Here is a 52100-nt window from a genome sequence, read left to right on the forward strand (position 1 = left end):
ATCTGCTGCGCTCGCTCGGGCGTGACTTCGCCAATGATGTTGGCGATCTCGGGCCACGTCCGCTTCTGCTCCTCGCGCAGCGCCTGAACGCTCTTCTCGCGGATGCTGCGCAGGCGGGCGTGATACCCCGGCCATGCCCTCAGGGCCTCCGACACGCGAGACGTCCGCTCGGCTGGGTCCTCGATGGCTTCGAACGCCTCAATGGCCTCCAACAGCCTCTTCACCTCCTCGGGTGTCTCTGCCACGTCCGCTCTCCTTCCCGCCTGAGAGCGCAACCGGAACACCCCAAACCCTAGGGCTTGCCAACCTTCGATACAAGCCCTAGGGTTTGGATAGTTCGAGGCCGCACCCCGTTTTGGTCTCGTGCTCCAACAAGTACGCCCGGCAGGGGGCGCAACCCCTGCCGGGCAGCCACCGCCTGATCTGACCAGGAGTGACGCATGCAGCGTACCGAGCAGCAACCCCAACAGCCCACCCCCACACGCGAGCCGTACCCCACCGCCCCGCTGCCGCCCGCCGAGGCCGTCGACCAGCTCGCCCCGGCCATGTCCCCGGCCGACGCCGCCGCCCACCACGAGACTGCCGCCATCGCCGCCGCCCGCCGAGGCGACCACACCCACGCCACCCACCGCCGGCGCACCGCCGCCCTGCACCACATCCTCTCCGCGCAGGCCCTCGACCCCGAAGGCGGCCACCGCCTCCCGGCCCGTCCGGCGGTGCAGGCATGAGCGAGCAGCCCACCCCCGCCGCGCACAACCCGCACACCTGCCAACTGTGCGCCAGCCTCCGCCACCCCGCACAAGCCAAGCAAGGGCGTGCGCTCACCAAGCACCTTGCCGCCAACCCGCTCCCGCAGCAGGCCGGTGCCCGATGAGCGAGCACCCCAGCCCCCACGCCTGCACCCGCGCCGCCGCCCTCTACCTCCAAGCCGCCGCACACTACGAGGCCGCCGCCCAAAACGCCGACCGCCTCAACGCACACAACCGCGCCGCAGCCCACCGGCAAGCCGCCCAACAACACCGCCAGAACGCCGCCGAATGCCAGCAGGCAGGCACCCGATGAGCGAGCAGCAACCCCAACCCTGCACCACCTGCCAAGGCCGCCAAGGCCAAATCATCGACACCAGCAGCGACGGCGTCGTACGCCAGAACTGGCAGACCTGCGGCCCCTGCTCAGGCACTGGCGTACAAGGCGGCGGCAACTGATGGCCTGGAACCCCTTCCGTACCGGCGGCGACCGCCAACTCGCCGAGGCCAAGTACCAAGGCCGCGAATCCGCTACCGACCGCGCCGCCCGCCTCCGCCGCGAGCAGCACCGCGCCCGCGTCCACCGCGACGGCGACAACGCAGGCACCAAAATCCCCCGCCGCCTCTTCCCCCGCTAACCCCACCCCAAGCCGCCGGCCCGCGCCTACAACCCCCACGGCGCGGGCCGGCCCCTGCCCCGACAGGAGAACCCCGTGCCCCGCCGCCGCACCACCACCCACCGCATCGGCCTCCACGGCCCACTCGCCCGCTGGGGCTTCACCGTGTGCGCGGTATTCGCACTCCTCAACAACCTCCTCTGGCCCGGCCTCATCGCCACCGCCATCGCCCTCTACGCCTGGAGGAACCGGTGAAGACCCGCACGATCGAGCGGACCCGGACCCGCCTCGTCCCCCACACCGTCGACGGCGTCACCGAGATGGTCCTCGACACCGAAGTCATCGAGGTTCCTGCACCGCCCCGCGACTGGGACCAACTGGTCCGCGCCGCCGTCACCATCGGCGCGATCATCCTCGTCACCGCCTCCCTCGTCTGGACCACCGCGTCCATCGGCGCCCTCCTCGCCCTGGCCACCGTCTCCGTCGTCGCCTACACCGCAGCCGTCGCCTTCGACGCGAGCTGGATCCTGTGCATGGCCGTCGAGTGGCTCCTGCGCTACGACCCCGAGCGAGCCAAGGCCGCCCAGCGCGCCGGCCGCTGGTCCCTCGCCGTCTCCATGGCCGCCGTCTTCGCGCACGGCTACGTCTTCGACCAGCTCATCGTCGGCGTCGTCGGCGCGGTCGTCTCCGCGCTCGCCAAGCGCGGCTGGTCCATGGCCATGCGCGTCCACGCACGCCCCCTTGACTCGCGGACCCAGCAGTGGGTGGCGAAGCGGCGTGCGGCCCTCGACGGGCAGCTCGCGATGATCCCGATCCGCCGCGAACATCAGCGCGGCCAAGCCCTCGTCGACGCAGAGCAGAACGCCCTGACCAGCGATCCGGACCACGGATCCGCGGATCCGGACCAGCCCGGACCGGATCCGCAGTCCGGATCCGGGAATCCGCTCCCGACCCTCGCAGGGCCGATGACCGTGAAGGACGCGGTCCGGACCGCGAAGGATTCCGGGATCACGGATCCGGACGCGGTCCTGCGCTACGTCCACAAGGTCGCCGACGCCAACGCGCGCGAGGAAACGGTCAACCGCTACCTCCGGAGCGCCTGATGCGCGCCGAGCCGGGCCCGGACGAGCGCCGCGTGCGCCATCTCCTCGACCGTCTCGGCGCCCGCCCCATCGGCCACCCCGCACCACAGGGATCCCTCATGACCGACACGCCAGCCCATCGGAAGGGCGCCCCCCGGATGCCCGACTGGTGGCGCACCCACACCACCGCCACGCCGCCCGCCGCCGATCCGGCCCCGGAACCGGAACCGGACTGGTGGGACGCCCTCTACGCCGACACCGACAGCGACAGCGACTCCTTCGGCCAGGACCCGGCAGACCGGCACCCCGACAGCCGCTGGGCCCCGCAACCCGACTACTGGCCCCGCCCCCACATCCCGGCCGCCCTCACCCCCAACCCCGATCACGTAGCCGCCGCCATCAGCCCGAAGACCCGCGCCGCCCTGTACAACGCCAGCGCGGCCGGCGCCGGGTGGGCCCTCGGCCTGTACGGCCCACTGGCCCACGCGATCGCCGACTGCGGCACCTACAGCACGGGCGGCGCCCTCACCCTCGGCCTCGGCGGCTGCCTCCTCATCGCGCATGTGTGGGACCGCCGTACCCGCCACTGGTGGCCCGGTATCGCCTGGGTCGCCCGCATCCCCCTCGCCACCGCCGTCCTCGCGCTCGCCCTCTGGGCGCCCGCCGCCTGACCAGGAGAAACCCAGCATGTTCACCCAGCACCTTGCCGCAGCCCAGGAGATCAGCGTCGCGGGCGGCCGAATCCTCGGCACCGTCGGAGCCGGCGGCATCGCGACCGCGCTCACCGTGATTCTCGTTGCCGGGATTCGTGAGCCCAAGGGCAGTGGAGGCGCGCCAGGCGGGGGTGGGAAGAAGGGCCGCATCCGGAAGAAGCTGACCTCCGACCAGGCGCAGTGGACGGGCGTGGCTGCGGGGACCCTGTACATGACGGCCGGGTCGATTTGGACGGTTGGGGGGAACTTGTCCGACGCGTTGGCCACAGTGTTCACGGGGGGTGGCTTCGGGTCGGCGGGGATGGGTGCGGTGTCGCTGGGGCTTGCCGCGCTCATGTACTTCCGCGAGTTGACCCCGGGGAAGGCCGCGTTCACGGGGATCCTTGCTGCGGGCGTGTGGGCTAAGGCGGGCGGGTTGTGGGGGTTGCCGCAGGCTCTGATCCTGACCGGCGGGCACGCGTTGGGGATCATCTAATGAAGATCGTTAAGGAGGTAGGGGAGCAGCCCCCCACCCCTGGCCTGCACCGTCGTATGGCCGCAGAACTGCGCCCCATCCTCGCCGTCGGCGGGGCTGGGGCCTCCCTGTGGGCAGGGTCCTGCATCCTCCTCCGCCGCGGCTGGACCCTCCTCGGCCATCACCTCGATGGCCGGGAACGCTGGGGTGCGCTCGCGTTCAGTGGATACGTGGCCGTGTACGCCTGCGGCCACGCCCCGCACATCGCCCGATTCGTGGTCCCTGGGGCCGCGATCGTCTGGTGTGTGGCCGCATGGTGGGTATCCCCTCTCCCCACTCCAGGCGTTGCCGGCGAAGAGGCCGACGAGCAGGCCGGGGGGGAACCGGAACTCACCGTCGATGAACTAGCCTCCCTCGTTCGCAAGGTCGCCAGGCACCGGCAGGGAGCCCACCTGGCCGACCTGCTCCAGGAGCCCGAATTGGCCGGCTGGGCCCAGCCCGATTTGAAGGCCGCGGTCATCGATTTCGGGCTGCCTGTGGAGGAGTTCAAGCTGATCCTCGCCGGACGCCAGCGGGTGAGGGACGGGGTCCGCGTCCGGGACCTCCCGCCCGACCCTGCCGTGGCGGCCCCCGCAAGCACCCCGCCGGAGCCGCCCGCGGACCCCGCTCCCCAGCCCCTCCCCGCCCAGCCCCCTGGGACCGGGTAGGGAGGTAGGAACCACAGGTCAGACCGTATCCCTACCCGCCGCCTACCTACCGTCCTACCCGCCCGAGAGAGGCCCCCCTGATGCTCTACGAGTACCGGTGTCCCCGGTGCTGCGCGAGCAGCCCGCCCGACACCAGACGGGCCGCCGAGGCGTACCGGCAGCGGCACCGCGACGACGAGCACGGAGGCCTCGTCCCGCACGGTGAGCGCATCGTCCGCGTGCCCGGGAGCACCCGGGATTCGGACGGCCGGTATGTGAGTACGGCCGGTCTGCTCGGCCTGCTGGGGCTGCTGGCGGTGGCCGAGTTTCTCGCACGCGCCCTCGGCCGGTAACCGGGGCTGTCACACTGGTGGCACACGCCGGGTAGTGCCCGGCACGCGCCGGGACCGCCCGGCATCACGAGGCCCGTCAGGTCATCCCCCGTCCTGACGGGCCTCGCCCATTCCCGCCCGCATTGTCGGCGCCCGACGCTACGATCCGCCCACACCGCACCACTTGGGGGAACCATGACCGACACCACGCCGCCGCCGGGCTTTCCGCCGCCGCTCCCGCCCGCGCCGCCGGCCCCGCCGAAGAAGAACCGCACCCACCTGATCATCATCGGCGCTGCGGCAGCCGTGATCGCTGCGGTCGTCGCCACGGGCATCGTCGTCGTGCAGGCTGGCAACAACGACAGCAAGCCGGCCGCCACCCCCGGGCCCAGCCTCTACGGCATGGAGGGCACCGCCGCCGCCGTGACGGAACCGGAGCTGGAACCGGAGCCCACGTACGCTGCCCTCACTCCCGCCGACTTCACGATCGAGCTGCGCACCACGAAGCGGCAGTGTTTCGGGTCGGCGGGCTGCAACGTGACGGTCGAGCCGAACCTGACCTACGTGGGCATCGGGGACATCGATCCGAGCGTGGTGTACTCGATCACCTATGAGATTCGTGGTGATGAGTCCGGGCCGGTGATTGCGACGGCCGAGTTGTCGAACGAGACGAGTCTGAACTACACGCCGTCTCTGATCAGTACCGTGTCGGCGGGCACGAAAGTGTCCGTGACGATCACGGACGTTGTGCCCCAGGGGGGATGAGGCGACGCAACGCCAGACGTGAAGCGGCCCCGCACCGGAGAGGAGTTCCGGGCGGGGCCTTCGTCATGCGGTGGGCTTGTCGTCTTGCCCGATTCCGAGTTCGCGTTCGAGGCGTGCGATCTTCGCGCGGTCGGGGCGGAGCTGGGGGCGTCGCCAGTCGTTGGCGATGCGGTTCCAGATGGGGAGCGGCCAGGACAGCCAGAGCGGCGCGCCGGGTTCGCCGCCCCATGTGCCGCAGGCTGCCGCGTATGCGGTGAGCAGGCTCAGGGCGATCGGCAGCAGTTCGCTCACGTCTGCTCCTCGCCCGGGCGCACCGGGCCCGCGCCGTTGTGGATCGCCTTCCACGCGTCGGTCAGCTCGGTCGGCAGGTTGTAGGCGGCGAGCACCTGCTCCTGCATCCGAGCCCGCACGTCGACGTACCCCTCAGGCTCGCCCCAGACGACGCGGTTGATCACCCGATGCCGGACGTTGTGCGGCACGCCCTCGTCGTCCAGGGCGCGTTCGACCATGTCCAGCGTCCGCCGGAGCGCCTCGACCTGCATGTGCTGGGCTGCGTCGTGGAGCAACGCCTGCCGCATCCCCGGCTGCTGGCCGAGGTAGCGGCCGAGGGTGCCATCCGTGAACTCGCTCATCCGGTCGTCTCCTTAGTGATCACGTGAGCCAAGGAGAGCAGCAGCCTGCTACGCCCCTGCATCTCGCTGCCAGGGACACGTTCAATCAGGTCAGCTTCGAAGTCCAGCAGGTCGGCGACGGGTTGGGCGGTGGGGACGCCCCAGTACTTACGCACTTCGGCAGACGCGGTGCGGAGTTCGTCGACGGAGCTCATGCGGTGTTCTCCTCGCTGCCCGCCGGGCGGTCCGGGACTGAAGCCCGCCCGCGGCGTTTCCTGTTGATGCGGTCGTGCATCAACTCGATCAGCACATCAGACCGTGTGCGCCCCTCCTCAATCGTTGCGTCGAACTCCACCAGTAGCTGCTTCGGCGGTCGGAACGAGATCGGCGGTGTCTGGCCGGTGGCGGGCCGCGCCATGGGGGTCCTCCTAAGAGCGATGTATTACAGGAACCACTATCCATCTGCGGAAGTCTCTTGACAACCCTGCCGGTCGTAGTGCATTCTCGTATTACAGAAACAAGCGGCGAGCAGGGGAGAGCGTCATGGGAGCCACGCGGAAGACTCAGCGCGAGTGCTGCAACTACTGCATGTGGTTCGGCCCCGTGAACCAGGACGGCACCATGCGCAAGCACCGCCCGGCGCGAGAGGGAACGGTCTCCGGCGAACGGAAGATCCAGGACTTCACCAAGCCGCACTGCACCGGCAGCCACAAGCCCTACGCCCGCTTCGGATGCGACACCGAGGAGACCACCACCGTGAACGACCAGCAGCCCGCCATCGCCCGCACTGCCGCCCACCTCCCCGAGGGAACCCGCGTCACGTCCCCCGAGGGCCGCACGGGGACCGTCAACGGATACGACGTCGGGCACGTCACGAACACCGAGCACGTCAACTACGGCCGCAAGTACATCGGCGTGACGTGGGACCCGACCGAGTCGATCCCCTGGGGAGAGCGCAGCCGCCCCTTCGTTGACGAGCTGACCATCATCGCCGCGCAGTCGCTCGCGGAATCCGAGCCCGCTCCGCGCTTCATCGTCCGACAGAACGGCAACGCCGGTCAGGGCGGCTATTTCATCGTCCACGACCGCACCACCCACCTGTGGGTGTCCACCAAGTCCAGCCGTTCCGGCGCACAGCACATCGCGGACTGCCTCAACGACGGCACGATGGTCCTCAACTCCCTCGGCACGGCGGTCGCGGCCCAGGAGCCCTTCATCGAGACCGACGCTGACGCCGGCGAGTACGGAGTCTTCGAGGACGGCGAGTGCATCGAGACCGGCTTCCACGGCGGGTACGGACGCGTCGCCGCCGGGGCAGCGGCCAAGGTCCGTGCGGACGATCCCACGAACGACGGTCTCTCCTATGAGGTCAAGGAGCTGTGCCCCGAACATGAGGAGCAGGCCAAAGACACCTGCGAGGAGTGCGCGGCCGAGGGTTGCGGGGCGGTCGACGCCGACGACTTGGACGCGTGCGGCAACTGCGCCGACTGCAACGGGAGGGGCTGACCATGGGCCGCAACCTCGTCTACTGGGACCCGACTCAAGGCCTCACCCGGTACGGCCGCATCAAGCACATCGTGGCCGGCGGGCTGTGGGAGGAGAGGCGGGAGAACCCGTCGCTCTGCGGGAAGCCGCTCCCGCGCCGGGTGAACAGCTGGGAGGCACTCAACGAGTGGCGAACATGCCAGGCCTGCGAGGCAGTGCGAGACCAGAAGTGACGAACGCCCCGACTGGGCCACTCAGTCGGGGCGTTCCTCGCGGGACGTATTACAGAAACCTGGATTCATCTGCGCTCGAACATTGACACCGCAACCCCTGTAGGGCATTCTCGTAATACAGAAACCGCGCAAGACCAGGGGGATTCGATGAACGCCAAGGCCCGCACCCGCCGCGCCACCCTCAAGGCCCGCACCCGCACCCAACGCGCCGCCGCGAAGATCCGCCGCACCGGAACCGGCACCCTCGCCACCCACTGCGTCGCCGCTGGCCTCCCCATCCGCGAAGCCCGCTCCGTCGCCGGATCCCTCCGCAAGAACGCCGCCAAGGCCGACGTCACCGGACAAGCCGGAATCAGCTACGCCAAGAACGTCAAGGCCCACACCTGCACCCGCTACACGCCCGCCGAGGTCGCCCGCATCGCGGTCATCTACCGCCCCCGCAAGCCCGCCTACAAGACCTGCGCCGCCCGCCTCGCCCTCGCCGCCTGAACCACCTTCACGGCGCAGCAGACGACCCACACCAGCACGAACAGGGAGACCCAGTTGAGCACCATCGAACTCGCCGCCACCAGCATCATCGGCACCGCCCTCGTCCTCGCCCCCATCGACCCCCAGCCCATCCGCGACCTCAACACCCCCCTCCCCGAAGTTGCCCCGGAGCCCGAGCCGACCCCCGTCGCCAACTACGACAACCACGGCAGTTTCTAGGGCTACGACACCGTCACGGCCACCGAGGCGATGATCAGCCGGGAGCGCGGCAACGGCCTCGCCATCGACGAGTGGCACGTCACCGACCGGAACGGCCGGACGCTGCGCATCGTCCGGATCGTCGACCCGAGCTTCCTCGACACGATCAGCGTCATCCCCGCCTGACCCACCCGCCCGGCCCTTCGGGGCCGGGCCCCGTCGCCGTCCTCTGCCCCGTCGCCTGCCCCGCCCTCACCCGCGTCCAACACCCCGCCGACACGCTCACCGCCCGAAGGAAGACCATGCGCACCTACGCCACCGCCCAACACATCGGCGACCGCAGTCACCAGTGCGACGCCACCGCCACCGCCTCCGGCCCCGACGGAACCCGCGCGTTCGTGCTCCTCGACGGCATCGGCAGCACCGACGAGATCCGCGACTGGACCCGCACCGCCGCCCGGAAACTGGCCCGCTCCGCCGCCTACCACGCCGACGCCGAGACCGGCCTGCGCGCCCAATACGAACGCTACGCCAGCGACCCCGACCGGCAGGGCCCGTGGGCGCGCCAGCCGGACGCCTGCGCAGTCGTCGCCGTTGTCTCGCCGCGCTGGCTCACCGTCGCCTGGTGCGGCGACGCCCGCGCCTACCTCATGGTCCGCGGTACGGTCCAGCGCCTCACCGCCGATCACAACCTGCGGCGCGTCTATCCGGACAACGGTGTGCACGGCGGCGGGAACCGAAACGTCGTCACCTCCTGCTTGGGCAACGCCGAAACCGATCAGGAGGTGAAAGACCGGTACGGGCATCCCGCGATCGAGTCCGTCACCCGCCAGCTGGAGAACTCCCGTCTCCTCCTCGCCTCCGACGGCGCGTACGAGCCACTCGAAGACTCGCTGCGCAACCTCGCCGACTACCTGACCGGCGACCCGCGTGAAGCCGCCCGCGACTTCGTCACCTCGGCCACCGAACACGCCGGCCCGCGGGCCGACAACGCCACCGTCCTCATCGCCGACATCCGTCCTTGAACGAACCCGCCCCACCCCGCCATCCGTAAGGAGCCCGTCAATGCGCAGCAACCATCAGACCACCAGCCAGACCACCTGCGACTACGAGGACAGCGACTACAAGCGCTGCCACGCATACGCGATCACCGCCTTCTACCAGCCGACCACCCCCAAGGAGCAGGCCGCCAAGCAAGCCCGCGACCTTGCCGACGACGGGTGGAGCGACGTCGAGGGCCGCGACTACTGCCCCGACCACAGCCCCTGCTAGGTTCTGTCTGGAGTTCGGATCACGAGTGTGGTGCGATGCTGCGGAGCCAGAGCATCGCACCACACAGGCGCAGTCCGGCCTCGTAGCTCTCCGGGGTCTTGTCGTACCGGGTAGCGATGCCGCGCCAGTTCCGCAGCCGGTTGATGCACCGTTCCACGGTGTTGCGCTCTTTGTAGAGTGTCGCGTCGTGCGAGACCGGCCGGCCGCCGGCGCTGCCACGCTTCTTGCGGTTCGCGGCCTGGTCGACCTTCTCCGGGATCACGGCTCGGATCCCGCGTCGTCGCAGGTAGCGGCGGTTGTGTCGGGACGAGTACGCCTTGTCCGCGGCCACCGCATCCGGCCGGGTCCGCGGGCGCCCGATCGGGCCGCGCACCTTTACCCGTTCCAGGACCGGGGCGAACTGCGGACTGTCGCCGGCCTGCCCGGGCGTGAGGACGAACGCAAGCGGGCGACAGCGTCGGTCAGCCGCCACATGGATCTTGCTCGTCAGTCCGCCCCGGGAACGCCCCAGCTCGGCGGCTTTCAAGCGGGCCCGGTGTCGTCGGCGGACCCGTCGCCGCTCGACGCGCGCCTCATCCTCGGCCTGTCCGTCTTGCGTTCTTTGCTCCTTGTCCTCGCCCCCTTTTCGGCCTCGACGGCCAGTTCCAAGGCCGCCAGCTGCTCGGAGTCCAGGGCCATCCCGGCGGCGTGATGGTGGGCCCGGGCGGTCGCCGAGTCCACGCTGACCAGGCCCAAGTCGGCCTGGCCGCGGGCGGCGGCCTCGGCGATCACTGTTTGCATCAGGTCCTGGAAAACGCCCCGCGTCGCCCAGATCCGGAAGCGGTCGTAGGCGCTCTGCCAGGGCCCGAACTCGGCCGGCAGGTCACGCCAGGGGCTACCGGTCCGGAACCGCCACATCACCGCGTTGAAATGTTTCCGCAGGTCAGGGATGGGCCCAACCGCGGCAATCGGGAGATGGGGCTCGATCAGGGCCCACTGCTCATCGGTGAGATCGCCTCGCGCCATGACTGACGGCCTATCAAGACCGAGCCCTCGCGCGCAGGCGATCTGCCGAACTCGTGATCCGAACTCCAGACAGGACCTAGGCCCCCGCCTGACCGCCCGACACGACAGGATGCAGCACATGACCGAGCTCAACCCCGACGCCCTCGCCGAGTGGGGCGACGAAGACGGCGCGCCCGCCGAAGACGTACGCCCAGGTGTGCAACGCGACGTCACCCCCAAGATGATCGCAACCTACGTGATCAACGAGGGTGAGCTTCCCCACGAGAGCGCCGCGCCATTCGGCGAGTACCTCCACCAGTCGTGGAACGACTACGTCGAGAACGAGACGCTCACCCAGCGGGACCTGGTCGCCGGGGCGCTGGAGTACTGGCGCGGCAACGACTGAACCCGCCCCGACATCACCCCACACCCAGCCGCGAAAGGAACCCACCGCATGACCGTCACTGGACTGGCCGACGTCAAGGTCGGCGACACCCTGATCCTCGCCACCAACAACCGCTACCGGGTGATGAGACTGTCACCGTCTCCCGCATCGGCAGCAAATACCTGTACGTCACCCGCCCCGGCGGAAGCGAACTCCGGGACCGCTTCCACCGGGAGAGCGGCGTCGAGGACAGCCAGCACGGTACCCCCCAGCGCCTGTACACGCCCGCCCAGTACGACGAGTCGAAGCAGCACGCCAGCCTGCTCGAACGCTTGCGGGAGGCCGGTATCGAGTTCCGGCACGGGGTGAGCCGCAGCCTCACCACAGACCAACTCCGGGCACTCCTCGCCATCATGCAGCCCGACGCCTGACCGGAGGATGAACCACATGACCGACCTGCCCGCCGAACTCATGGACCGACTGCACGCCGAAGCCCTCGCCGAAGACGCGGCCCGTCAGCCCTACTGCACCGGTGACCGCTGTACCGAGTGCACGCCCGACGACGAGTGCTGCGAAGCCACCTGCGGATGCTGCCCCCGCGTCAACGCACAAGACTGGTGCTGGCTCCACTCCGGCTCCGAGGACGACAGCAAGTACTGCTCGCAACACGGCGAAGGCTGGCTCAACGACCGCACACCCGAAGCCGAACGGATGTACCGGCTACTCCGCGACGCCTGACCCCTGCCGCACGCCGAAGGGCCCGCCCGGACCGTTACAGGCCGGAAACGGGCCCTCGACCGCCCGACCAGGAGTCACACCCAGCCGCAAACGACCAGGAGGCCATCGAGATGACCCGCCGCCCGATGCCCGCCTGCGCCGCCCAGACCGTCATCGACGCCGCCGGACTCGCCAAAGCCCCCGACTGGCCGGAGACCCGGCACTGGCACGTCGTGTCCGGCGGGCATGCCCTCGTCGTCATCGAACCCTCCTACGGCGGAAACAGCCGAACCGGCCGCAACGGATGGAACTGGTGGCTCGCCGACGGAGCCCGCACCCGGCACCAGCCCGAACCCAGCCGGGACAAAGCCGCCATCGCCGGACTCGCCGCATGGAAGCGGCAGGCCACCAACTGACCGGCCCCGCCGTGCGCCTGCTTCACCGCCTGAAGCAGGCGCACACGCATGTCATGAGCCAATAGCCCGACAATGTCATCGCATGGTGCACCATTGGCCCAATACCGCACCCGCTTCCCGCACCACACGAGGAGCCCCGCCGTGCACGACAACCCCACTGGCCTTGACTATGAATGGCCGATCTGCGTCACCCCCCGCTGCAAACGGCGGCTATGGGTGGCCGAAGCCGGCCGGTGGGCATGCCGGCCCTGCGAGGACGTCACGAGTCAGCGCCTCGCCGAACTCCCCGGCCTGTTCCGGCAGCTCGACACCACCGCCACCCTCATGCGCGGCACGCAACGCACCGGCGGGTTCACCTCCGGGTCGAAGACCCCGCCCATCCCGCCCCGGCTGGAAGTCCTCGACCTCGTCGCACCCGGCGGTGCCGCAGCCCGCCTGCAAGCCATTGAGGACTCCTGGCGGCAGACCCTCGGACGCGGGCTCGAACCCGTCACCGACGGACAGCGGATCTACCCCGCATGGCGTGCAGTGCCAGCCAACGTCGTTCCCGGGATCGCACAGTTCCTTCGCATCAACTTGCAGTGGGCGTGCGAACGCTACGAGTCGGTCGGCCAGGACATCGACGAACTCCGCAAACTCCACGCCGAGATGACCGCCCTCGCGGCGGGGGACCGACGGCCCGGCCGCGTCAACATCGGCATCTGCCCCACCCTCACCGAAGACGGATGGTGCGGGCAGCAGTTGACCGCCGCCACCAACAGCCACCGCGTCCACTGCGGTGCGTGCGGGGCACGCTGGGACGGACTCGGCGAATGGCGCGAACTGCGGGCCGCCCAAGAAGCCGTAGATGCCGAGCAGGCGCAGCAGATGGGGGCAGTAGCGTGACGTGGCGAGACGCCCTCCTGTACGGGCCCGGTTGGGCAGCCTGCGCGACACTGATCCGCACAGCCGCTTCAGCGACCTACGCCCGGACGAGATCCTCGCCTTCGAGCCTGGCGGCCCTAAAGAAGAAGAGCAGCGGCACCGCCGGTTCTCCTGGTGCCGAGTCGGCAAGAGGAGCGAGTACTTCCGCCAGACGCCAGGACTTCTCGCCCACATAACCAGCCTCGTCACCGAACACGGCGCGCCAGACCCCACCTGGCCGACCGTCGAGTCAATTGGGAAAGGGCACCTCCGGACGCGGACGAAGCTTGTGCTACCGACGCCGGTGACGGGCGAGACGGTAACTGCTGCAGACGGTGCCAAGATCCTGGGCATGAACAAGAACACGGTGGCTAGCCGGGTGCATCGCAAGATGATCACCCCCGTTGGCAAGGACGAGAAAGGGCACCCCGTGTACTACGTCGAGCACATGCGCTTCCTCATTGAGCGCGGGCGCGAATGGATGAATCGGAAACAGCCTGCGGCCAAGAGCGCGTAGCGATCCACCAGTAGGGACTTGACAGATCCCGGATGTGTAAGCCACATTCTTGATCGTGGCCCACGAGTCACATCACGCTTCTGAAGCCCCCGCCGCGCTCACGCCGACGGGGGCTTTTGCATGCCCAAGGGGGTGCCGTGGTCGCCTACCCCAACCCTGACGGTATCGAGATCCACTTCATGCAACTCCAAGAGGGCGGACAGCTCGGAGACCTCTGGGAAGCCGCCAGAGTCGCCGAAGTGAAGCCCGGCACCATCCGGGTCTGGGTCTCCCGCCAGAAGATCGAACCGGTCTTCACCGGCGATGCCGGGCCCGTCTTCCATCTCCCCACCGTCAAGGCGGCAGCCGATGGCGGAAGCCGGTTCGCGCCTAAGAACCCCGCCGCCAACAGCCGCGGTCCCCACGCCCACGCCGCCTGATCTCCTGCGCCGGCGAGGCGCAGGCAGGGCCTAGAAGCGCCCCGCGCTCGGCCCAACCGTCCGCCCGGTCCTCGTGGTGCGGGACCGGGCGGACACAACACTCGGGAGGTGGCGCACGTGGCGGCAGTCGGAAACAGCACACTTCGCTGCCCTATCTGCGGCATCGAGATCGACGTGCCCGTCTCGGCGCAGCCCTTCAGCGGACAACGCGCCCCGACGATGTACCTGTCGTTCGATCTGGCCCAAGTCCGCGACCACATCGCCGAACACGACATGGGATCGCCCGTCGGTGTCGACATGCCGCTCACCGAGACCGCATAGACCGGGGCTGACCGCTCACCCCGAGCCCCGACGTCCCGCCACCCGCAACGCCCCCCAGCGCAGGCGGCGGGACAGCCAACACCCCGCGCCAACAGCGGCGCCCATCCGCGAGGGAGGCCGCTGTGGCCGACACGCACACCATCACCATCACGGTGACAGCCTCCGGCGAAGTCACCCACCCCCAGCCGGAGACCATCGAGTCTCCCCACGACGAGGAGACCACCGATGGCTGAGGGCCTATCCACCACCCTGGTATCCAACTGGCTCAACACCCTCCGGGCAGCCGGAGCCGCCTACGGGCCGATCACCACCTACGCCCAACTCCACACCGCCAACCCCGGCGCGGCCGGCACCACCGCCGTCTCCGTCGGCTCCACGACCCGGTCCGTGTTCACGTTCGCGGCGTCGTCGTCCGGGTCGGCGCTCGCCCTGACCGGCACCAACCCGTCGTGGACGAACGGCGGCACCTCGGAGACGATCACCCACCTGTCGATCTGGTCCGCTTCCACTTCGGGGACGTTCCTGTTCTCCGTGGCCCTGTCCGCGTCGAAAGCGTGGTCGTCCGCGGACACCTTCACCACAACTGCTCTCGGGCTGTCGCTCGGCGCCCAGGCTTCGTGATCGAACCCGCCGTCTGATCGTCGGGAGGCCGTCGTGGCACGGATGTGGACGACGGGCTTCGAACTCCAGTCGACGTCGCTGGAATTCGGCGTCAACTCCGGGGCCGTCGTCACCGGATCGCCGTCGATCTCCACCAGCATCCACCGCGCCGGCGCCGCTTCCCTGCGCTCCAACCCGACAGCGGCGACCGCGTTCATCGAGCACCAGCTCACCAGCGGTGTGGTCATGCGGACCATGCACCGCCTGTACCTGTACGTCGCCACCCTCCCCGACACGGCGACCAACATTTACGGCATCGGGCAGTCCGGGTATTTCCCCGCCCTGCTCCGCCTCCAGACCGACGGCACCTTGGTCTTGAGGGATGGGTTCACCGAGACCACGCTGACGGGCACGTCGGCGGCTCTCAGCACGGGCCAGTGGTACCGGATCGAGCTGGACTACACCGACGTCGACAACGGCGGCGTCATCGCCTCCGGCATCTCCGCGTTCAAGGGCTACCTCAACGGCACCCTGTTCGCCGACACCCTGTGCTCCAACATCACAGGCTTCTCCCGCATCCGCATGGGCGTGCAGTTCGCGGCGACCACCGACATCTACATCGACGACGTCGCCGTCAACGACACCACCGGCTCAGCGCAGACCGGCCTCCCCGGTGCAGGCTCGGTCGTACATCTGCGACCCAACGGGCAAGGCGACAACAACGGCTTCGCGACGGCCGTCGGCGGCACCGCAGGCGCGGCCAACAACTACACCCGCCTCGTCGAGACCACCCCCAACGACGCCACCAGCTACAACGCCACCACCGCGACCGGCACCACCACCATCGACGACTTCGACATCGACTCCTCGGCGTCCGCGGGCATCGGGTCCTCGGACACGATCACCCTCGTACAAGTCGCTGGCCGCGTCGGATCGAACGCAGCGACTGCGGCATCCCTCGTGTACCGGATCAAGGGGCAGGCGTCGGGGACCGTCTCCGAGTCCGCGTCCGTGTCCGTCGCGGTCAACGGCTGGGCCACCCACAAGGTCGGCAGCCCCTTCCCGTACCAGCTGACCGCCTACACCAACCCGCAGACGTCCACCGCGTGGACGCCGACCACGCTGGACACGGCGCAGATCGGCTACCGCAGCAACGTCTCCCAGACCACGACCCGCCGCGTGTCCACCCTGTGGGCGCTCATCGAGTACGTGCCCGTCAACGCCGTCACCGGCGACGGCAGCCTCAGCGCCACCGCAACAGCCTCCGCCACAGGCACCATCAACGCCTCCAGCACGGCCACGCTCGGCACGACCGCCGGAACCAGCGCAGCAGGCGGCCGTCAGGCGATCGCCGTCGGCGCCCTCGCAGGCGTTGCCGGGCTGAGCAGCACCGCGGTACGCGCCACCAGCAGCACGGCGGCACTCGCTGCCGTCGCGACTGGGACGGCAACCGCGGCCGTCGACACGGCCGGAACTGCGGCACTCCCTGCGGCCGCCACCCCGACCAGTACAGGCAGCGTCGGACGCAGCATCTCAGGCGACCTCAACGCCACAGCGACCGGCAGCAGCGCGGCGCTGCGAGACGCTGCCGCAGGCGGCACCCTCGACGCGACTGTGACCGGCGCAGCAGACGCGGCGATCGGTGCCGAAGGGGCCGCCGAGCTCACGGCAGAAGCAGTCGCCACCAGCACGGGAAGCACCGGACGGGGCAGCGGCGGACAGCTCGACGCCACTGCGACGGCTACCAGCGACGCCCTTCACGCCACCGCCGGCAGCGCCAGCCTGGCCAGCACCGCCACGGTCGAGTCCTCCGGCGCCCTCACGGCCCAAGGCATCGTCGCGCTCGCCGCAACCGCAGGCACATTCGCGGACGGCGAGGTCACAGCCAACGGCGAGATCACGGCAAGCCTCACCGCCACCGCCGTCATCAGCGCCAGCAGCCAGCTCGACATCGTCGCCGACGGCGAACTCGCGGCCGCCGCCACGCCGTCAGCCGCTGGAACCCGCGACGCCCACGGCACGGCAACACTGGCAGCAACCGGCACGCACACCGCCACCGGCAGGACCGACACGACCGGCGGCGGCAGTCTCGCCGCGACCGCCGAGGGATCGGCGGACGGCGCCGTCACAACCGGCGGCACCGGGACGGCCTCCCTCACAGCTACAGCCGCCCCGACAGCGTCAGGAGCCGTCGACGCCCGCGCCGGCGGATCTCTCGCCGTCACCGCGACGGCGTTCACGGTAGTCAGCCTCGACCGGCTCCTCGCGGCGACCCTCGCGGCTCACGCGGGCATCACCGCGGCTGCAGGCGGCGCACAGGACGTCAACGTGACGCTCACCGTCGGCCCGCCAACCACCGCATGGACAGCGGCCGTCCAAGAGCGGCGCCGGTCCGCGACCGTGCTTCCGCCGCGATGGGAGGCCAGCGAGCCGTGCAGCTAGCCCAGACCAGCCGCGAATACGTGCGCGTCTCCCTCACCGCCACCGGCGACAACGGTAACCCCGTCACCGCAACCGGGCCGCGGCTCGCGTTCCTTGCAGGCAACGACAACCCCGGCGAAGACGACTGGCACGACGCTGAAACCGACGACGACGGCCATGCCCGCGTCCTCGTCGGACCCGACGCCATCGAACTCGACACCGGCAACTACTGGGTGTGGATCACCTGCACCGCAGGTGCCGAGCAGCCCGTCGAACGCGCCGGACGACTCCGCATCTACTAGCCCGAGGGAGCCCGCGCCATGGCCGACGACCTCCTCGTCATCATCCCAACCCGTGGCCGACCCCAGGCGATCCCCGAGATCGTGCAAGCCTGGGACGACACCGGGGCCACTGCCGACGTCCTGTTCTGCGTCGACAAGGACGACCCCGAGCTGAAGGCGTACAAGGCGCAGGAGAAGGCCTACGCGGACGACGCCCGGGTGCGGTTCGTGTTCTGGGCGCGGAAGCGGCTGTGCGGGACGCTCAACCAGGCTGCGGTGAAGAACGCCCCGGACTACCGGTTCCTCGCCTTCATGGGCGACGACCACCGGCCTAGGCCTGCGGCGATGCCGTGGGACGCCCGCATCCGGATATGCCTCTCCGGCGGGCCCGGCATCGTCTACGGCAATGACCTCCTACAGGGTGAGGCCATGGCGACCGCCGTGGCGATGACGTCGGACATGGTCGAAACGCTGGGCTACTTCGCGCCGGACTGCCTGGTGCATCTCTGCCTCGACCTGGTGTGGCTCGACTGGGGTCGTGGCGTGGGCCGCATCACCTACCTCGACGACATGGTCATCGAGCACATGCATCCCGCAGCGTCGAAGGCGCAGATGGATGCGGTGTACGAGGAGTGCAACAGCCCCGAACAGGTCTCCGCCGACGCCGCCGCCTACTACGACTACCGGGACAACGGCGGACTCGAAGCCGACCTTGTGAAGCTGCGGAAACTCGTCGAGGAGGCATCGTGACCGCCGCTGACGTCATCGAGGCCTGGGACCAGGCCGACCCGTCCGCGATCCACCCCACCCGGGCCGTCGACGAGGATGCCTACTGGGACAGCGGCAGGAATCAGGCCGCACTCCTCGGCACCGTCCTGGCCGACGGCTGCAGGGTCGTCGACTTCGGATGCGGAGACGGACGCGTCGCCATCCCGCTCCGCAACCTCGGCTACGACGTCACCGCCGTGGACGCCTCCCAGACCATGCTCGACCGACTCCACCAGCACGACCCCGCCATGCCCACCGTTCTCAGCCCCGGCAGCGGCCTGTACGCGGCACTCGGCAAGAAGGTCGACGCCGTCGTCTCCCTCGCCGTCCTCATCCACCACAACTACACGGACTGCCTCAACCTCCTGACCGAACTCCGGCAGGCCGTCAAGCTCGGCGGCCTCCTCGTCCTCGACTGGCCCGTCAGTGACGAGCCCGTCGAAGGGCAGAGCTGGTTGGAGGTCACCACCTGGAGCCAGCAGGCCCACGACGACGCCTGCGCCCGCATCGGCCTCAAGCCTGTCGACGCGGCGCTGCCGTGGGGCGTCTACAAGGCGGTGAAGGCTGCGTGACTACCACCGCAGACAGCACCCGCTACCTCAAGACCGTGTGGCGCGGCGAGCGGTGCTGGGAGTGGAAGGCGCTCTACGTCGGCCATGTACAGCCTCGCGGCTACCGCACGTACTGGCGCCACAAGCACTTCTGGCAGTTGCACCTCACACCCATCCACCTGCACCGCGACGGTCAATGCCGTTGTCTGTGGGCTGCACGCAGCGTTCCGCTGCGGCGTCGGCGCGAGGATGCTGACAGTTATGCAGCATCCATGGACCGGATTATCGGACGACGTGCGGTTGGGAATTCTCACCCGGTGGGTGACCGCCGAGTTGGTGGACGAGGTGCTGGCTGCGTGCGGAAAGCGGGATGAGAAGCCTGGGGCGCTGCCGGTCAGGTTCATGGTCTATTTCGTGCTCGCGTCGGCCCTCTTCCAGCAGGACTCCTATGACGACGTGGCGGAGAATCTGGTGGGCGCGCTGGAGGAGATGAGCGTGTCGATCCCGAACCGGTCCTCGTTCACGCGGGCCAGGCAGCGGCTCGGGCCGGCCGTGCTGGAGACGCTGTTCCGTCGCCTGGCCGGGCCGGTAGCCCCGCCAGGGCTTGCCGACGCCTACTACCAGGGGATGCGGATCGCCGCGGTGGACGGGTTCCTCCTCGACGTGAAGGAGAACGAGGTCAACCGGGCCACGTTCGGCGGGACGCGGGACGCCAGGGGTCATCGGGCGGGAAATCCTCAGGCCAGGGTGGTGACGCTGACCGAGACCGGGACGCACTCCACGATCGACGCGAGAGTGGGCGGGTTCAGCACCGGGGAGCGGGAGTTGACGATCCCGATGGCCGCCAGCGCTGCCGGGATGTTCGTCATCATGGACCGGGGCTTCCCCGGGGTGGAACTGTGGAAGGCGTTCACGCAGGCCGGGGCTCACCTGCTGATCCGGGCGCGCTCCACGGTGGCCCACCAGCCGGTGACGGTCCTCGTGGACGGGACGTATCTGGCCCGGATGAACCTGGCCGGGCAGAAGCGTGCACATCCCGGCGGGGTGCTGGTGCGGGTGGTCGAGTACCGCATCGATGGGGGCGAGGTCATCCGACTGCTGACCGACCTGCTGGACCCGGTGGCCTTCCCCGCGGACGAGTTGGCCGCCCTCTACCATGATCGCTGGGAGAGTGAGTCGGCGTTTCGGCAGGTCAAGACGTTTCAGCGCGGACCCCAGGAGGTCTTACGGTCCGTCAGCCCAGCTTTGATCCGGCAGGAGGTATGGGCGCATCTGGTGGTGCACCACTGCATGACCCGGATCATCATGCTCCTGGCCGACGAAGAAGGGATCGACCCGGACCGGATCTCCTTCGTCAAGGTCATCAAGCACGTGCGACGCAGCGTCATCCGCCAGTGCACGCAGACCTCTTGGCAGGTCAAGCAGTTCATGACGATGCTGGCCGATAAGGTGCACCGCAAGCTCGACAGCGGTGCCAGACGCCTGCGCGAGGCGGACCGGTTCGTCAAGCGCCCGTACTTGAAGTACACCTACCGCCCCGCGGGGAAGCCCCGCCGCCCCACCCGACACGTCCCGGAGAAGTCGCTGACCTTGGAACCCGCACTCGCTTCATAGGACAGACAACGGCATTGCCGCGACGGTCAGAAGTGGGAGATCGGCGTCTGCTTCGGCAAGCGCACCTTCTACCTCAAGACCCACCGCTGAGTAAGCCGAGGACCCCCAATGCAGCCCACCATTGGCGCCGCCGTCCACTACGTCAGCCACGGAACGCCCGGCGGCGAGTACGGCAAGGAGTGCCGGGCCGCGATCGTCACCGAGGTCTCGCCGGAGAGTAAGGGCGAAGGGCAGGAGATCGTCGGCCTCGCCGTACTCAACCCGACCGGCTTCTTCTTCAACCGGGGCTGCGTGCACCACGAGGCGGATCCCCATCTGGCCGACTCGAACCCCGCCGTGAACCACCCCGGCGGAACCTGGCACTGGCCCGAAGGGGCCTGACCGAGGCAAGGCGGTGACCATGCGCGTCCTCCTCACCGGCCACCGGGGCTTCGTCGGCCGTCACCTGCATGCCGCGCTCGAAGCCCGGGGTGACGACGTCACCGGCATCGACCTCGCCGACGGCAGCGGCGACGCCCTCGACTTCTTTCGCGCCGACAACCAGCGCTGGGACCTCGCGATCCACTGCGCGGCGATTGTCGGCGGTCGGGCCAGCATCGACGGCAGCCCGCTCGGCGTCGCCACCAACCTCGCACTCGACGCCTGGTACATGCGCTGGTTGATTCGCACCGGCACCCCGCGAGCCGTCTACTTCAGTTCGTCTGCGGCATATCCGATCGAGCTTCAGCAGCCCGGCGACGTCCGCAAACTGTACGAGGAAGACATCGACCTCGACCATCCCGAACAGCCCGACGCATCGTATGGATGGGCGAAACTCACCGGCGAGAAACTCGCCACCTACGCCGAAGCCGAAGGCTGCCGCATCCTCATCCCGCGCCCGTTCAGCGGCTACGGCGAAGACCAGGACGAGGCGTACCCGTTCCCCGCGTTCATCCAGCGGGCCAAACGCCGCGACGACCCCTTCGAAATCTGGGGATCCGGCGACTCCACACGCGACTGGATCCACATCTCGGACCTGGTCGCAGCCACCCTCGCGCTCCTCGCCGCCGACGTCACCGGACCCGTCAACCTCGGCTGGGGCAGAGCCACCAGCTTCAACGACCTCGCCGCCATCGTGTGCGCAGGAGCCGGATACCGCCCCCAGTTGAAGCACCTGCCGTCCGCACCCCAAGGCGTCCACCACCGCGTCAGCGACCCCGGCCGCATGCTCGACCACTACCAGCCGGCCGTCACGCTGGAAGAAGGCGTCCGGCGGGCCCTCGCAGACTGAACCCAACAGACGGCCGACGGCGAGGCGACACCATGATCGATGCAACCGTTGAACTACGCGTCGACACCGATCTCGAAGCGGACTTCAACAAGCACCAGCACCTGCTGCCTGGCCGTGAACTCTCCCGCCGCCACAGCGAAGACGGCCAGCACGTCATCATCACGCTCGCCGTACCCGACGCCCCCGATCGCGCAGCGACGATGAGCCCCTGGTTCACGCTCACCAGTGACCGCATCGAACTCGGCGGCATCGACTACTACGACGCCGCCGGATACCGACTCGCCTGACCCCTCGGAGCCCGCGCCATGGATCTCCACGCCTGGATCACCCAGCAAGTCGACCGCGTCGAAGAGACCGCGCGCGCAGTCGAAGATCGCAGCGCCCCATGGGACGGGCTGTGGATGGCCGACGGGAATCGAGCGGTACGCACCGTCAACGGGCACGTGCTCTTCTACCGACACAAAAGCAGCCCGCTGAAGCCGGGACTCGCTGACCACGTCGCCCTGAACGACCCGGCCGCAGTTCTGCGGCGCTGCGAGGCAGACCGCCGCATCCTCGCCCGGCACCGGCTCGACCCGGGAGCAGCGGGAACCGATCGCGCGGCAGCCTGCGACGGCTGCGGAGTCGAGTGGGTGCAGGACTGCTGCGACCCCGTCACCGACAACCTCAACGACTGCCCCGAACTCCTCGACCTCGCCCACGCGCACGGGCTGACGGACGAGATCCTCACCAGCCTCGACCGGCCTCAGCCTCCCGAGTCGAAGCCGAGCATCCGCAGTCGGTACGCCAACGGCGGCATCCTCACCACGCCCATCACCACCAGCGACATACCCGCCGCACTCCGCGGACCCCACTGGAAACCCTGACCGTGATCGGAGGTGCCCGTGGCCCTCCGACTCCGCATCCTCGCCGCCCTCGTCGCAGCCGCAGGCCTGCTACTCACCGCAGCCCCGCCCGCAGAATCAGCCACCGGACCCGTCTACGCGGGCCGCGGCTGGAAAGTCTGGACCGACAACGGCATCTACAGCCTCAACCCGGACCCGTACACGATCGTCTTCGCCGACACGGCAGCCCGGACCAAGCTGAAGCCGTACCTGCTGAAGCCAGCCGCGCAGGCGTCGACGGTCACCGGCGTGCAGATCACCGTCACCGACCTCATCGACACCACGCCCGCCGGCACCTGCCCAGCACGGCACCAGATCATCGTCTCCTACAGCTACCGGCCCACCGGCGAAGCCGGCATGTCGCAGGCCCGCGCCTGCCACCAGATCGACGACGGCTCCGCGTGGGGCGGCCACATGCTCATCGACTCCGAGTACTGGACGTCCCCGAACTGGTTCTCCACGGACGCGGTCAAGAACGACGCCTACCGGTGGAACGTCATCACCCACGAACTCGGCCACAGCCTCGGCCTCGCCCACGCCACCGAAGACTTGAACGGCGACGGCACCGTGAAGCGCGGAGAATGCGTCGCGACCGCCACCGGCACCAAGCCCATCATGTGCGATCCGCAAGGCGGCTACCTCAACCCCACCGACGCAGGCCGCTTCACACCCCCCTTCGACGAGCCCGGCCTCCGCCAACTCGCCGCCAACTGGTACCTCCGATAACCCCACCAGGAGCCCGCGCCATGGCCCGCTACCGCATCAGCTATCTCGACGGCGAAACCGAGACCATCACCGCCGCCAACCTCGAACCATCCGGAAGCCAGTACATCGCCTGGGTCGGAGACGGGGCCGCAGCCGCCTACATCCCGATCGGCAACGTCCGCAGCATCGTGCTCCAGGACGATGAGGCGGTGGACGCCTGATGGCCCGCATCCAGATCCTCGAACTCCCCACCATCTACCGCGACGAAGGCCCCGACGAGACCCCGTACATCCTCGTCATCGACGGATGGGACATCCTCTCGTTCGACGAGAACACCATGCTCAACGACTACTGGGACGCCTTCGCCAAGAAGATTGGCGCCCGAGGAGTCCTCTTCACCGACCGCACCGTCGACATCCCCGCCAACGAAACGCCAGTCGACCCCGACGGCTACCCGCTGAAGATCCGCATCGAAGGCGACTTCGAACAGTTCCGCGAACAGGTCCAGGACGAGATCACCAAGGCGCAGAACGAGATCCTCGACCGTCGCGACGCCACCATGGACGCGCAACGAATGGCCGACGGGCGCACTGGAATCGCCCGAGACGCGGACCGGCTCGCCAACCACAAGGCCGCCCTCCTCGACGCCCTCGGCATGGACCACACCCGCGACTGGGACGACATCCGGAACGCCGCCGCCGGACTACGCAAGAAATGTGACGCACAGGCCACCGAAGTCGCACAGTTGCGGGAAGGCGAAGAACCCGTCACCGACCAACGCGTCGCCCCCAACCCAGGCCAATGGATCTGGCAATGGAACCGGGCCACACCAGAGAAGCGCCTCAGCATGGCCGCACAGATCATCGACGGCATGGCCATAGCCAACAACTGCTTCATGGCCGACCACGAAGCGCGGATCTCCAGTCTGAACGCCGAACTGGAACGGCTGCGCACCGGGCACGCCGCCACCAGCCGCGACATCACAGTCGACAACGCGGCCGACGTGGTCGCCCCGCACGACCCAAGCCACCGTGCCTGACGTGACCGTCAAGCTGTCCGACGGCATCCGCGAGGTCAGCGTCGAGGTCAGCGGCAGCACGGACGGCGACCCACTCGCGCGCGCCGAAGACGCAGCTGTCCGGCTGTACGGAATCGCCATCACCAACGCGCCCGCCGGACAACGCACCGGCTTCGCAGGATGGGCACTCGGCAGCGACACCGAACGCAGCCCCGAGGAGTAGGAGACGGCCGTGAGCGGAGGCTGGGCACGGAGCACCAGGAAGAGCAGACTGCCCTCCAACTGGCGCAGCGAAATCCGGCCCGCCGCACACGCCCGAAACCCCGACCACATCTGCCACATCTGCGGACAACCCGGCGGCGACCGACTCGACCACAAACAGCCCGGCGACGACCACAGCCCCGAGAACCTCGACTGGGCCCACGACGCCACACCGCCCCACTGCCACCGGTACAAGAGCTCACGCGAAGGCCACGCAGCCAAGGCCGCCAACCCGCCACCCGGACGAAAGCGGCCACCCGAGCAGCACCCCGGACTCCTGTGAGCCAGAGGACCGCGCCATGAACGGCACACAACGTCTCCTCTATCGCCATATCCCCAGCTTCAAGCGCGAAGACGGCAGCCTGTACACCGCCTACGTCGCGATCTACTCCCGCATCTACGCCGCACGCATGCGCTACCTGCACCGGCGCGGACGGCACGCCGCGCAGCGCGGCATCGACCCTCGCTGCTCGTGGTGTGGCGGCACCCTCCAATCGAGGCAGCTATGACCGCCTACCTCGTCATCCACTCCGAACGCCGCCGCGAAGACACCCTCATCGAAGACCCCAACCTCACCGTCGAATTCGCCGACGGCTGGGTCCTCTTCAAAGACCGCACCGCCTTCGAAGACCACCGCGTCGCCATCGCCATCCCGGCCGCGCAAGTCCTCCGCGTCGAACGGGTAGACGAACCACAGACACCCCAAGACCAGGAGCCAGCGCCGGCCAAGGAGTGATCCAACATGGCGAGCAAAGGACGAGGAAGCCGGAGCCGACAAGGTAACGCCGAGACACTGCGACGCTACTGGGGACCCTCAGGCGCAGGCGGAGCCCGCATCCGCTGGGGCACACCAGGCGACTGGACCCGATGCAACAGGCTGCTCAGCAAGTACCTCGGAGCGCGAGCCAAGGGCTACTGCCAGCTCATGCACATCCGGTCAACCGGGGTCGCGACGGGCAGTCGGCTCAACCCGGGTAGGCGGACTCGGTAGGGGCCGGCCACGGCGCGGGGAGGTGGGCATGGCAGCCGTCGGTGCAGTCCAGGTCCGCTGTGCGGAGTGCGACGTCGCAGTACCGATCACGACGGAGATCACTTCGACGGGTGTTGAAGGCAGCAGGTTGATCATGAGCGTCAAGCCGGATCTGACTGACGTGATCGCCCACGCCTGGACTCGTGATCTTGGTCGTGATGATCTTTGATCCATAATCCAAACCGAAACGGACATAGGGAGCATACCCCCTACCTCAAGATCATGGGGCTCGGGGCCGTATAGCACCTGACATCCCGCCCGGGTTTCCAGGGCCGCTGACCTGCGGAAATGCCTCACCGGTCTAGTCCACTCGCGGCCGACGGTTCGGTAGCGAGATGGTAACGATGCAGGTCAAACGGCTATAGCCGTGACATCGGGGCGCCTATGCTGTACCCATGACCTCGACCGCCGCAGCCCGCCGCACCGTGTGCGGGCAGTGCGCTGGCCCGCTGCCCATGATGGCGCGGGCCGATGCGCGTTACTGCGGCGCGACCTGCAGGAAGCGGGCGAGTCGCTCCCGACTGGCCGCCCACCAAGAGCAGGTGGCCGCCGAGCAGCAGGCTCGTATCCCGGCTGAGTTGACGTTGCGCCCGCGGTGGGTGCGGCACAAGGACAAGGTGCCGCTGCGCACCGACGGCCGTTTCGCCTCAGTCAAGGACCCGTCATCCTGGTCGGACTACGCGACCGTGGCCGCGTCGAAGACGGGTGACGGCATCGGCTTCGTCCTCACGGCCGGCGACGGCATCGTCGTCGTCGACCTGGACCACGCCGTCGAGGACGGCCGGGTGCTTCCGTGGGCGCAGGCGATCGTGGATCAGTTGCCGCCGACGTACATGGAGCGCGGCCGGTCCGGTACCGGCCTGCACCTGTGGTTCCGTGGCGCGGTCCCGCACGGCCGACGTATCCGCAAGGGGGAGTTGGCGGTCGAGGTGTACTCGGACCGTCGTTACATCATCGTCGGCGACCGGGTTTCGGGTACGCCGTTGAGTCTTGCCGTGCTGCCTGATGCGGCCGGTTTGATCGCCTCGCTCTGACGCCCCGGCGGCGTCCCTGAGTCGGGGCGTCGTTGTTTCCAGCCCTCTGTGCGCCCTGGTGGCGTGCTCTGACCCTGGAGGTCGTCATGGGCGCTCGTGGACCTATCGGTAAGCGCTCTGAGGAGCGCATGGGCCATCGCTCGAAGGAAGAGAAGGACTCTGTCACGAAGGCACCTTCGGGTGCGCCGGTGGATCTGCCGGATCTGCCGGATCCGAGTCCCCTGTGGGATCCGATCGCGTCGGACTGGTACCTGTCGCTGCGGGAGTCGGGGCAGGCTGCGTTCTATCAGCCGTCGGACTGGGCGGTTGCCCGGTATGCGGCGGAGCTGATGTCGCGGGTGCTGGACTGCTCCGAGCGCGGCCCCAACGGCCAGCTTGTGGCGGCGCTGAACTCGGTGATGTCGTCGCTGCTGACGACGGAAGGCGACCGACGCCGGGCCCGTATGGAGCTGGAGCGAAACAAGCCTGCTCCGCAGGGCGATGCCGATGTGACGGTGCTCGATGACTACCGCTCCGCCTTCAGCGGCTGAGGCCGAGGAATCCGTCCCGGAGGTAGTTGACCCCGTCGTCATTGGCCCGACGTGGACGCGCGATGAGTTCGGGAACTTCGTTGAGCCACCGTTCACTCTCGGACATCACATTTGGCGCTGGGCCGAGGAGAACCTTCAGCACGGCGGCCGGCCGTGGCGTTTCACCTCGGAGCAGATCCGGATCCTCTTCTGGTGGTACGCCATTGATCCAGATTCCGGGGAGTTCATTTACCGGGATGCGGTGCTGCAACGGCTCAAGGGGTGGGGGAAAGACCCGTTCGGCGCGACATTGTCCGCCGCCGAGTTTGTGGGGCCTTGCAGATGGCATGGACGGATCGCGGAGGAAGGCGAGATCCGGGGGGTTAAAGCCGGGCAGCCGGTAGGCGAGCCGCACCCGGAAGCCTGGGTGCAGATCGCTGCCGTGTCGAAAGATCAAACCCGCAATACGATGATCATCTTCGGTTCCCTGTTCACGAAGAAATCCAAGGCCGAGTACAGCATCGAGGTCGGCAAAGAGATCGTCTACGCGCACAAGGGGCTCAGTCGGATCGAGGCTGTGACCTCGTCGCCTCGATCGCTTGAGGGCGGTAGGACGACGTTCACGCTGCTCAACGAGACGCACCACTGGATCGAGTCGAACCAGGGCCACGAGATGGCGGCGACGATCGAGCGGAACGCCACGAAGTCGGCGGATGGTTCGGCGCGGACTTTCGCGATCACCAACGCCTTCGAGCCTGGCGAGGACTCGGTCGCGGAGCAGACGCGGGACGCTTATGAGGCGGCGGAGGCTGGCCGTGTCGAGGACACGGGAATCCTGTACGACTCGCTGGAGGCTCCGCCTGAGGCGAAGCTGACTAGGCCGTGGCTGGAGAAGGTGTTGCTGGCAGTCCGGGGCGACTCGGTCTGGCTGAACATTCCCCGGATCATCAAGTCGATCCTCGACGTCCGTAACCCGCCTTCCCGTAGTCGGCGGTTCTGGTTCAACCAGATCGCCGCGGCGGAGGACGCGTGGATGGCTCGCTACGAGTGGGACGCCTGTAAGCGTGAAGACCTCGAACTCGTCGACGGCGACGAGATCGTCATGTTCTTCGACGGCTCCAAGAGCGACGACGCGACCGGGCTTGCAGCCTGCCGCATGTCGGACGGTCTGGTGTCGACGCTGGGCGTGTGGCAGAGGCCGCCGAACTGGCCTTCACCGGACACGCCGGGCTATGTGCCGTATCAGGTGCCGCGCGAGGACGTCGACGGTGTCGTGGCCAACGCATTCGGCCGGTTCAAAGTGTTGGCGTTCTACGCGGACCCGGGCTCGGGTAAGGACGACGACGGCGAAATGTACTGGGACACCTATCTGGACCGGTGGGGGCAGACCCATGGGAAGAAGCTGCTGCTGCGTGCCGTGATGTCCGGTCCGAAGGCGCATGCGGTCCGCTGGGACATGCGTGACAACCGGAATCAGGAGCAGTTCACGGACGCGGTGAAGCGGGCCCGTGAGGATGTGCTGCAGCGGACGCTGCTGCATGACGGGCACAAGGTGATGCGCACCCACGTGATCAATGCCCGGCGGCGGACGAATCGTTGGGGGATCACGATCGGTAAGGAGCATCGCGAGTCCGCACGGAAGATCGACTTGGCGGTGTGCATGGTCGGCGCCCGCATGCTGCGGCGTCTCATTTTGAACAGTCCGAAGAATCAGAAGCGCTCCACCGTGCGCGGTAAAGGACGGGTGGTGGTGCTGCGGTGACCGTCTCGATTCCCGATCTGCCGCTGGTGTATCTGTCGGACCATGAACTCGCGCTGGTCAACATGCTGCGCGCCGACATGCTGCGCGACCGGTTCGCCCTGAAAGTTCGGGACGCCTACTTCAACGGCGAACAACTCGTCCGTGATCTAGGGATCAGTATTCCGCCGCAGTTGAAGGGCCTGCACACGGTGATCGGCTGGCCGAGGGTTGGTGTCGAGTCACTGGAGGAACGCCTCGATCTGGAGGCGTTCCGCTGGGCGGACGGCTCGGACTCGTCGGAGTTGGCGGAGATCGCCGACGCCAACGATCTGTTCGACGAGTCGTCGCTGGCTCATCTGGATGCGCTGGTGTACGGCCGCGAGTATTTGGCGGTCGGCTCCGGGGATTGCGGTACGCCTGACTGCCCGCCGCTGATCTCCGCCGAGTCGCCGCTGGACATGACGCTGATGTGGGATGCCCGTCTGCGGATGGGCACGGCGGCACTCCGTGAATGCGCCGCGGACACGTACATCGAGTCGGGTCCTGAGGAGCGGATGCTGGTCCTGTATCTGCCGGACCAGACGGTGATGTGTCTGCCGAACACTTCAGGCGGTTGGGAGGTCGTCGACCGGGACATGCACGGCCTGGGTGTGGTGCCGGTGGTGCGGATGGCGAACCGGCAGCGCACCGCAGACAGGGTTGGCAAGTCGGAGATCACGCCCGAGGTCATGTCGATCACGGATGCCGCATGCCGGCGCCTGATGGGCATGGAGGTGGCTGCCGAGTTCTTCGGCGCGCCGCAGCGCTACATCTTGGGGGCGTCGGAGTCGGCGTTTCAGGACGCGGACGGTACGGCGAAGTCGGCTTGGGAGACGTACATCGGCCGGGTGCTCGCTCTGGAGCGGGACGAGGACGGACAGGTCCCGTCGGTGGGTCAGTTCGCCGCGCATGACCCGACCGGCATGACGAAGATCATCGACTTGTATGCGCGGATCATGTCCAGCCAGTTCGGGCTGCCGCCACACATGCTCGGCTACACCACGGACAATCCGGCATCTGCGGATGCCATCCGGTCGACCGAAGCCAAGCTGGTGAAGCGCTCCGAGCGCCGCATCCGCCGGTTTGGGGCCGCATGGCAGCAGGCCATGCGGCTGGCGCTGTGGGTGCGGGACGGGGAGCCGCCGGAGAAGACGCGGCGGATCGAAACCGTGTGGCGCAACCCCGCTACCCCGACGGTGGCCGCCCAGGTGGACGCCACGGTCAAGCTGGTGCAGGCGGGTGTCCTGCCTGCCGACTCCGATGTCACGCTGGAGATGGCAGGCTTCACGGAGGGGCAGCGGCAGCGGATCGCCGCGGACCGTCGTCGGAGCAGCGGCCGGGCCGGCAGCGCCTCGCTGATGGAGCGACTGGCAGCCCTCGACTCCGGCGACAGCGGCCGTAGTCCTGAGCCGTCGGAGGCCGATCTTGGTGTCGAAAACCTCTGATGGCTCGGCCTCGTCCGGTAGGTGGCGTGCGGCGCAGCGCGGGCTGACCCGACTGCTTCTGAGGGATCTGTTGACGCTACGTCGACTCCTCGACCAGAACCGCCTGCAGGCCACTGTGCCTCCGTGGATCGACGCGGTGACGGAGGTTGTCGGCCGCTACTCGGAGACGTCGGCGACTTTGGCCGCCGACTTCTACGACGGCGAACGCGAGGCAGCCGGTGTGCCGGGCTCGTTCACAGTGCCGCTCGCTGATGCGCCGCCGGACGAGCAGGTGGATTCGGCGCTGCGCTGGGCCACGAAGGATCTGTGGCAGCGCAATGAGGCCGTCGCCACCGTTGCGCAGCGTGAACCGCTCGATGTGCGGATCCAAGCCGCGATGGCGAAGGCGGACTCGGCGACGCAGAAGCTAGTCGCAGATGGTGGCCGGGAGACGCTTCGGCAGGCAGTGCAGCAGGACCGGCAAGCGGTCGGCTACGCGCGGGCCGCGGCGCTGGGAGCTTGCGCCTTCTGCCGCCTCATGGCTTCGCGCGGGATGGTCTACAAGACGGCTGGAACTGCAGGTCGAGATGCTAACGAGCGCTTCACCGGCGACGCCAGCGTGGCCAAGTTCCACAACGATTGCCACTGTGTGATCACCCCCGTCTTCCGGGGGCAGCGGTTCGAGTTGTCGCCGCATGCGGCGGAGTGGGATCGCATCTACCGCGAGTACGCCCAAGGCCATCCGGGAGACCAGCTTCGCCTGTTCAGGCAGGCGCTGGCTGAGCACGACTCGAATCCGCTTCCCGGATCCAACTGATCGACAAGGCCGCCCTGGTGGCGGCCTTTCTCATTTACACAGCCCCTGGAGGGCCGATTCGTCATGCCCGAAGAGAACGAGCAGAGCACCGAGCAGGTCGACACCGGCACCGAGGAGACCGTCGAGGAGACGGTGGCCGAGGGGAGCGGCACCACCGAGTCCACGGACGAAGCCCAGGAGGCGGAAGCCGAGGCCGAGGAGAAGCCGTTCGACCGGAAGAAGTTCGAGGCGGAGCTCCGCAAGAAGAACAGCGAAGCCGCGAACCTCCGCAAGCGGCTTAAGGATCAGGAACCCCTGCTCGCCGAGTTGCAGCGCCGCAAGGACGCGGAGAAGTCCGATACGGACCGGCTCACCGACCAGCTGGCAACTGCCACCGAGCAGATCACCAAGACGCGTCAGCGGCTGGTGCGCACGCAGGTGCAGGCGCTGGCGATGACCGGGTTCGCGGACCCGGAGGACGCAGTCGGCGCCCTGGATCTCGACTCGTACATCGACGGCGATGGCGACATCGACGAGGCGGCCATCGAGGCCGACCTCCAGTCGCTTTTGGAGCGCAAGCCGCACTGGGCGAAGGCCCAGCCCCCGGAGGGCCCGCGGCGCCCGGCACCGGACCGCACTCAGGCATCCGGCGCCAACAACCAACGGACCCTCACACCGGGCGACGAGTTCGCCGGGTGGCTTCATTCGCAGCTCAAGTAGCTGCTGAAAGTAGGAAGTCATGGTGGCTACGGCCCCGATCAAGCTCTCTGACGTCAATGCGGCACTGCTGCCGCGGACCATCACCGCCCCGATCTTCGAGAAGTCGGTCGAGCAGTCCGCGGTGATGGCGCTGGCTCGTCCGGCGCCGCTGGCGATCGACGCGACGACGTCGGTTCCGATCCCGATGGACGTGCCGACGGCCGACTGGGTCGGGCAAGCGGCGAAGAAGCCGTTGTCGACATCGTCGGTCGGTATCAAGCAGATGACGGCCAAAAAGCTGGCCGTGCTGATTCCGGTCGCCGAAGAGGTCGCGATGACCAACGCGGGCGGCCTGTACACGCAGCTCCAGCGGGATCTGCCGACGGCGTTCGCGCGGGCCTTCGACCACGCGGCGATCCACGGCCTCACCATGAAGGGCGCCGCCGGCCCGTTCTCGGACTACCTGGCGCTGACCACCAACTCGGTGGAACTGGGCACGGCAGCACAGGCGGACGGCGGCATCTGGGCGGACTTCGTCAACGGGATGGCTGAGGTCATCGACGAGGACTGGGACTACACCGGTACGGTCGCCGACCACCGCCTGAAGCCGTCACTGCTGCTCGCCACGGACACGACGGGCCGGCCGATCCTGGTCGACACCACCACGCCGGGCAACCAGATGGCGGCGGCGGGCACGCTGATCGGCGAGCCGCTCGCCTACTCCCGCAGTGTGTCCGGTAAGCAGCGCCGGCAGTCCGCTTCGTCGGACACGGGTCTGCGGGCGATCGGCGGCGACTGGTCCCAGGCGGCGTACGGCGTCGGTATGGACATCACCGTGCGGATCTCCAAGGAGGCGACCTACGTCGACGAGGATGGTGGCGTTCACTCGGCGTTCCAGGAGAACCTGGTGCTGATCCTCGCGGAGGCGTTCTACGGCTACGTGCAGGGCGACGCGCAGGCGTTCGTGAAGTACACCGGCACTCCGTCGGGGTCCTGATGGCGAGGGCTGTCCCGGTGTCCGCGCCGGGCGGGGCAGCCAAGCCCCTGAGGATCGTCGCCAGGGTTCATGCGATGCCACCGGAGCACAATGCGGGTGCCGAGCACATGCTCGTGTCGATGCTGCGGCCTTTGGCGGAGCGCGGGCACGACGTATCGGTGTGGCTGTCCCGCTACGGGAAAGCACATCAGGAGTACGAGTACCGCGGCATCAAGGTGATTCCGTTGGAGTCGCGCCTCGATTTCCCCTCTGCGGTTCGCCGCGCGAATGTGCTGTTGGGGCATCTGGAGACGGTTCCGCAGACGGCGTCTCTGGCCCGCGGGTATGGCAAGCCGCTGGTGGTGGTGTGCCACAACACGCACCGTGCGACGTTCCGGGATGCCGCGGCTGGGGGCACGGCGCTGGCGGTGTACAACTCGCTGTGGATGGAGCGGGAGGCGGAGATGTTCTTCGCCGAGTACCCGAAGTCGATCCGCCCCGAGGCCAGCCTGGTCGTCCGCCCGCCGGTGTTCGCCGACGAGTATGCGACGAAGCCGGGGACGGCTGTCACGCTGGTGAACTGCAACCCGGAGAAGGGCGGCAGGGTCCTCAAGGCCCTTGCCGAGCGGATGCCGGACCAGGAGTTCCTTGCCGTCCGAGGCGCCTACGGTGAGCAGATCCTTCCGGACCTGCCGAACGTCGAAGTCGTCGAGCACGTCCGCGGCGAGGACATGCGGGAGAAGGTGTACGCCCGCACGCGAGTGCTGCTGATGCCGTCTTCCTACGAGTCATGGGGCCGGGCCGGCTGCGAGGCTCTCGCTTCCGGCATCCCCGTGGTGGCGCATCCGACGCCGGGGCTTACGGAGTCGCTGGGTGAGGCTGGCATCTTCGTGGACCGCGAGGATGTCGCCGGCTACGAGGCGGTGCTGCGGAAGCTGAAGGCGGCGGCTGAGTACCGGCTGGCGTCGAAGCGGGCAAAGGCCAGGTCCGCCGAACTGGACCCTGCCGCCGACCTGGCGGCTTGGTGTTCCGCCGTGGAGGGCCTGGCCCGATAGGAGGTTGCGATGGCGTTCGTTGCCCCTACCGCCGAGCAGCTCGGCCTCTTCCTGGGAATGGGCGAGATCGACGGAGACCGGGCTGATCTACTGCTCGCTACGGCTGTGTCCCTCTGCCAGACCGTCGTGAATCCGCTGCCAGAGGGTGCGGAGGCCGTGGTGCTGTCGGTGGCGGGCCGGGCCTACGTGAATCCGCAGCAGATCAGCTACGAGACGATCGGCCCGATGTCGGTGCAGCGCCCTCAGGGTTCGGGCGGCCTGTATCTGACGAAGTCCGACAAGTCCGCCCTCAAGTCCCTGGCCGGCCGGGGCGGTGCGTTCACGGTGGATCCGACGCCGGCAACTGCCGATCCGTCGCCTACGTGGCCGGTCGATGATCTGTCGGGATGGGCGGAGGACTACGAGGCGGGCTGGGGGTATCCCTGATGCCCGCGCCGTATCCGTTCGGCGAGGCGGTGCGCATCGTGCGCACTGGTGAGTCGCCTGGGCGGGGTCCGCGCGGTCAGCCGTTGCCGGGCCCGGATGAGTCGTTTGACTTGGTGGGCTGCGCGGTGACGCCGCGGGCGGAGACGCCTCAGGTTGGCGGTCCGCAGCAGCAGGACCGGGACACCGTGATCGTCGGCTGGACCGTGTACGCCCCGGACGCGCCTGCTGCGAAGATGCCGCTGCGCACGACGGACGGGGCTGTGATCCGTGGGGTGCGGTGCGAGATCACGGGTGAGCCGGGGGACTGGGGCCGGTCCCCTTTCACTGGCACCCGGGGCCCGATCCAGTTCGCTGCCGACCGCGTCACCGGCTGACCGAGGAGGTACGTCGTGGCTGCCCGGTTCAAGATGAAGAAGAAGGGCGTCGGCGAGATGCTGCGGATGCCTGGCATGGAGGCGGAGATGCTGCGCCGCGCCGAGGTCATCAAGGGCGTCGCCCAGGCGATCTCCCCGGTGGACGTCGGCGGCCCGCATCCGGGGCACTACAAGGAATCGTGGGAGACGGACAGTACGGCCCGCGGCGGTCGCCGCCGTGACCGCGCAGTGGGCTACGTCCGCAACACCGCCCACTATGCCCGCTGGGTGGAGTACAGCAACGGCACCCCTGGCGCTCCGGCGCACCATGTGCTGCTCAGGGCAGCCCTGCTGGGCGGGCGGAACCAGTGACCGCGCTCGTCGATATCGAGCTTGAGCTCATCACCCGCGGCACCGTCCGGTTCCCGGATGCGGTGGTGCGCGACGAGCTGGACAACAGCCTTGCTGGCGAACTGCCCACGATCCAGATCACGCACATCCCGGGCGGCGGCGATGACGGACTCCGGCTCGCCCGGATGATCGTCGACATCGACGTGTACGCGGCTTCCAGGGCTGAGGCGATCACTCTGGCCCGCGAGGTGCACGACTGGGTGACAGGCGAACTGCGCGGCTCCAGTGGCGAATCGATCGTCGTCGGCCGGACGGGCTGCCTGTCGTTGCCCGCAGTGCGGCCATACGAAAATGTTGCGCTGCGACGAGTTGGCGCGACCTACGAGATCTACTGTCACCCGTCCTGACCTGCGATCGCCTCGATCGCCTGGTCGTACCAGTCTGGCGGCACCAGGACGGCTGCCCGCCTTCCGTGACGAGTGATCGCGACGTGCTTGCCCTGCCATTGCGTGGCGTTCAAGAGCTGGGCGAACTGCTCACGCGCCTCTTGCACCTTGTGGGCCCGCGCCGGACCCCGTTTTCCCGCCCGTGCGCGGGCTCTTCCATGTCTGGAGACATCTCATGGTCAACATCACCCGCGCTGCGGACCTCGCTCTGGTCGGCGCAAATGGCGGCGGCTGGGTGAGCCCGGTGGGCACCTCGGCGCCGGTCTCTCCCCTCACGCAGCCGGTCGGCGCCTGGGAGCCGCTCGGCGCGATCTCGGACGATGGCCTCACCTACGGCTTCGACGAGGACTCGCAGGAGTTCACCCCTTGGGGTCTGACGTCCCCGTTCCGCACTCAGATCACCAAGAGCGTGCGGACGTTCGGTCTGACGGTGTGGGAGACCAGCCGGATCGCGGTGCAGTCGCTGCAGTACCGGCTGGACGCCTCCGAGCTGGAGCCGGACGTCGACGGTCTCACCAAGTACGCCGAGACGTCCTCGCCGGTCCCGGACCGTCGCGCGTTCTGGTTCCTGGTGGTCGACGGCGACGCCTACAAGGGCTTCTACGTGCCCGAGGGCGAGATCAACGACCGCTCCGACGTGTCCTTCAAGCAGGACGAGATGTCGGGCTACGAGTGGACGATCACCACCTACCCGGACGCGTCCGGCAACACCGTCTACCACGTCGACAAGATCCCGGCGACGCCCGAATACACCGGGTCCTGAACGGGTGGGCGGGCCGGTATAGCCAGCCGGCGCGGGCCCGGCCCGCCCACCTCTGCACACTGCCCGCGCCATCACCTGAGAGAGAGGCCCGCGCCATGGCCAACACCCCCCGCAAGACGACCGCGAGTAGCAGGAAGCCGCGAACTGCGGCCCGAGCGGCTTCCCGCCCGCCGGTTGCGCGCCGCGCCGCCGAGGTGGAGGAGGTCGACGAGCCGGACATGACTGAGGCGGAAGCCCAGGAGATCGAGGCTGAAGTCGGCCACTACGTCACAACCGAGCTATGCGGTGAGGAAGTCCAGGTCATTCCGCCGTCGGCGTGGCGGTCGTCGTGGCAGCGCATGCTCAACCAGGGCAACCTGGACGGGTTTGCCGAGAAGGTTTTGCACCCGGACGACTATGAGCTGTACCTCGAACTCGACCCTACGATCGTCGAGTTCATGGAGTTCGCGCAGGAAGCCGCCTCGCTGGTCGGTGAGAGCCTGGGGAAATCCAGTGGACCCGCTCCGTCGTCGAGGCGCACGCGGAGGCGGTAGAGGCGGACCTGTTCCGCTACTACAACGGCGTCGACGTTCTCGACGTGCACCGCGGGGAGATGTCGTGGCGGCGCCTGCGGGTCCTCATCGAGCATCTGCCGCCGGAGTCGGCGACGTGGACAGCGTTGCGCAACAGCCTGTCCGATGAGGAGTTGGCCAAGCAGGCAGAGAAAGGCGAGCCGGAGAAGGCCCGCTGGTCGCAGACGGAGCAACTCCTGGCCCTGGTCGCGGACCGCGTCGCCGACGTCGGATTCGTCCTGCGCGCGGTAAACACCGACAAAAAGTCGACGAAGCCCCGGCCCCCCGAACCGATCCGTCGGCCTGGCGCGAAGCCCCCTCGGCTGAAGCAGCAGATCAACGAGGCGCAGGCGAACACCCTGTTCAAGCTCATCAATGGGGGCGCCGCGTAGGGCGCTGGGAGGAGGCTCCCGGTGCCCGCTATCTCCGTCGGCTCGGTCGAAGTCGATGTTCTGCCCAACACGCAGGGCATCTACAACCGGCTGCGTAGCGCCCTCGTTCCTGCTGCCACGCGGGCTGGGCAGGATGCCGGCGACGCGGCGGGCCGGGCGTTCGGCCCGGAAATGCAGCGGCAGATCGGCAACGTCGGCCTTCAGATCGGCCAGAGGATAGGCCAGCAGATCGCCAGCAGGGTTACGGCGTCTCTTCGCACTGCCATCCGGGATGGGATCACGCAGGGCGGGCAGACGGCCCGGCCTGCTGCGACTCGGCAGGGCGAGGAGGCGGGCGGCGCGTTCGCCCGGTCGCTGCGGGCACGCCTGCAGGCCGCTTTCCGGAGCATGCCCAAGTTGGACGTGCGCCTGTCTGACACCGGCATCGACGCGGACTTGGCCCGGCTGCGAGCACGGCTGGAGAGCCTCGCAGGCAAGACCGTGGGCATCGATATCGACGCTGAGACGGCTCGGGCCGAGGCCGCCGACATTGAGGAGCGTCTGCGGCGGATCGGCGCTGCGCATCCGAATGTTGCGGTTCGCGCGGACACGGCGGCGGCGATCGCGCAGCTGCGGCTGCTGCGGGAACAGATCGATGAAGTGTCCGCCAACCCGGCGCATATCCGGGTGGAGACGGACGGCAACTTCGGCGTCCGGCTGCGGGCTGCCGTGCAGCAGGCCGAGGCGTCGCTGCCGAACATCAACATTGGTGCCGACACGACGCCGGCGCAGGTCGAGGTGGCGCGCCTGCGGGCGCAGTTGACCGATCTGCGGGATGTGCGGATCGGCGTCGACATGGACACCGCGACTGCGACTGCCCGGATTGAGGCGATCCAGGCCCGTCTTCAGCGCCTGTCGACGCAGGACGCCGATGTGGCGGTTCGAGTTGATGCGGGTGCGGCGCTGGCCCAGTTGGCGGCGTTCCAGGCTGCGGTGAACCGGCTCGACGGTCAGCATGTCGATGTCGACACGTCATCGTCGACGGCTGGGTTCCGGGCTCTCGTTACGGCTGCGATCTTGTTCGGTCCGGCGATTCTGCCGGTGCTGCCGGTGGTGGCTGCCGGCCTGGGCGCGATCGCTGCGGCTGGTGTGGCCGCGGCTGCGGGCCTCGGCGGTATCGCGCTGGTGGCGATCCCGGCGTTCAAGGGGCTCGCGTCAACTCTGCAGGCGCAGAAGGCGGCGCAGGATGCGGCGACGAGCGCGACGATGCAGGGTGGTCAGGCGGCTTCGCAGGCGGCGTCCCGGGCGTTGCAGCAGGAGTCGGCTCAGCAGGCGTTGGCGACGGCGGAGCGCAACGGTGCCCGGCAGATCGCGCAGGCACAGCAGGCTGTGAGCCAGGCCCGGCAGCAGTCGGCGGATGCGGTCGCGCAGGCGGCACGGAAGGTGCAGGACGCTGAGCGGTCCCTCGCGGACGCTCAGCGGGATGCGAAGCGCGCCCAGGATGATCTGACGGCGGCGCGGCGGACGGCCGTGCAGGAGTTGGAGGACATCAACAACCGGCTGACGGACTCGGTCCTCAGCCAGCGGGACGCGGAGATCGCCTTGAAGGAGGCGACCGCACAGCGCAACGCGGTCCTCAACAGCGCGAACGCCACGGAGTTGGATAAGCAGAAGGCGCTGCTGGCCTACGACCAGGCCGTGCAGCGGCTGAAGGAGCAGACCACCGAGACGGGCCGTCTGAAGAAGGAGACGGCTGCCGCGAATAAGGCGGGTGTCGACGGTTCGAAGACGGTCACGGATGCCCAGGAACAGCTTGTTCAGGCGCAGCAGAAGGTCGTTGACCAGCAGGTAGCTGTTCGGGATGCGCAGGTGGCTGGTGCCCGGCAGGTTGCGGATGCGCAGCAGCGGGTGTCGGAGGCGACGGCGAATGTGGCGGTCGCGCAGCAGTCTGCGGCGGACGCGGTGGCATCGGCGCAGCGGCAGATCGAGTCGGCGTCGCTGTCGGCGGCCGGGAGTGTGGATCAGGCTGCGATCGCGCAGGCCAAGTATCAGGCCGAGTTGGCGAAGCTGACGCCTGAGGCGCGGCAGACGATGGCGGCGTACACGGGTCTGAAGACGGCGTTCGGTGACTGGTCGAAGTCTCTTCAGCCTCAGGTGATGCCGATTTTCACCCGGGCGCTCAATGGGCTGAAGAACAGCCTGCCGGGCTTGACGCCGTTTGTTGTGAATGCTGCTAAGGCGATCGGTGGTTTGCAGGATCGGGCGTCGCAGGGCTTCAAGTCGCCGTGGTGGCAGTCCTTCAAAAAGGATCTCGCGGGGTCGGTGGTCCCGGCGATCACGGGTCTGGGTGTCGGCTTCGGAAACATTTTCAAGGGCATGGCCGGGATCGTGCAGGCCTTCCTGCCGCACATGGATTCGATCTCGGCGACGATGCAGCGGATCACGGGCCGGTTCGCGGACTGGGGCGCGAATCTGAAGGGCTCGCCCAGCTTCGAGAAGTTCCTGTCGTACTCGGCCCGGATGGCTCCGCTGCTCGCTGGCGCGTTCGGGAAGTTGTTCGGGGCGATCGTGGCGATCGGCAGTGCGATGGCTCCGGTTTCGGTGATTGTCTTGAAGGCGATCGGCTTGTTCGCTTTGGGTGTGACGTGGCTTGCGGAGAAGGCTCCGTGGCTGGTGACGGGCATCTACGGGATCGTCGTGGCGATGACGGCGTGGAAGATTGCCGTGGCGGCGTGGGGGTTTGCCCAACGCATTGCGACGCTGGCGATGCTGGCGTTCAACGTCGTCTCGATGGCTGGGCCTTGGGGCTGGATCGTCCTCGCGATCGCGGCCGTGGTCGTTGCGGTCGTCCTGATGTACAAGAAGTTCGACTGGTTCCGTGCGGCAGTCCAGTACGTCTGGGACGGCCTGAAAGGCGGGGCGCAGGCGGTCGTCGACTGGTTCAAGGGCCCGTTCGTCGGCTTTTTCACGAAGACGCTTCCGGCCGCGTTCCAGACGGCTCTGACGTGGGTGAAGGCGAACTGGCCGTGGCTGGTGGGCGCGCTGGGTGGCCCGATGGGGCTTGCGGTCGTCGCCGTGATCAAGCATTGGGGTGAGATCAAGGCGGGCTTTGCCAGCGCCTGGGACTGGATCAAGCGCTGGGTGATTTCGCCGATCGGCACGTTTTTCACGAAGACGATCCCGGGCTGGGCAACAACCCTTCAGGAGAAGACGGTCGCCGCTTTCAACGCCGCGAAGGATGGCATGAAGACGGCCTGGGACAAACTGAAGGCGAACGCGCGCGTGCCCATCCAGTACGTCGTGGACGTCGTCTACAACAACGGCATCCGAGGCGTCTGGAACATGGTCGCGGGCGCGTTCGGCGCACCCAAGCTGCCCGAGTTCAAGTTCGCGTCCGGTGGCGTCATGCCGGGCTACACGCCGGGCAAGGACGTCCACCGGTTCGTTTCTCCGACGGGCGGTGCGCTCGAACTGTCGGGCGGCGAGGCCATCATGCGGCCCGAGTTCACCCGCGCGGTGGGCTCCGGATTCGTGAACACTCTGAACTCGATCGCCCGCTCTCGGGGCGCACAGGGCATCAAGGCTGCGCTGGCCCCGGCGTTCGGCGGGAACCCGGTCACGCCGACGGACCGCTCCCTGAAGTACGCGGGCGGCGGCATCACGCAGTCGTTCGCGGACGGCGGCATCTTCGGCTGGATCAAGTCGGCGGGATCTGCGGTGCTGGGTGCGGGCTCAGCAGCCTGGAACAAGATCAAGGAAGGTGCCTCCTGGCTCAAGGACACCCTGGAGGCGTCCGCGCGCGCGGGCGTGAAGAACGTCGTCGACCCGCTGCTCAAGAGCTTCCCCGGCATGGACACCGGCTTCGGGAAAATGCTCCGCAACATCCCCAACAAGATCGTCGACTCCCTGTTCGGATACACCAAGGAGGCTGACAAGCAAGGGGGCGGCGGCCTCGGCGGCCCGAAAATTCAGGCCGCACTGAACTGGGCGCGCACCCAGAACGGGCTGCCCTATCAGTGGGCCGGAAACGGGAACCCGAGCTGGGACTGTTCCGGGCTGATGTCCGCGATTGAGTCCGTTCTCCGCGGGGAGAAGCCGCACCGCCGGTGGGCGACGATGGCGTTCTCCGGGAACACCGCGCCTCCCGGCTGGGTCTACCACGGCAACAGCCCCTTCCGGATCGGCATCACCAACTCGGGCGTCGGCCACACAGCGGGCACGCTCGGCGGAACCAACGTCGAGTCCCGCGGCGGCGACGGCGTCGTCGTCGGCCCCCGGGCCCGCGGCTACAACAACAGCCTGTTCACCTCTTGGTACGGGTTCAAGCCGGGGTCCTACGACTCTGGCGGCTACCTGCAGCCCGGCCTCAATTTGGCCTACAACGGGACGGGCAGGCCGGAGCCGGTCTTCACGACGCAGCAGGCGAACGCGCTCACCTCAATGGCCGGGCGCAGTCAGTCGTCGCCGACGCCGGTTGTGGTCGAGGTGCATGCACGGGATGAGGCCCTCGCCGGGTTCATCGACGTGCGGGTGCAGGACAGCCAGCAGCATCTGATCTCCGTCATCAACGCGAGCTGAGGAGGAACCTTGGCGATTCCCGGGAATCTCCTCAGCTCGGCGACGGAGAGCATGGATCCGTCCGTCTCCGGATGGACGGCGAAGCTGAATTGCACGCTCAGCAAGGGCACGGGCGGCCGGAACGGCGACGGCGTCCTGGCGGTCAAGTCGGTGGCGTCGGGCGAGATGCAGGCCCGCACGGTGTCGTCGTATCCGGTCGTCGAGGGCACGCTGTACGGGGCGTTCGCTGACGCGTCGGGTGCGACGGTCCCGGAGAGGATCGGTATCCGCTGGCTGACCGCAGCGAACGCCGAGGTCAGCATCACGTGGTCGCTGACGACGGCGGCCGCGTCAGCGTCATGGCACCGGATCGCGGTGGGCGGGGTCGCGCCGGTGGGGGCGACGCAGGCGCAGGTGCTGCTGTCGTCGACCCCGGCCGCCGGGAACGTCAACAGCTTCTACGAGAACGTCTACCTCGGGCTGCCGATCCGCTCGCCCAGCAACCTGCTCGGCTTCAACACGGAGACGTCCGAGGTGGACGTCACCTCGTGGACTGTCGAAACGAACTGCACCATCACCCGCACCGTGCCCGCGCTGACGTGGCCCGTGGACTACTACTACGCGGGCGGCCACATGGCCACCATGACCGTCACCGCGTCCGCGAACGCTGCGATGCGCCTCGCCGACCGGCCCGCAGTTACAGCCGGCGTCGAATACTTCGGCTACATCTACCTCAGCCCGCCGACATCCGGATCGACGGCATGGGTGGAACTCCGGTTCTACGACAGCGGCGGCACACAGGTCCAGGCAACCAGGTCGACGCTGGCGGCACCGGGCACAGGCGCGTACCGGCAGATCGTGTCGGACATCGCACCCGCAGGCGCAGCCACGTGCTCGCTGGCGGTCGGCCTGGACAGCCCGACGGCCGCACAGGTACTCCGGGTCGACACCGCAGTCATACGGCCCATGGTGCCGGTGATGGCCGGCACGGTCGTCCCCTATGCGTCGGCGTCCTTCGAGCAGTCGGCGGGCGGCTGGACGGTGACGTCCGGGGTGGCGACGGCGGCCCGGTCGACGCCGTGGGGGGCGGCCTCGTATGCGGGCAGCTACAGCCTTGCGGTCGCGTCAGCGACGGCGACCTCGTCGACCTGGCGCTCACCGTTGTTCAACCTGTCGAATCCGGTGGGGCAGAACTTCCGCGCACAGATCGTCTGCAAGCTGAACGCAGGTAGCTGGACAACCGTCACCGTGAAAATCCACTGGTACAGCGCCGCGAGCGCCGACCTGGGCGTGTCGACGGGAACCGCCTACGCGCTGCCCGGCGGCAGCTGGTTTGCGATGACGACCGACGCGGTCGCCCCCGCCAGCACGGCGAAGGCCGCGATTGAAGTGGTCGGCGTCGCCGGGGCGGTGTCCAGCAGCCTGTGGATGGACTACACAGCCCTGTGGCCGGTTCTGCCGCTGACGGCGGTCACCGAGCACGACGTCAGCGCCTACGCGACGCTGACGCTACGGGAGTTGCCCGTCGACTACCTGATCACCGTGTACCGGGTGACGCCGGATGGCACCCGCACCCCCGTGCGCGGCCCGGCCGGCCTGTACGACAAGGACGCCATCACCTCGGACTTGCTCATCATTGAGGACCATGAGGCACCGCTCGAAACGGTCATCTACTACTACGTCGAGATCTACACCGCTGCCGGCGTCCTCGCCTCGACCCGCTCATCGGCGGTCATCACCCTCGATGTCGACGATGTGAACCTGTGCTGGCTGAAGGATCCGGGCAATCCGCAGCGGAACCTGCAGGTCATGGTCAAGCAGGCCCCGGACTGGGCCGATCCGATCCAGCAGACCGCCCACAAGGTACGCAACCGGCAGAACGCGGTCATCCTCAGCGACAGTCGTGGCGGGCAGGAGGGAAGCCTCGCCGTCTGGACCCGGTCCGACAACGAACGGAAGGCCCTGCGCTGGCTCCTCGGCTCGGGGAATGTGCTGCTGTGGCAGTCGGCACCCGGGATGGGTGAGGACGACGTGTACGTCAACGTCGGCCCCGTCGCCCGGCCGAGGGTGAGCACGCTTGCGACGGAGCAGTGGCGGGAGTGGACGCTGCCGCTGACCGAGGCGGATCGACCGGTCACGACCGGCGTCAACGGGTCCGCTGACCGCACCTGGCAGGACGTCCTCTCCGGCTTCGCGACGTGGCAGGCCTTCCTGGACGCGTATGCGACGTGGGAGGACGCGCTCCTCGACAAGCGGAAGTAGGGAGGCCCGGTGTATCCCGTATCCGATCGCTTCCTCGCCCGCCTCGCCGAGTCACACCAGGTCGCCACCGAAGTGAAACTGTTCCTCACCGACGGGCGTGTGCTCGATGTGGAGCACACAGGCGGGTCAGTTCAGGTGGACCGGCAGCAGGCAATCCGCCGCACCTGCACGGTCACCGTCGCCGACCCGTCACTCATTCCGCGCACGCCCGCCGACCAGCTCGCCACCAACGGGGCCCGGCTCCGGATCAGCCGCGGCGTCTACTACGGCGACGGCTCCTCGGAGCTGGTTCCGCTCGGCGTATTCCGGCTGGACGAGGTGGGAGGCGACGTCAACGACGGCCCGGTGACCTTGTCGGGCAAAGATCTGTCGGCCGTCATCCAGGACGACCAGTTCACCGATCCGTGGACGTCGTCGGGGACTGCGGTTGCCGCCGTCACGGCGCTGGTGCAGCGATCTTTGCCGGACGTCGAGGTGGTCTCGACGATCGTCGACGTCGCGATCGGCCGCCGCGTCTTCGACATCGAGGCGGACCCCTGGGCGGCCTGCAAGGAGATAGCCGCCGCAGCCGGGGCCGAGGTGTACTTCACCCCGGACGGCACGGTCACCATCACCACCCTGCCGGACATCCTGACGACGACGCCGGTATGGGAGGTCGCCGCAGGAGAGGGCGGCGTCTACATCCGCGCCAACCGCGGCATGTCCAGCGCGGGCGTCAAGAACGGCATTCTCGCCCGAGGGGAAAACACGGCCGACAACGTGGCCCCCGTGCGGGCCCTGGTCACGGACGACGACACGAGCAGCCCCACCTACTGGGGCGGCCCGTTCGGGCGCCGCCCCCGCTTCTACTCCTCACCGACGCTGATCACGACGGGTGCCTGCACTGCTGCAGGAACGCTGCTGCTGGCGCAGGCGAAGGCGCCGAACGCGTCCGGCGACATCTCCAGCCTGCCGAACCCGGCACTGGAGGCGGGCGACGTCCTGCGCGTCACGCACCCGGACGGCAGCCGCGAGCTCCAGCAGCCCGCCTCGTTCACCGTGCCCCTCAGCGAGGACGGCGACTTCCCGATCTCGACGATTTCGGCGAAGGAGGACGCATGACGGCCGCCGACCGGTCGGCGCAGGGCGTCCACCGGGACCTCGCGTGGGCGATGCGCCAGCAGGCAAAACGTACGGGCCAGTCGACGCCCAGCGTCCGCGGGTCTGACTGGCGGCTGGCGACCGTCACCGCCGTCAACGCTGATGGCACAGTCGACGCGGACGGCATCCCCTCCATCCGCTGCGACGAGTCGTACCTGCTGCCGACGGTCGGCGACGTCATCGTCGTCACCCAGTCCAGCACCGGAAACTGGTTCGCCTGGGGACGCGGCAGCACCGGCGGCTTCGCGCTCGGCAGCATCGTCGAGAAGATCAAGTCGGGCAACACGGCCCGGCCGTCGGTGACGGCGATCGCCGCCGATCCACACCTCACCTTCGCCGTCATCCCAGGCACGTACAAAATCGACGCGGTCCTCTTCTACGACGCCGACTCGGCGGCCGACCTGAAGCTCGGCTGGACTGCCCCCGCGGGCACGACGGGCACTTGGTGGCCAGGCGGCTCCGACTCCAGCAACACCACCCAAGCTGCGACCACCCGCTGGGGCGCCGTAACCGATATCGGCACAGGCACACTCCCGGTCGCCGGGATCGGCGCGGGAACCATCGTCACCTGCCGTCCGGCCGGCACCGCAGTCGTCACCACCGCGGGCACGCTCGCCCTCGCCTGGGCCCAGCAGGCCAGTTCGGGCACCGCCACCACCGTCCGCCAGTTCTCCTGGCTCTCTCTGAGGAGGACCGCCTGATGTCCGGTACCGACGACTACGGGCAAGGCATCACCGTCGCCGCCCTGACCGACGCCCCGAACGCCGAGACCCTGGCGAAGAACATCGCCAACGGCATCGCGCAGCGGTCGGTGATGAGGTTCGCCTCGGCGTCCGCGCGTTCCGCCGCGCTGACCGGGGCGACCGCCCCCGTCGAGGGCATGGTGTCGTGGCTGCAGGACGTCAACGGCCTGTATTTCTACGACGGCTCGGCCTGGCAGTTGATGAACATCGTCGAGACGATGGCGTGGACGAACCTGTCGTCGATCGGCTCGTATGCGGGCGGCTTCTCGGCTTCCACACCGGCCCCGCGCATGCGCAAGCTGTCCATGCTGGGCACCGAGGTGTGGGAGTACGAGGGCGCCATCGCCATCTCTAGCCTGCCCGCGGCCACGACGACCACGGCGTTCACCTTCAACTCCGGGTACCGGCCGGCCTCCGGGCGAGGCTTCGCCACCTATAACAGCTCCCACTACGCAACCCGCGTCACTGTCGGGACGAACGGCGTGCTCGCGTTCTCGGTGCCGACCGAGGCGGGCAGCGGCGTCAGCAAGGTCTGGCTCGACGAGATGCGCATCACCAACCCGGCCGACTGAGCCACCTGCATAACCGCCGCCCCGATCCCACTGGTCGGGGCTTTTCTCATGCCCGGAGGCTTCATGAACCGCGCCGGCTACCGGCTTGCTCCTGCCGCAGATCTGCCTGAGAGTATGCGGCCGTGGCGGGACCGGCCCGTCGCCTGGGCGAACGTCAGCCCCCTGACCGGCGCTTATCACCTGAACGCGCAGGGCGAGTACCTCTACTACCCGGACGGCGGCAGCACTGGCTACGACCATCCGGTCGGTCAGGCGCAGTTCGGCCTGGGCTGCATCACCAGCTACCGCACCGAGACGGACGCCGCCCGGAAGAGCCTCTTCCTGGCGCGGGCGCGGGCGCAAGCGGACCGGCTCATAGGCCGCCGACTTGAAGTGTCCGGTGCCTGGTGGTTCCCCTACGGCTTCGACTTCACCCACACCGTGCACTCCGGGGTCTCCTATACGGCGCCCTGGTACTCGGGCATGGCGCAGGGTGAGATCCTCAGCCTGTTCGTGCAGCTCTCCCAACTCGACGCCCTCGCCGACGCGGACCGGGCCGTGTATCTGGAGGCTGCCGACCACGCGTTCGCCTCGCTGCAAACCGACGAGTACGGCTACCCGTGGGCCGTCAACACCGACAGCGCCGGATACGGGTGGATCCAGGAGTACCCGGGCTCCGAACCGGGGAGCGGGGACTACACCTACAACGGGATGATCTACTCCCTGTTCGGGGTGTGGGACTACTGCCAGGTCACCGGCAGCGAGGCTGCGGCCGAGTTGTACGACGCCGTCGCCACCACCGTGGCCAGGTATTTCCCGCTGTTGCGGAACTCGAAGTGGTGCAGCTTCTACTGCCAGACGCACCGCATCGAGGCCTACACCTACCACCAGCACCACATCGAACTCTTCCGCCAGCTCAACTGGCAGACAGGCAGCCCCGACTTCGCCGACCACGCCGACCGGCTCGTCGACGACTACCCGGCGGCAGGCGTGTCCGGCACGGTCCAGTTCGAGTCCGGCAGCCACGCCCTGTACCGCTTCGACACCGCGGCATCGGGTGCGTGGTCGACGGCTGCGGGCGACGACCTGCTCGAGCAGAAGACGGTCGCCTTCACCTCGGACACGGCTGCACCCGCGTCGATGCGGCGCCGCATCAAGGGTCGCGGCATCTACTACCTCATCTCCGCAGGCTCTTACGCGGGCTGGTGGGTGGGCGAGTCCTGGTCCAAGGCGTACCTGCGCGGCGTCTACCTGGCCACGATCTACTGGCCCACCCGCACGGTGACGTTCCCCGGCGGAAGCGTCCCCGTCGACACGTACAAGGTCGCCACCGACGGCACCGTCACCAGCGTGAAAACCGTGCAGTTCGCCAACCCCTCGAACGCGCCGGCCGACCGTCGGGCCATCGTCAACGGGCGGCCCATGTTTCAGATCACCGCCGGTGGACTGACCGGCTACTGGGTCCCCGCCAGCTCCGTCACCGTCGACTCCGAGCCCGCCGTCGGCTGACCCACCCAGCCCTCCCGCGCCTCTTGGCCGGGTCCATTGAAGCCCGAGGAGGTCGCCGTGAGCGATGCCGAGGACCAGTACGCCGAAGCGGCCGGGGATCCCGGAGCAGCGGCTGACCTGCCCGCCACCACGGGACGCGACGTCCTGACCGGCGAGCCCGACCGCCCCCTGGAGGAGCAGTGACCGGCACCGCAGGCGACGTCATTCGCATCGCCAAGTCCCAGGTCGGCTACCACGAGGGCTACTCCGGCGGCCACTGGACCAACCTTCAGAAGTACAGCCCCGCCGTGCCCGGCCTGGAGTGGAGCCAGAACCAGGCATGGTGCGCGACGTTCGCCGCCTGGTGCTTCCAGGAGGCAGGCATGCCCAAGGGCAGCTACCCCGTCACCGCATCGTGCGCCCTCGGCGTCTCCTGGTGGGAGAACGCCGGCCGGTTCTCGGACTATCCCGGGATCGGCGCGCAGGTCTTCTTCGGCTCGGGCGGCGGATCGCACACCGGCCTGGTCTACGCCTACGACGCCGACTTCATCTACACCGCCGAAGGCAACACCAACTCCAGCGGCTCTGCCGAGGGCGACGGCGTCTACCTGAAGAAGCGCGCCCGCCGCGACACCTACGTGTACGGCTACGGCTACCCCTCCTATCCGACAGGGATCGTCACCGCCGACCCGGCCTGGAAGAACCCGACCGCACCCAGCCAGCAGGAGGAAGCCGTGGCCCTCACCGACGACGACATCAAGAAGATCGGCCGTCAGGTCGTCACGGGGGCGAACGGCGCCAAGTCGCCCGACGACCCGACGGTGGAGTGGGCGATGTCCAGCTTCCTCGGCCTCACCTACAAGACGGCCCGCACCATCGCAGCGGACGTCGCGGCCGTCAAGGCGAAGGTGGAGTCGCTGTCGGTGGGCGGCGTCGACCTGGACGCGCTCGCCGAGAAGGTCGCCGACAAGCTGGCCGCGAGGCTCGCCGAGTGATCCTGAACCTGACCCCGCACCCGATCCGCCTCTACGCGGCCGAGCGCGAGGACGGCATCGACGACCTGGAGCCACACCTGCGCGAGGTCATCGAGCCCGAAGCAACGCCTGCACGCCTGGCCACGATCGAACTCGGCGGCGGTATCACCTTCGAGTTGGTCGAGTTCGGGCACGCCCAGAACCTGCCGTCGAGGCGTGACGGCCACCAGTACATCGTCTCTCTCGTCGTCGCCCTCGCGCTCGCCGACCGGCGCAGTGACCTGCTCGTCCCCTACCGCGAAGTCCGCAACTCCAGCGGGACCGTCATCGGCTGCCGCTCGCTCGCGCAGCCCGTCTGAGAAACGAGAACCCCTCAATGACCGTGAACCTCGATGCCGCCTACTGGCTGGGCCTCCTCGTCTCCGTGATCCTGCCCGTCCTCGTCGGCCTCGTGACGACCAGAGTCACCCACGCTGGCGTCAAGGCCGTCCTCCTCCTCGCGCTCACCGCGGCGAATGGATTCCTCGTCGAACTCGCTGGCCCGCACCCCGACGGCTGGGACTTGGGCACTGCGCTCGTGCTGACGCTCGTCTCCTTCGGCACGGCCGTCCTCAGCCACTTCGGCCTGTGGAAGCCCACCGGCATCTCCGGCAAGGCGCAGGACTCGCTGGTGACGTCGGGCAGCCACGCCGCGGAGGCCTGAGTGCGTTGGGCGGTCCGGCGGCTGGGCGGGATGCTGGGCCGCCGTGGTGCGATCCTCCTGTCGTACGGGACGGTGTGGGCGTTGTACGGGTACGGGCAGATCATCTCTCCGCAGCCGGATCAGCGCGGTCTGACGCTGGCCGTGCAGATGTGGCCGCTGCATGTGTGGGGCTCACTGTTCATCACGGCCGGGCTGATGGCGGCGGTGGCCGCGTGGCTGAGGCAGGGTGCGGACTGGTTCGGGTTCGTCGCCCTCGTCCTCATCGTCCTGCCGTGGATGCTGTCCTACCTGGCGTCGTGGGTGCTCGGGGACTTTCCGCGCGGCTGGGTGGCTGCTGCGGTGTGGGGGGTGATCGCTGTTCCGGTGATCGTGGTTGCCGGATGGCGTGAACCGCCCCGGCCCAAGAGAGTGGGTTCCTGATGGCGGTGGACACCTGGATCCAGGCAGGCATGGCCCTGATAGGCGCTACCGGCGGCGTGGTCGCTGCACGTTCGGCGCGTAGAACGAAGCGGCAGGAGAACCGTGACGACTTCACGGAGATCAAGAAGGCGCTGAATGAGCGCATCGACGACCTGAAAGAGGATGTCGTCGGCCAACAGGTCCAGATCACCGGCCAACAGGAGCAGATCACCGGTCAGGGTGCCGCGATCTCCTGGCTCGTCATCGACCGCCGCAGCCTCGTCAGCTACATCCGCGGCGCAGGGTTGGAACCGCCCGCGCCGCGCCCGATCCCGGATCGGGCCCGCCCATACCTTGACGCTATCGACGTGTGAGAACTGGAGTGCGATATGCCGACACGTGACCCGCGTCCGGTGGAGCCCCGTGGCCGGGATGGTGGTGCCGACGTAGGCAGCCTCGTCGCGATGGGTGTCGAGGAACCTCCGCCGATCCCGGAACCGCCCGCGTCGCCGCCCACGGTTGAGGGGTGACCCGTGCCGGATGAAGGCGATCCCCCGTTCTGGCTGTCACCGCGCCCGTTCCGCGAGCCGAAGCTGCCGCCATCCGACGACAACGAGTGACCGCGCCCCTCCTCCGGGAGGGGCGCACTTCTGTGTCTGAAGCGTCCCGCCCTCCACCCGGGGGCGGGGCGCTTCGTCGTGTCTGGCTATCCCCAGCCGCCGAGGAGTCCGGCGTTGGCCTGCGCGTTGCACAGGTTGTAGCCGCCGGACGCGTGGCCTTTCTCGGTGTGGCCGTCGACCGTGACCGAGCAGTTGATGTCACCGGATCCCTGAAGCTGGGCTGTCACGGTGTAGAACAGGGCCTCGTCGTCCAGGGGCAGCGTGGCGGTGAAGGTGCCGTTCTTGAACGCGCCTTTGCGGTTGTCGCTGTCCGAGCCGTAGGTGATGTCGAGGCCCCCGAGGGCGCCGGCGGGGGCTGTGCCCCACACCTTGAAGGTGACGGTCTTCTTCTTCGGTTCTTCGGTCTTGGGTTCGCTCTTCGCGGTCTTGCTCGGCTCGGTGGCGGGCTGTTCGTTCTTGGATGTGGTGGCTGCGGGCTTGACGCTGCTGGCACCGGTGTCCTTGCCGCCGCTGCTGCTGGCGACGGCTCCGATGACGCCGATCACGAGGAGCAGGCCGATGATGCCGGCGCAGCCCAGGCCCACGGTCTTTCCGACGCTGGTCTTCTTCGGCGGTGGCTGCTGGGGCGGGTAGGGCTGTTGCGGGTACTGCTGGCTCATGTGTCCCCCCTGGTGCGGTGTTTCGTGAGATGAGGGACGTTATCGGATGTAGGCAGACCGTAAAGGGTTGCGGTGGTTCTGTTACGGGGCCGAGAAGAACCGGTGAGGCGGGGGCGCGAATCCGGAGCGGGCTGGGCTGCGCTGCCCAACGCGGGATGGTTGATAATGACAGTTATCCAATACAAGGAGGACTGATGGCCCGCACTACGACGATCACACTTGCGGATGATTCCGTCCTGGAGGTCGAGCACGACGGCGACTGGGTGCAGAGCGACATGCCCCAGCCCGACCCTCGCTGGCGCGCGACTGACAGCAACGGGCACGAGCACTACTACGCGGAAGGATCCGACCGGTACCCGACGCTGGAACTCGTCTTCGGTGAGCCGTACTGGTGCGAGGACTGCCGTGACGAGCATCAGGACAACTGGTACGAGTGTCGTCAGTGTCGGGAAAAGGTCCGGCCCGGTACGCGTATCGACTCCACTCCGAAGTGGATTGCGGGGCCGACGTACTACTCACTGAACGGCGAACCGATCGGCAAGGAGCGCGCCGATGAGATCCTCGCCGAGGCGTGGCGCAGGGCCGACGAGGCCGCGAAGATCTCGTCTCGCCCGGCGATCGGCACTCGCGTCGGGCTGGACGACGCCACCGTCACCGTTGTGCCCACGGCCGACAGCGCACCCGGCAGCGAAGTGACTGTGATGTTCGACGGAACCGGAGCA

At 68.4% G+C, this 52100-nt stretch carries 80 protein-coding genes (2 of these 80 cut by a window edge); 72 read left to right on the plus strand and 8 right to left on the minus strand.

Features of this window, described 5'->3' with window-relative positions:
- Nucleotides 1–245 carry the 5' portion of a hypothetical protein gene (locus OG352_RS06210; protein WP_329215175.1) on the minus strand. Its footprint begins 73 nt before the window's first position, so the window shows 245 of its 318 coding nt (coding positions 1–245); the start codon lies at nt 243–245; its stop codon lies beyond the left edge, outside the window.
- Between the two features lie 195 nt (nt 246–440).
- On the opposite strand from OG352_RS06210, the gene OG352_RS06215 reads away from it, so the two are divergent.
- From OG352_RS06215 to OG352_RS06265, 11 genes are all read left to right on the plus strand, one after another.
- Nucleotides 441–728, plus strand: a complete 288-nt coding sequence (locus OG352_RS06215) for a hypothetical protein (protein WP_329215177.1) — start codon at nt 441–443, stop codon at nt 726–728.
- The gene (locus tag OG352_RS06220; RefSeq protein WP_329215179.1) at nt 725–874 is read left to right on the plus strand and encodes a hypothetical protein; all 150 of its coding nucleotides are present in this window, start codon (nt 725–727) and stop codon (nt 872–874) included. Before OG352_RS06215 ends, OG352_RS06220 begins: the two co-directional genes overlap by 4 nt.
- Nucleotides 871–1062 carry a hypothetical protein gene (locus tag OG352_RS06225; protein ID WP_329215181.1) on the plus strand — a complete coding sequence of 64 codons (192 nt, stop codon included), beginning with the start codon at nt 871–873 and terminating at the stop codon, nt 1060–1062. Before OG352_RS06220 ends, OG352_RS06225 begins: the two co-directional genes overlap by 4 nt.
- A 142-nt stretch (nt 1063–1204) precedes the next feature.
- Entirely contained in the window at nt 1205–1384 is a 180-nt protein-coding gene (locus tag OG352_RS06230) for a hypothetical protein (protein ID WP_329215183.1), read from the plus strand.
- Nucleotides 1385–1459: 75 nt separating this feature from the next.
- On the plus strand, nt 1460–1618 hold the full coding sequence (locus tag OG352_RS06235) for a hypothetical protein (protein ID WP_329215185.1): 159 nt from the start codon (nt 1460–1462) through the stop codon (nt 1616–1618).
- Entirely contained in the window at nt 1615–2466 is an 852-nt protein-coding gene (locus tag OG352_RS06240) for a protein transporter Sec31 (protein ID WP_329215187.1), read from the plus strand. The genes OG352_RS06235 and OG352_RS06240 overlap by 4 nt, the downstream gene beginning before the upstream one ends.
- Entirely contained in the window at nt 2466–3116 is a 651-nt protein-coding gene (locus OG352_RS06245; protein ID WP_329215189.1) for a hypothetical protein, read from the plus strand. Before OG352_RS06240 ends, OG352_RS06245 begins: the two co-directional genes overlap by 1 nt.
- Before the next feature lie 16 nt (nt 3117–3132).
- Nucleotides 3133–3633 carry a hypothetical protein gene (locus OG352_RS06250; protein ID WP_329215191.1) on the plus strand — a complete coding sequence of 167 codons (501 nt, stop codon included), beginning with the start codon at nt 3133–3135 and terminating at the stop codon, nt 3631–3633.
- On the plus strand, nt 3633–4319 hold the full coding sequence (locus OG352_RS06255; protein WP_329215193.1) for a hypothetical protein: 687 nt from the start codon (nt 3633–3635) through the stop codon (nt 4317–4319). The genes OG352_RS06250 and OG352_RS06255 overlap by 1 nt, the downstream gene beginning before the upstream one ends.
- A gap of 80 nt (nt 4320–4399) precedes the next feature.
- Nucleotides 4400–4651: a hypothetical protein gene (locus OG352_RS06260; RefSeq protein ID WP_329215195.1), complete on the plus strand. Its 252-nt coding sequence runs from the start codon at nt 4400–4402 to the stop codon at nt 4649–4651.
- Nucleotides 4652–4825: 174 nt separating this feature from the next.
- Nucleotides 4826–5395 (plus strand): hypothetical protein, encoded by a 570-nt coding sequence (locus tag OG352_RS06265; RefSeq protein WP_329215197.1) that lies wholly within the window; start codon nt 4826–4828, stop codon nt 5393–5395.
- A gap of 63 nt (nt 5396–5458) precedes the next feature.
- Here the strand turns inward: OG352_RS06265 and OG352_RS06270 are convergent, their stop codons facing one another.
- The 4 genes from OG352_RS06270 to OG352_RS06285 are packed head-to-tail and all read right to left on the minus strand — an operon-like array spanning nt 5459 to nt 6424.
- The gene (locus tag OG352_RS06270; protein ID WP_329215199.1) at nt 5459–5686 is read right to left on the minus strand and encodes a hypothetical protein; all 228 of its coding nucleotides are present in this window, start codon (nt 5684–5686) and stop codon (nt 5459–5461) included.
- Nucleotides 5683–6027, minus strand: coding sequence for a hypothetical protein (locus OG352_RS06275; RefSeq protein WP_329215201.1), 345 nt, complete (start codon nt 6025–6027; stop codon nt 5683–5685). Before OG352_RS06275 ends, OG352_RS06270 begins: the two co-directional genes overlap by 4 nt.
- The gene (locus tag OG352_RS06280; protein ID WP_329215203.1) at nt 6024–6221 is read right to left on the minus strand and encodes a hypothetical protein; all 198 of its coding nucleotides are present in this window, start codon (nt 6219–6221) and stop codon (nt 6024–6026) included. The genes OG352_RS06275 and OG352_RS06280 overlap by 4 nt, the downstream gene beginning before the upstream one ends.
- On the minus strand, nt 6218–6424 hold the full coding sequence (locus OG352_RS06285) for a hypothetical protein (RefSeq protein WP_329215205.1): 207 nt from the start codon (nt 6422–6424) through the stop codon (nt 6218–6220). The genes OG352_RS06280 and OG352_RS06285 overlap by 4 nt, the downstream gene beginning before the upstream one ends.
- A gap of 125 nt (nt 6425–6549) precedes the next feature.
- Between OG352_RS06285 and OG352_RS06290 the strand changes: the two genes are divergently transcribed.
- The 7 genes from OG352_RS06290 (at nt 6550) to OG352_RS06320 (ending at nt 9683) form a co-directional block, all read left to right on the plus strand.
- Complete coding sequence (locus OG352_RS06290) at nt 6550–7512, plus strand: hypothetical protein (RefSeq protein ID WP_329215207.1); 963 nt, start codon at nt 6550–6552, stop codon at nt 7510–7512.
- A gap of 2 nt (nt 7513–7514) precedes the next feature.
- Nucleotides 7515–7724, plus strand: a complete 210-nt coding sequence (locus tag OG352_RS06295) for a hypothetical protein (protein ID WP_329215209.1) — start codon at nt 7515–7517, stop codon at nt 7722–7724.
- Nucleotides 7725–7871: 147 nt separating this feature from the next.
- Nucleotides 7872–8213, plus strand: coding sequence for a hypothetical protein (locus OG352_RS06300; protein WP_329215211.1), 342 nt, complete (start codon nt 7872–7874; stop codon nt 8211–8213).
- 54 nt (nt 8214–8267) lie between these two features.
- Nucleotides 8268–8432 carry a hypothetical protein gene (locus OG352_RS06305; protein ID WP_329215213.1) on the plus strand — a complete coding sequence of 55 codons (165 nt, stop codon included), beginning with the start codon at nt 8268–8270 and terminating at the stop codon, nt 8430–8432.
- Nucleotides 8433–8462: 30 nt separating this feature from the next.
- Nucleotides 8463–8597 carry a hypothetical protein gene (locus OG352_RS06310; RefSeq protein ID WP_329215215.1) on the plus strand — a complete coding sequence of 45 codons (135 nt, stop codon included), beginning with the start codon at nt 8463–8465 and terminating at the stop codon, nt 8595–8597.
- Between the two features lie 116 nt (nt 8598–8713).
- Nucleotides 8714–9436, plus strand: a complete 723-nt coding sequence (locus OG352_RS06315) for a PP2C family protein-serine/threonine phosphatase (protein ID WP_329215217.1) — start codon at nt 8714–8716, stop codon at nt 9434–9436.
- Between the two features lie 40 nt (nt 9437–9476).
- On the plus strand, nt 9477–9683 hold the full coding sequence (locus tag OG352_RS06320; protein WP_329215219.1) for a hypothetical protein: 207 nt from the start codon (nt 9477–9479) through the stop codon (nt 9681–9683).
- 19 nt (nt 9684–9702) lie between these two features.
- On the opposite strand, the gene OG352_RS06325 is transcribed toward OG352_RS06320, so the two are convergent.
- Nucleotides 9703–10688, minus strand: a protein-coding gene (locus tag OG352_RS06325) for an IS5 family transposase (protein ID WP_443072168.1) whose coding sequence is annotated in 2 segments (ribosomal slippage) — nt 9703–10278 and nt 10281–10688 — 984 coding nt in all. Because the reading frame shifts where the segments join, the coding sequence is not laid out codon by codon here.
- A 118-nt stretch (nt 10689–10806) separates the two neighbouring features.
- Here OG352_RS06325 and OG352_RS06330 point away from each other — a divergent pair.
- The 38 genes from OG352_RS06330 (at nt 10807) to OG352_RS06515 (ending at nt 35558) form a co-directional block, all read left to right on the plus strand.
- The gene (locus OG352_RS06330; RefSeq protein ID WP_329215221.1) at nt 10807–11073 is read left to right on the plus strand and encodes a hypothetical protein; all 267 of its coding nucleotides are present in this window, start codon (nt 10807–10809) and stop codon (nt 11071–11073) included.
- Entirely contained in the window at nt 10989–11483 is a 495-nt protein-coding gene (locus OG352_RS39930; RefSeq protein WP_443072169.1) for a beta barrel domain-containing protein, read from the plus strand. The genes OG352_RS06330 and OG352_RS39930 overlap by 85 nt, the downstream gene beginning before the upstream one ends.
- A 16-nt stretch (nt 11484–11499) precedes the next feature.
- Nucleotides 11500–11790, plus strand: a complete 291-nt coding sequence (locus tag OG352_RS06340; RefSeq protein ID WP_329215224.1) for a hypothetical protein — start codon at nt 11500–11502, stop codon at nt 11788–11790.
- Between the two features lie 110 nt (nt 11791–11900).
- The gene (locus OG352_RS06345) at nt 11901–12185 is read left to right on the plus strand and encodes a hypothetical protein (protein ID WP_329215226.1); all 285 of its coding nucleotides are present in this window, start codon (nt 11901–11903) and stop codon (nt 12183–12185) included.
- A 216-nt stretch (nt 12186–12401) separates the two neighbouring features.
- Nucleotides 12402–13070 carry a hypothetical protein gene (locus OG352_RS06350; RefSeq protein WP_329215228.1) on the plus strand — a complete coding sequence of 223 codons (669 nt, stop codon included), beginning with the start codon at nt 12402–12404 and terminating at the stop codon, nt 13068–13070.
- A 31-nt stretch (nt 13071–13101) separates the two neighbouring features.
- Nucleotides 13102–13605: a hypothetical protein gene (locus OG352_RS06355; protein ID WP_329215229.1), complete on the plus strand. Its 504-nt coding sequence runs from the start codon at nt 13102–13104 to the stop codon at nt 13603–13605.
- Nucleotides 13606–13742: 137 nt separating this feature from the next.
- On the plus strand, nt 13743–14024 hold the full coding sequence (locus tag OG352_RS06360; RefSeq protein ID WP_329215231.1) for a hypothetical protein: 282 nt from the start codon (nt 13743–13745) through the stop codon (nt 14022–14024).
- Nucleotides 14025–14141: 117 nt separating this feature from the next.
- Nucleotides 14142–14345, plus strand: coding sequence for a hypothetical protein (locus OG352_RS06365; RefSeq protein ID WP_329215233.1), 204 nt, complete (start codon nt 14142–14144; stop codon nt 14343–14345).
- A 225-nt stretch (nt 14346–14570) separates the two neighbouring features.
- The gene (locus tag OG352_RS06370) at nt 14571–14966 is read left to right on the plus strand and encodes a phage tail fiber protein (RefSeq protein ID WP_329215235.1); all 396 of its coding nucleotides are present in this window, start codon (nt 14571–14573) and stop codon (nt 14964–14966) included.
- Nucleotides 14967–14999: 33 nt separating this feature from the next.
- Nucleotides 15000–17387 (plus strand): hypothetical protein, encoded by a 2388-nt coding sequence (locus OG352_RS06375; RefSeq protein ID WP_329215237.1) that lies wholly within the window; start codon nt 15000–15002, stop codon nt 17385–17387.
- Complete coding sequence (locus tag OG352_RS06380) at nt 17378–17668, plus strand: hypothetical protein (protein ID WP_329215239.1); 291 nt, start codon at nt 17378–17380, stop codon at nt 17666–17668. Before OG352_RS06375 ends, OG352_RS06380 begins: the two co-directional genes overlap by 10 nt.
- Before the next feature lie 18 nt (nt 17669–17686).
- Nucleotides 17687–18397, plus strand: a complete 711-nt coding sequence (locus OG352_RS06385; protein ID WP_329215241.1) for a glycosyltransferase family A protein — start codon at nt 17687–17689, stop codon at nt 18395–18397.
- Entirely contained in the window at nt 18394–18987 is a 594-nt protein-coding gene (locus OG352_RS06390) for a class I SAM-dependent methyltransferase (protein ID WP_329215243.1), read from the plus strand. Before OG352_RS06385 ends, OG352_RS06390 begins: the two co-directional genes overlap by 4 nt.
- Before the next feature lie 240 nt (nt 18988–19227).
- A complete protein-coding gene (locus tag OG352_RS06395; RefSeq protein ID WP_329215245.1) occupies nt 19228–20580 on the plus strand; it encodes an IS4 family transposase in 1353 nt (450 codons plus the stop codon).
- Nucleotides 20581–20688: 108 nt separating this feature from the next.
- The gene (locus OG352_RS06400) at nt 20689–20961 is read left to right on the plus strand and encodes a hypothetical protein (RefSeq protein ID WP_329215247.1); all 273 of its coding nucleotides are present in this window, start codon (nt 20689–20691) and stop codon (nt 20959–20961) included.
- A gap of 19 nt (nt 20962–20980) precedes the next feature.
- The gene (locus OG352_RS06405) at nt 20981–21850 is read left to right on the plus strand and encodes an NAD-dependent epimerase/dehydratase family protein (protein WP_329215249.1); all 870 of its coding nucleotides are present in this window, start codon (nt 20981–20983) and stop codon (nt 21848–21850) included.
- 32 nt (nt 21851–21882) lie between these two features.
- On the plus strand, nt 21883–22137 hold the full coding sequence (locus tag OG352_RS06410) for a hypothetical protein (protein ID WP_329215251.1): 255 nt from the start codon (nt 21883–21885) through the stop codon (nt 22135–22137).
- 18 nt (nt 22138–22155) lie between these two features.
- Complete coding sequence (locus OG352_RS06415; RefSeq protein WP_329215253.1) at nt 22156–22716, plus strand: DUF6221 family protein; 561 nt, start codon at nt 22156–22158, stop codon at nt 22714–22716.
- An 18-nt stretch (nt 22717–22734) separates the two neighbouring features.
- A complete protein-coding gene (locus OG352_RS06420; RefSeq protein ID WP_329215255.1) occupies nt 22735–23460 on the plus strand; it encodes a M12 family metallo-peptidase in 726 nt (241 codons plus the stop codon).
- A gap of 20 nt (nt 23461–23480) precedes the next feature.
- A complete protein-coding gene (locus OG352_RS06425) occupies nt 23481–23660 on the plus strand; it encodes a hypothetical protein (RefSeq protein WP_329215257.1) in 180 nt (59 codons plus the stop codon).
- The gene (locus tag OG352_RS06430) at nt 23660–24478 is read left to right on the plus strand and encodes a hypothetical protein (RefSeq protein WP_329215259.1); all 819 of its coding nucleotides are present in this window, start codon (nt 23660–23662) and stop codon (nt 24476–24478) included. Before OG352_RS06425 ends, OG352_RS06430 begins: the two co-directional genes overlap by 1 nt.
- A 1-nt stretch (nt 24479) precedes the next feature.
- Nucleotides 24480–24680 carry a hypothetical protein gene (locus OG352_RS06435; RefSeq protein ID WP_329215260.1) on the plus strand — a complete coding sequence of 67 codons (201 nt, stop codon included), beginning with the start codon at nt 24480–24482 and terminating at the stop codon, nt 24678–24680.
- A gap of 9 nt (nt 24681–24689) precedes the next feature.
- Nucleotides 24690–25001: an HNH endonuclease gene (locus tag OG352_RS06440; protein WP_329215262.1), complete on the plus strand. Its 312-nt coding sequence runs from the start codon at nt 24690–24692 to the stop codon at nt 24999–25001.
- A gap of 16 nt (nt 25002–25017) precedes the next feature.
- A complete protein-coding gene (locus tag OG352_RS06445) occupies nt 25018–25227 on the plus strand; it encodes a hypothetical protein (protein WP_329215264.1) in 210 nt (69 codons plus the stop codon).
- Nucleotides 25224–25454 carry a hypothetical protein gene (locus OG352_RS06450; protein WP_329215265.1) on the plus strand — a complete coding sequence of 77 codons (231 nt, stop codon included), beginning with the start codon at nt 25224–25226 and terminating at the stop codon, nt 25452–25454. Before OG352_RS06445 ends, OG352_RS06450 begins: the two co-directional genes overlap by 4 nt.
- A 283-nt stretch (nt 25455–25737) precedes the next feature.
- Nucleotides 25738–25917, plus strand: coding sequence for a hypothetical protein (locus tag OG352_RS06455; protein ID WP_329215267.1), 180 nt, complete (start codon nt 25738–25740; stop codon nt 25915–25917).
- 226 nt (nt 25918–26143) lie between these two features.
- Nucleotides 26144–26782 (plus strand): bifunctional DNA primase/polymerase, encoded by a 639-nt coding sequence (locus OG352_RS06460; protein WP_329215269.1) that lies wholly within the window; start codon nt 26144–26146, stop codon nt 26780–26782.
- A 128-nt stretch (nt 26783–26910) separates the two neighbouring features.
- Nucleotides 26911–27312, plus strand: a complete 402-nt coding sequence (locus tag OG352_RS06465) for a phage terminase small subunit (protein ID WP_329215271.1) — start codon at nt 26911–26913, stop codon at nt 27310–27312.
- Complete coding sequence (locus OG352_RS06470; RefSeq protein ID WP_329215273.1) at nt 27284–29053, plus strand: terminase; 1770 nt, start codon at nt 27284–27286, stop codon at nt 29051–29053. Before OG352_RS06465 ends, OG352_RS06470 begins: the two co-directional genes overlap by 29 nt.
- Nucleotides 29050–30516 carry a phage portal protein gene (locus OG352_RS06475; RefSeq protein ID WP_329215275.1) on the plus strand — a complete coding sequence of 489 codons (1467 nt, stop codon included), beginning with the start codon at nt 29050–29052 and terminating at the stop codon, nt 30514–30516. The genes OG352_RS06470 and OG352_RS06475 overlap by 4 nt, the downstream gene beginning before the upstream one ends.
- Nucleotides 30500–31312 carry a VG15 protein gene (locus OG352_RS06480; RefSeq protein ID WP_329223732.1) on the plus strand — a complete coding sequence of 271 codons (813 nt, stop codon included), beginning with the start codon at nt 30500–30502 and terminating at the stop codon, nt 31310–31312. Before OG352_RS06475 ends, OG352_RS06480 begins: the two co-directional genes overlap by 17 nt.
- A 63-nt stretch (nt 31313–31375) precedes the next feature.
- Nucleotides 31376–32011, plus strand: coding sequence for a hypothetical protein (locus OG352_RS06485; RefSeq protein WP_329215277.1), 636 nt, complete (start codon nt 31376–31378; stop codon nt 32009–32011).
- Nucleotides 32012–32030: 19 nt separating this feature from the next.
- Nucleotides 32031–32987: a phage major capsid protein gene (locus OG352_RS06490; protein WP_329215280.1), complete on the plus strand. Its 957-nt coding sequence runs from the start codon at nt 32031–32033 to the stop codon at nt 32985–32987.
- Between the two features lie 17 nt (nt 32988–33004).
- On the plus strand, nt 33005–34021 hold the full coding sequence (locus tag OG352_RS06495; RefSeq protein ID WP_329215282.1) for a glycosyltransferase family 4 protein: 1017 nt from the start codon (nt 33005–33007) through the stop codon (nt 34019–34021).
- A 9-nt stretch (nt 34022–34030) separates the two neighbouring features.
- Nucleotides 34031–34447 (plus strand): hypothetical protein, encoded by a 417-nt coding sequence (locus OG352_RS06500; RefSeq protein ID WP_329215284.1) that lies wholly within the window; start codon nt 34031–34033, stop codon nt 34445–34447.
- Nucleotides 34448–34572: 125 nt separating this feature from the next.
- Nucleotides 34573–34821, plus strand: coding sequence for a hypothetical protein (locus OG352_RS06505; RefSeq protein ID WP_329215286.1), 249 nt, complete (start codon nt 34573–34575; stop codon nt 34819–34821).
- Between the two features lie 15 nt (nt 34822–34836).
- Nucleotides 34837–35172 carry an HK97 gp10 family phage protein gene (locus tag OG352_RS06510; RefSeq protein WP_329215288.1) on the plus strand — a complete coding sequence of 112 codons (336 nt, stop codon included), beginning with the start codon at nt 34837–34839 and terminating at the stop codon, nt 35170–35172.
- Complete coding sequence (locus OG352_RS06515; RefSeq protein WP_329215290.1) at nt 35169–35558, plus strand: hypothetical protein; 390 nt, start codon at nt 35169–35171, stop codon at nt 35556–35558. The genes OG352_RS06510 and OG352_RS06515 overlap by 4 nt, the downstream gene beginning before the upstream one ends.
- Here the strand turns inward: OG352_RS06515 and OG352_RS39935 are convergent.
- A complete protein-coding gene (locus OG352_RS39935) occupies nt 35546–35704 on the minus strand; it encodes a type II toxin-antitoxin system Phd/YefM family antitoxin (RefSeq protein WP_443072172.1) in 159 nt (52 codons plus the stop codon). The two genes, OG352_RS06515 and OG352_RS39935, sit on opposite strands and share 13 nt — an antisense overlap.
- Before the next feature lie 68 nt (nt 35705–35772).
- On the opposite strand from OG352_RS39935, the gene OG352_RS06520 reads away from it, so the two are divergent.
- From OG352_RS06520 to OG352_RS06590, 15 genes are all read left to right on the plus strand, one after another.
- Complete coding sequence (locus tag OG352_RS06520) at nt 35773–36360, plus strand: phage tail tube protein (protein ID WP_329215292.1); 588 nt, start codon at nt 35773–35775, stop codon at nt 36358–36360.
- 95 nt (nt 36361–36455) lie between these two features.
- Entirely contained in the window at nt 36456–36893 is a 438-nt protein-coding gene (locus OG352_RS06525; RefSeq protein ID WP_329215294.1) for a hypothetical protein, read from the plus strand.
- A gap of 59 nt (nt 36894–36952) precedes the next feature.
- The gene (locus OG352_RS06530) at nt 36953–37303 is read left to right on the plus strand and encodes a hypothetical protein (protein ID WP_329215296.1); all 351 of its coding nucleotides are present in this window, start codon (nt 36953–36955) and stop codon (nt 37301–37303) included.
- Nucleotides 37304–37324: 21 nt separating this feature from the next.
- Complete coding sequence (locus OG352_RS06535; RefSeq protein WP_329215298.1) at nt 37325–41860, plus strand: hypothetical protein; 4536 nt, start codon at nt 37325–37327, stop codon at nt 41858–41860.
- A gap of 9 nt (nt 41861–41869) precedes the next feature.
- A complete protein-coding gene (locus tag OG352_RS06540; protein WP_329215300.1) occupies nt 41870–44101 on the plus strand; it encodes a hypothetical protein in 2232 nt (743 codons plus the stop codon).
- A 9-nt stretch (nt 44102–44110) separates the two neighbouring features.
- A complete protein-coding gene (locus OG352_RS06545; protein ID WP_329215302.1) occupies nt 44111–45202 on the plus strand; it encodes a DUF5047 domain-containing protein in 1092 nt (363 codons plus the stop codon).
- The gene (locus OG352_RS06550) at nt 45199–45942 is read left to right on the plus strand and encodes a hypothetical protein (RefSeq protein ID WP_329215304.1); all 744 of its coding nucleotides are present in this window, start codon (nt 45199–45201) and stop codon (nt 45940–45942) included. Before OG352_RS06545 ends, OG352_RS06550 begins: the two co-directional genes overlap by 4 nt.
- On the plus strand, nt 45942–46556 hold the full coding sequence (locus OG352_RS06555; protein WP_329215306.1) for a hypothetical protein: 615 nt from the start codon (nt 45942–45944) through the stop codon (nt 46554–46556). Before OG352_RS06550 ends, OG352_RS06555 begins: the two co-directional genes overlap by 1 nt.
- 63 nt (nt 46557–46619) lie before the next feature.
- Nucleotides 46620–48044 carry a D-glucuronyl C5-epimerase family protein gene (locus OG352_RS06560; protein ID WP_329215308.1) on the plus strand — a complete coding sequence of 475 codons (1425 nt, stop codon included), beginning with the start codon at nt 46620–46622 and terminating at the stop codon, nt 48042–48044.
- Nucleotides 48045–48101: 57 nt separating this feature from the next.
- The gene (locus OG352_RS06565) at nt 48102–48227 is read left to right on the plus strand and encodes a hypothetical protein (RefSeq protein WP_329215310.1); all 126 of its coding nucleotides are present in this window, start codon (nt 48102–48104) and stop codon (nt 48225–48227) included.
- The gene (locus OG352_RS06570; RefSeq protein ID WP_329215312.1) at nt 48224–49018 is read left to right on the plus strand and encodes a CHAP domain-containing protein; all 795 of its coding nucleotides are present in this window, start codon (nt 48224–48226) and stop codon (nt 49016–49018) included. Before OG352_RS06565 ends, OG352_RS06570 begins: the two co-directional genes overlap by 4 nt.
- Nucleotides 49015–49356 (plus strand): hypothetical protein, encoded by a 342-nt coding sequence (locus OG352_RS06575; protein WP_329215314.1) that lies wholly within the window; start codon nt 49015–49017, stop codon nt 49354–49356. Before OG352_RS06570 ends, OG352_RS06575 begins: the two co-directional genes overlap by 4 nt.
- Before the next feature lie 17 nt (nt 49357–49373).
- Nucleotides 49374–49700, plus strand: a complete 327-nt coding sequence (locus tag OG352_RS06580; protein WP_329215316.1) for a hypothetical protein — start codon at nt 49374–49376, stop codon at nt 49698–49700.
- Complete coding sequence (locus OG352_RS06585; protein WP_329215318.1) at nt 49701–50120, plus strand: hypothetical protein; 420 nt, start codon at nt 49701–49703, stop codon at nt 50118–50120.
- Complete coding sequence (locus OG352_RS06590) at nt 50120–50473, plus strand: hypothetical protein (protein ID WP_329215320.1); 354 nt, start codon at nt 50120–50122, stop codon at nt 50471–50473. The genes OG352_RS06585 and OG352_RS06590 overlap by 1 nt, the downstream gene beginning before the upstream one ends.
- 332 nt (nt 50474–50805) lie before the next feature.
- Here OG352_RS06590 and OG352_RS06595 read toward each other — a convergent pair whose 3' ends face one another.
- On the minus strand, nt 50806–51378 hold the full coding sequence (locus OG352_RS06595) for a hypothetical protein (protein WP_329215322.1): 573 nt from the start codon (nt 51376–51378) through the stop codon (nt 50806–50808).
- Between the two features lie 194 nt (nt 51379–51572).
- Between OG352_RS06595 and OG352_RS06600 the strand changes: the two genes are divergently transcribed.
- Nucleotides 51573–52100: the 5' portion of a hypothetical protein gene (locus OG352_RS06600; protein ID WP_329215324.1), read on the plus strand. 45 nt of this gene lie beyond the right edge of the window; the window shows 528 of its 573 coding nt (coding positions 1–528); the start codon lies at nt 51573–51575; the stop codon falls past the right edge of the window.

This window comes from Streptomyces sp. NBC_01485, from assembly GCF_036227125.1.
GTDB lineage: Bacteria > Actinomycetota > Actinomycetes > Streptomycetales > Streptomycetaceae > Streptomyces.

Coding starts and splice junctions, on each gene's coding strand:
- OG352_RS06215 (WP_329215177.1), top strand. CDS start 441: ATGCAGCGTACCGAGCAGCAACCCCAACAGCCCACCCCCACACGCGAG.
- OG352_RS06220 (WP_329215179.1), top strand. CDS start 725: ATGAGCGAGCAGCCCACCCCCGCCGCGCACAACCCGCACACCTGCCAA.
- OG352_RS06225 (WP_329215181.1), top strand. CDS start 871: ATGAGCGAGCACCCCAGCCCCCACGCCTGCACCCGCGCCGCCGCCCTC.
- OG352_RS06230 (WP_329215183.1), top strand. CDS start 1,205: ATGGCCTGGAACCCCTTCCGTACCGGCGGCGACCGCCAACTCGCCGAG.
- OG352_RS06245 (WP_329215189.1), top strand. CDS start 2,466: ATGCGCGCCGAGCCGGGCCCGGACGAGCGCCGCGTGCGCCATCTCCTC.
- OG352_RS06250 (WP_329215191.1), top strand. CDS start 3,133: ATGTTCACCCAGCACCTTGCCGCAGCCCAGGAGATCAGCGTCGCGGGC.
- OG352_RS06255 (WP_329215193.1), top strand. CDS start 3,633: ATGAAGATCGTTAAGGAGGTAGGGGAGCAGCCCCCCACCCCTGGCCTG.
- OG352_RS06260 (WP_329215195.1), top strand. CDS start 4,400: ATGCTCTACGAGTACCGGTGTCCCCGGTGCTGCGCGAGCAGCCCGCCC.
- OG352_RS06265 (WP_329215197.1), top strand. CDS start 4,826: ATGACCGACACCACGCCGCCGCCGGGCTTTCCGCCGCCGCTCCCGCCC.
- OG352_RS06275 (WP_329215201.1), bottom strand. CDS start 6,027: ATGAGCGAGTTCACGGATGGCACCCTCGGCCGCTACCTCGGCCAGCAG.
- OG352_RS06280 (WP_329215203.1), bottom strand. CDS start 6,221: ATGAGCTCCGTCGACGAACTCCGCACCGCGTCTGCCGAAGTGCGTAAG.
- OG352_RS06285 (WP_329215205.1), bottom strand. CDS start 6,424: ATGGCGCGGCCCGCCACCGGCCAGACACCGCCGATCTCGTTCCGACCG.
- OG352_RS06290 (WP_329215207.1), top strand. CDS start 6,550: ATGGGAGCCACGCGGAAGACTCAGCGCGAGTGCTGCAACTACTGCATG.
- OG352_RS06295 (WP_329215209.1), top strand. CDS start 7,515: ATGGGCCGCAACCTCGTCTACTGGGACCCGACTCAAGGCCTCACCCGG.
- OG352_RS06300 (WP_329215211.1), top strand. CDS start 7,872: ATGAACGCCAAGGCCCGCACCCGCCGCGCCACCCTCAAGGCCCGCACC.
- OG352_RS06310 (WP_329215215.1), top strand. CDS start 8,463: ATGATCAGCCGGGAGCGCGGCAACGGCCTCGCCATCGACGAGTGGCAC.
- OG352_RS06315 (WP_329215217.1), top strand. CDS start 8,714: ATGCGCACCTACGCCACCGCCCAACACATCGGCGACCGCAGTCACCAG.
- OG352_RS06320 (WP_329215219.1), top strand. CDS start 9,477: ATGCGCAGCAACCATCAGACCACCAGCCAGACCACCTGCGACTACGAG.
- OG352_RS06330 (WP_329215221.1), top strand. CDS start 10,807: ATGACCGAGCTCAACCCCGACGCCCTCGCCGAGTGGGGCGACGAAGAC.
- OG352_RS06340 (WP_329215224.1), top strand. CDS start 11,500: ATGACCGACCTGCCCGCCGAACTCATGGACCGACTGCACGCCGAAGCC.
- OG352_RS06345 (WP_329215226.1), top strand. CDS start 11,901: ATGACCCGCCGCCCGATGCCCGCCTGCGCCGCCCAGACCGTCATCGAC.
- OG352_RS06370 (WP_329215235.1), top strand. CDS start 14,571: ATGGCTGAGGGCCTATCCACCACCCTGGTATCCAACTGGCTCAACACC.
- OG352_RS06385 (WP_329215241.1), top strand. CDS start 17,687: ATGGCCGACGACCTCCTCGTCATCATCCCAACCCGTGGCCGACCCCAG.
- OG352_RS06395 (WP_329215245.1), top strand. CDS start 19,228: ATGCAGCATCCATGGACCGGATTATCGGACGACGTGCGGTTGGGAATT.
- OG352_RS06400 (WP_329215247.1), top strand. CDS start 20,689: ATGCAGCCCACCATTGGCGCCGCCGTCCACTACGTCAGCCACGGAACG.
- OG352_RS06405 (WP_329215249.1), top strand. CDS start 20,981: ATGCGCGTCCTCCTCACCGGCCACCGGGGCTTCGTCGGCCGTCACCTG.
- OG352_RS06410 (WP_329215251.1), top strand. CDS start 21,883: ATGATCGATGCAACCGTTGAACTACGCGTCGACACCGATCTCGAAGCG.
- OG352_RS06415 (WP_329215253.1), top strand. CDS start 22,156: ATGGATCTCCACGCCTGGATCACCCAGCAAGTCGACCGCGTCGAAGAG.
- OG352_RS06425 (WP_329215257.1), top strand. CDS start 23,481: ATGGCCCGCTACCGCATCAGCTATCTCGACGGCGAAACCGAGACCATC.
- OG352_RS06430 (WP_329215259.1), top strand. CDS start 23,660: ATGGCCCGCATCCAGATCCTCGAACTCCCCACCATCTACCGCGACGAA.
- OG352_RS06445 (WP_329215264.1), top strand. CDS start 25,018: ATGAACGGCACACAACGTCTCCTCTATCGCCATATCCCCAGCTTCAAG.
- OG352_RS06450 (WP_329215265.1), top strand. CDS start 25,224: ATGACCGCCTACCTCGTCATCCACTCCGAACGCCGCCGCGAAGACACC.
- OG352_RS06455 (WP_329215267.1), top strand. CDS start 25,738: ATGGCAGCCGTCGGTGCAGTCCAGGTCCGCTGTGCGGAGTGCGACGTC.
- OG352_RS06460 (WP_329215269.1), top strand. CDS start 26,144: ATGACCTCGACCGCCGCAGCCCGCCGCACCGTGTGCGGGCAGTGCGCT.
- OG352_RS06465 (WP_329215271.1), top strand. CDS start 26,911: ATGGGCCATCGCTCGAAGGAAGAGAAGGACTCTGTCACGAAGGCACCT.
- OG352_RS06470 (WP_329215273.1), top strand. CDS start 27,284: ATGACTACCGCTCCGCCTTCAGCGGCTGAGGCCGAGGAATCCGTCCCG.
- OG352_RS06485 (WP_329215277.1), top strand. CDS start 31,376: ATGCCCGAAGAGAACGAGCAGAGCACCGAGCAGGTCGACACCGGCACC.
- OG352_RS06490 (WP_329215280.1), top strand. CDS start 32,031: ATGGTGGCTACGGCCCCGATCAAGCTCTCTGACGTCAATGCGGCACTG.
- OG352_RS06500 (WP_329215284.1), top strand. CDS start 34,031: ATGGCGTTCGTTGCCCCTACCGCCGAGCAGCTCGGCCTCTTCCTGGGA.
- OG352_RS06520 (WP_329215292.1), top strand. CDS start 35,773: ATGGTCAACATCACCCGCGCTGCGGACCTCGCTCTGGTCGGCGCAAAT.
- OG352_RS06525 (WP_329215294.1), top strand. CDS start 36,456: ATGGCCAACACCCCCCGCAAGACGACCGCGAGTAGCAGGAAGCCGCGA.
- OG352_RS06530 (WP_329215296.1), top strand. CDS start 36,953: ATGTCGTGGCGGCGCCTGCGGGTCCTCATCGAGCATCTGCCGCCGGAG.
- OG352_RS06550 (WP_329215304.1), top strand. CDS start 45,199: ATGACGGCCGCCGACCGGTCGGCGCAGGGCGTCCACCGGGACCTCGCG.
- OG352_RS06555 (WP_329215306.1), top strand. CDS start 45,942: ATGTCCGGTACCGACGACTACGGGCAAGGCATCACCGTCGCCGCCCTG.
- OG352_RS06560 (WP_329215308.1), top strand. CDS start 46,620: ATGAACCGCGCCGGCTACCGGCTTGCTCCTGCCGCAGATCTGCCTGAG.
- OG352_RS06580 (WP_329215316.1), top strand. CDS start 49,374: ATGACCGTGAACCTCGATGCCGCCTACTGGCTGGGCCTCCTCGTCTCC.
- OG352_RS06590 (WP_329215320.1), top strand. CDS start 50,120: ATGGCGGTGGACACCTGGATCCAGGCAGGCATGGCCCTGATAGGCGCT.
- OG352_RS06595 (WP_329215322.1), bottom strand. CDS start 51,378: ATGAGCCAGCAGTACCCGCAACAGCCCTACCCGCCCCAGCAGCCACCG.